General features: G+C 66.0%; 62 protein-coding genes, 2 tRNA genes and 2 pseudogenes (2 of these 66 cut by a window edge). 49 read left to right on the forward strand and 17 right to left on the reverse strand.

The annotated features are described in order from the left end of the window. Positions 1-79, forward strand: partial view of an EAL domain-containing protein gene (locus AC1DQK_RS07580; protein WP_477868989.1) — the end only. 2,576 nt of this gene lie to the left of the window's left edge; the window shows 79 of its 2,655 coding nt (coding positions 2,577-2,655); the start codon falls outside the window, past its left edge; it ends in the stop codon at positions 77-79. A gap of 22 nt (positions 80-101) precedes the next feature. Here AC1DQK_RS07580 and AC1DQK_RS07585 read toward each other — a convergent pair. After that, positions 102-341: pseudogene (locus AC1DQK_RS07585) on the reverse strand (hypothetical protein); the annotation flags it as partial. Positions 342-422: 81 nt separating this feature from the next. Here AC1DQK_RS07585 and AC1DQK_RS07590 point away from each other — a divergent pair. Next, a complete protein-coding gene (locus tag AC1DQK_RS07590) occupies positions 423-1,385 on the forward strand; it encodes a patatin-like phospholipase family protein (RefSeq protein WP_477868991.1) in 963 nt (320 codons plus the stop codon). Positions 1,386-1,405: 20 nt separating this feature from the next. Here AC1DQK_RS07590 and AC1DQK_RS07595 read toward each other — a convergent pair whose 3' ends face one another. Next, entirely contained in the window at positions 1,406-3,322 is a 1,917-nt protein-coding gene (locus tag AC1DQK_RS07595; protein WP_477868993.1) for a potassium transporter Kup, read from the reverse strand. Positions 3,323-3,435: 113 nt separating this feature from the next. Between AC1DQK_RS07595 and AC1DQK_RS07600 the strand changes: the two genes are divergently transcribed. Continuing rightward, on the forward strand, positions 3,436-4,788 hold the full coding sequence (locus AC1DQK_RS07600) for a DUF4118 domain-containing protein (protein WP_477868995.1): 1,353 nt from the start codon (positions 3,436-3,438) through the stop codon (positions 4,786-4,788). 162 nt (positions 4,789-4,950) lie between these two features. Further along, positions 4,951-7,107, forward strand: coding sequence for a transglycosylase domain-containing protein (locus AC1DQK_RS07605; RefSeq protein WP_477868997.1), 2,157 nt, complete (start codon positions 4,951-4,953; stop codon positions 7,105-7,107). A gap of 45 nt (positions 7,108-7,152) precedes the next feature. Here AC1DQK_RS07605 and purL read toward each other — a convergent pair whose 3' ends face one another. Continuing rightward, entirely contained in the window at positions 7,153-9,318 is a 2,166-nt protein-coding gene (purL, locus tag AC1DQK_RS07610; protein ID WP_477868999.1) for a phosphoribosylformylglycinamidine synthase subunit PurL, read from the reverse strand. A 182-nt stretch (positions 9,319-9,500) separates the two neighbouring features. Next, a complete protein-coding gene (locus AC1DQK_RS07615) occupies positions 9,501-10,013 on the reverse strand; it encodes a hemerythrin domain-containing protein (RefSeq protein WP_477869001.1) in 513 nt (170 codons plus the stop codon). Positions 10,014-10,138: 125 nt separating this feature from the next. Between AC1DQK_RS07615 and AC1DQK_RS07620 the strand changes: the two genes are divergently transcribed. From AC1DQK_RS07620 to AC1DQK_RS07650, 7 genes are all read left to right on the forward strand, one after another. Beyond that, positions 10,139-10,501 (forward strand): hypothetical protein, encoded by a 363-nt coding sequence (locus AC1DQK_RS07620; protein ID WP_477869003.1) that lies wholly within the window; start codon positions 10,139-10,141, stop codon positions 10,499-10,501. A 9-nt stretch (positions 10,502-10,510) separates the two neighbouring features. After that, a complete protein-coding gene (locus tag AC1DQK_RS07625) occupies positions 10,511-11,503 on the forward strand; it encodes a ligase-associated DNA damage response exonuclease (protein WP_477869005.1) in 993 nt (330 codons plus the stop codon). A 107-nt stretch (positions 11,504-11,610) separates the two neighbouring features. Then, the gene (locus tag AC1DQK_RS07630; protein WP_477869007.1) at positions 11,611-13,209 is read left to right on the forward strand and encodes a cisplatin damage response ATP-dependent DNA ligase; all 1,599 of its coding nucleotides are present in this window, start codon (positions 11,611-11,613) and stop codon (positions 13,207-13,209) included. A 136-nt stretch (positions 13,210-13,345) separates the two neighbouring features. Beyond that, positions 13,346-14,227, forward strand: coding sequence for a non-homologous end joining protein Ku (ku, locus tag AC1DQK_RS07635; protein ID WP_477869009.1), 882 nt, complete (start codon positions 13,346-13,348; stop codon positions 14,225-14,227). Between the two features lie 3 nt (positions 14,228-14,230). Then, positions 14,231-16,750: a DNA ligase D gene (gene ligD, locus AC1DQK_RS07640; RefSeq protein WP_477869011.1), complete on the forward strand. Its 2,520-nt coding sequence runs from the start codon at positions 14,231-14,233 to the stop codon at positions 16,748-16,750. 104 nt (positions 16,751-16,854) lie between these two features. Beyond that, positions 16,855-17,196, forward strand: a complete 342-nt coding sequence (locus tag AC1DQK_RS07645; protein ID WP_477869013.1) for an antibiotic biosynthesis monooxygenase family protein — start codon at positions 16,855-16,857, stop codon at positions 17,194-17,196. A gap of 43 nt (positions 17,197-17,239) precedes the next feature. Next, complete coding sequence (locus AC1DQK_RS07650; protein WP_477869015.1) at positions 17,240-18,094, forward strand: SDR family oxidoreductase; 855 nt, start codon at positions 17,240-17,242, stop codon at positions 18,092-18,094. Between the two features lie 86 nt (positions 18,095-18,180). Here AC1DQK_RS07650 and AC1DQK_RS07655 read toward each other — a convergent pair whose 3' ends face one another. Both AC1DQK_RS07655 and AC1DQK_RS07660 read right to left on the reverse strand, forming a co-directional pair. Next, complete coding sequence (locus tag AC1DQK_RS07655; protein WP_477869017.1) at positions 18,181-18,414, reverse strand: hypothetical protein; 234 nt, start codon at positions 18,412-18,414, stop codon at positions 18,181-18,183. 218 nt (positions 18,415-18,632) lie between these two features. After that, positions 18,633-19,046: an RrF2 family transcriptional regulator gene (locus AC1DQK_RS07660; protein ID WP_477869019.1), complete on the reverse strand. Its 414-nt coding sequence runs from the start codon at positions 19,044-19,046 to the stop codon at positions 18,633-18,635. A gap of 148 nt (positions 19,047-19,194) precedes the next feature. Between AC1DQK_RS07660 and AC1DQK_RS07665 the strand changes: the two genes are divergently transcribed. The 13 genes from AC1DQK_RS07665 (at position 19,195) to AC1DQK_RS07725 (ending at position 28,722) form a co-directional block, all read left to right on the forward strand. Continuing rightward, positions 19,195-19,271: transfer RNA gene (locus AC1DQK_RS07665), tRNA-His, on the forward strand. Positions 19,272-19,359: 88 nt separating this feature from the next. After that, the gene (locus AC1DQK_RS07670) at positions 19,360-20,409 is read left to right on the forward strand and encodes a Glu/Leu/Phe/Val family dehydrogenase (RefSeq protein WP_477869021.1); all 1,050 of its coding nucleotides are present in this window, start codon (positions 19,360-19,362) and stop codon (positions 20,407-20,409) included. A gap of 49 nt (positions 20,410-20,458) precedes the next feature. Continuing rightward, positions 20,459-21,175 (forward strand): heme ABC transporter permease CcmC, encoded by a 717-nt coding sequence (gene ccmC, locus AC1DQK_RS07675; protein WP_477869023.1) that lies wholly within the window; start codon positions 20,459-20,461, stop codon positions 21,173-21,175. A gap of 13 nt (positions 21,176-21,188) precedes the next feature. Continuing rightward, positions 21,189-21,320, forward strand: coding sequence for a heme exporter protein CcmD (gene ccmD, locus AC1DQK_RS07680; RefSeq protein WP_477869025.1), 132 nt, complete (start codon positions 21,189-21,191; stop codon positions 21,318-21,320). Next, a complete protein-coding gene (gene ccmE / locus AC1DQK_RS07685; RefSeq protein WP_477869027.1) occupies positions 21,320-21,787 on the forward strand; it encodes a cytochrome c maturation protein CcmE in 468 nt (155 codons plus the stop codon). The genes ccmD and ccmE overlap by 1 nt, the downstream gene beginning before the upstream one ends. After that, positions 21,784-23,709: a heme lyase CcmF/NrfE family subunit gene (locus AC1DQK_RS07690; RefSeq protein WP_477869029.1), complete on the forward strand. Its 1,926-nt coding sequence runs from the start codon at positions 21,784-21,786 to the stop codon at positions 23,707-23,709. Before ccmE ends, AC1DQK_RS07690 begins: the two co-directional genes overlap by 4 nt. Then, on the forward strand, positions 23,706-24,233 hold the full coding sequence (locus tag AC1DQK_RS07695) for a DsbE family thiol:disulfide interchange protein (protein WP_477869031.1): 528 nt from the start codon (positions 23,706-23,708) through the stop codon (positions 24,231-24,233). The genes AC1DQK_RS07690 and AC1DQK_RS07695 overlap by 4 nt, the downstream gene beginning before the upstream one ends. A 191-nt stretch (positions 24,234-24,424) precedes the next feature. Beyond that, positions 24,425-24,772: a cytochrome c-type biogenesis protein gene (locus AC1DQK_RS07700; RefSeq protein WP_477869276.1), complete on the forward strand. Its 348-nt coding sequence runs from the start codon at positions 24,425-24,427 to the stop codon at positions 24,770-24,772. After that, entirely contained in the window at positions 24,772-25,398 is a 627-nt protein-coding gene (locus AC1DQK_RS07705) for a tetratricopeptide repeat protein (RefSeq protein ID WP_477869033.1), read from the forward strand. Before AC1DQK_RS07700 ends, AC1DQK_RS07705 begins: the two co-directional genes overlap by 1 nt. Before the next feature lie 53 nt (positions 25,399-25,451). Then, complete coding sequence (locus tag AC1DQK_RS07710) at positions 25,452-25,724, forward strand: hypothetical protein (RefSeq protein ID WP_477869035.1); 273 nt, start codon at positions 25,452-25,454, stop codon at positions 25,722-25,724. Between the two features lie 254 nt (positions 25,725-25,978). Continuing rightward, on the forward strand, positions 25,979-27,838 hold the full coding sequence (locus AC1DQK_RS07715; protein ID WP_477869278.1) for a potassium transporter Kup: 1,860 nt from the start codon (positions 25,979-25,981) through the stop codon (positions 27,836-27,838). 62 nt (positions 27,839-27,900) lie between these two features. Next, positions 27,901-28,137, forward strand: a complete 237-nt coding sequence (locus AC1DQK_RS07720; protein ID WP_477869037.1) for a hypothetical protein — start codon at positions 27,901-27,903, stop codon at positions 28,135-28,137. Between the two features lie 105 nt (positions 28,138-28,242). After that, complete coding sequence (locus AC1DQK_RS07725; protein ID WP_477869039.1) at positions 28,243-28,722, forward strand: 2'-5' RNA ligase family protein; 480 nt, start codon at positions 28,243-28,245, stop codon at positions 28,720-28,722. A 33-nt stretch (positions 28,723-28,755) separates the two neighbouring features. Here the strand turns inward: AC1DQK_RS07725 and AC1DQK_RS07730 are convergent, their stop codons facing one another. Both AC1DQK_RS07730 and AC1DQK_RS07735 read right to left on the reverse strand, forming a co-directional pair. After that, entirely contained in the window at positions 28,756-29,163 is a 408-nt protein-coding gene (locus tag AC1DQK_RS07730; RefSeq protein WP_477869041.1) for a DUF3775 domain-containing protein, read from the reverse strand. Positions 29,164-29,236: 73 nt separating this feature from the next. Then, on the reverse strand, positions 29,237-30,469 hold the full coding sequence (locus tag AC1DQK_RS07735; protein WP_477869043.1) for an NAD(P)/FAD-dependent oxidoreductase: 1,233 nt from the start codon (positions 30,467-30,469) through the stop codon (positions 29,237-29,239). A gap of 125 nt (positions 30,470-30,594) precedes the next feature. Between AC1DQK_RS07735 and AC1DQK_RS07740 the strand changes: the two genes are divergently transcribed. Continuing rightward, positions 30,595-30,671 (forward strand) — tRNA-Met (locus AC1DQK_RS07740). Here AC1DQK_RS07740 and AC1DQK_RS07745 read toward each other — a convergent pair. From AC1DQK_RS07745 to AC1DQK_RS07770, 6 genes are all read right to left on the reverse strand, one after another. Then, the gene (locus AC1DQK_RS07745; RefSeq protein ID WP_477869280.1) at positions 30,628-32,259 is read right to left on the reverse strand and encodes a recombinase family protein; all 1,632 of its coding nucleotides are present in this window, start codon (positions 32,257-32,259) and stop codon (positions 30,628-30,630) included. The genes AC1DQK_RS07740 and AC1DQK_RS07745 overlap by 44 nt on opposite strands. Before the next feature lie 117 nt (positions 32,260-32,376). Continuing rightward, entirely contained in the window at positions 32,377-32,715 is a 339-nt protein-coding gene (locus AC1DQK_RS07750) for a hypothetical protein (RefSeq protein WP_477869045.1), read from the reverse strand. Positions 32,716-32,720: 5 nt separating this feature from the next. Then, on the reverse strand, positions 32,721-33,032 hold the full coding sequence (locus tag AC1DQK_RS07755; protein WP_477869047.1) for a hypothetical protein: 312 nt from the start codon (positions 33,030-33,032) through the stop codon (positions 32,721-32,723). Then, entirely contained in the window at positions 33,029-33,271 is a 243-nt protein-coding gene (locus AC1DQK_RS07760; protein ID WP_477869049.1) for a hypothetical protein, read from the reverse strand. Before AC1DQK_RS07760 ends, AC1DQK_RS07755 begins: the two co-directional genes overlap by 4 nt. Then, positions 33,268-33,711, reverse strand: a complete 444-nt coding sequence (locus AC1DQK_RS07765; RefSeq protein WP_477869051.1) for a hypothetical protein — start codon at positions 33,709-33,711, stop codon at positions 33,268-33,270. Before AC1DQK_RS07765 ends, AC1DQK_RS07760 begins: the two co-directional genes overlap by 4 nt. Positions 33,712-33,874: 163 nt before the next feature. Continuing rightward, a complete protein-coding gene (locus AC1DQK_RS07770; RefSeq protein ID WP_477869053.1) occupies positions 33,875-34,261 on the reverse strand; it encodes a hypothetical protein in 387 nt (128 codons plus the stop codon). Positions 34,262-34,368: 107 nt separating this feature from the next. Here AC1DQK_RS07770 and AC1DQK_RS07775 point away from each other — a divergent pair, with 107 nt between their 5' ends. After that, positions 34,369-34,710 (forward strand): hypothetical protein, encoded by a 342-nt coding sequence (locus AC1DQK_RS07775; RefSeq protein ID WP_477869055.1) that lies wholly within the window; start codon positions 34,369-34,371, stop codon positions 34,708-34,710. Here the strand turns inward: AC1DQK_RS07775 and AC1DQK_RS07780 are convergent. Further along, positions 34,707-35,408, reverse strand: coding sequence for a LexA family transcriptional regulator (locus AC1DQK_RS07780; protein ID WP_477869057.1), 702 nt, complete (start codon positions 35,406-35,408; stop codon positions 34,707-34,709). The two genes, AC1DQK_RS07775 and AC1DQK_RS07780, sit on opposite strands and share 4 nt — an antisense overlap. Between AC1DQK_RS07780 and AC1DQK_RS07785 the strand changes: the two genes are divergently transcribed. After that, positions 35,398-35,886: a carph-isopro domain-containing protein gene (locus tag AC1DQK_RS07785; protein ID WP_477869059.1), complete on the forward strand. Its 489-nt coding sequence runs from the start codon at positions 35,398-35,400 to the stop codon at positions 35,884-35,886. The two genes, AC1DQK_RS07780 and AC1DQK_RS07785, sit on opposite strands and share 11 nt — an antisense overlap. 83 nt (positions 35,887-35,969) lie before the next feature. Here AC1DQK_RS07785 and AC1DQK_RS07790 read toward each other — a convergent pair whose 3' ends face one another. Then, the gene (locus AC1DQK_RS07790; RefSeq protein ID WP_477869061.1) at positions 35,970-36,422 is read right to left on the reverse strand and encodes a hypothetical protein; all 453 of its coding nucleotides are present in this window, start codon (positions 36,420-36,422) and stop codon (positions 35,970-35,972) included. Positions 36,423-36,511: 89 nt separating this feature from the next. On the opposite strand from AC1DQK_RS07790, the gene AC1DQK_RS07795 reads away from it, so the two are divergent. The 10 genes from AC1DQK_RS07795 to AC1DQK_RS07840 all read left to right on the forward strand — a co-directional run bounded on the left by AC1DQK_RS07795 (position 36,512) and on the right by AC1DQK_RS07840 (position 43,139). After that, positions 36,512-36,784: a hypothetical protein gene (locus AC1DQK_RS07795; protein ID WP_477869063.1), complete on the forward strand. Its 273-nt coding sequence runs from the start codon at positions 36,512-36,514 to the stop codon at positions 36,782-36,784. Then, positions 36,777-37,277, forward strand: coding sequence for a hypothetical protein (locus AC1DQK_RS07800; protein WP_477869065.1), 501 nt, complete (start codon positions 36,777-36,779; stop codon positions 37,275-37,277). The genes AC1DQK_RS07795 and AC1DQK_RS07800 overlap by 8 nt, the downstream gene beginning before the upstream one ends. A gap of 367 nt (positions 37,278-37,644) precedes the next feature. Next, on the forward strand, positions 37,645-38,256 hold the full coding sequence (locus AC1DQK_RS07805) for a hypothetical protein (protein ID WP_477869067.1): 612 nt from the start codon (positions 37,645-37,647) through the stop codon (positions 38,254-38,256). Next, positions 38,253-38,819, forward strand: coding sequence for a hypothetical protein (locus AC1DQK_RS07810; protein WP_477869069.1), 567 nt, complete (start codon positions 38,253-38,255; stop codon positions 38,817-38,819). Before AC1DQK_RS07805 ends, AC1DQK_RS07810 begins: the two co-directional genes overlap by 4 nt. Continuing rightward, complete coding sequence (locus AC1DQK_RS07815; protein WP_477869071.1) at positions 38,816-38,983, forward strand: hypothetical protein; 168 nt, start codon at positions 38,816-38,818, stop codon at positions 38,981-38,983. The genes AC1DQK_RS07810 and AC1DQK_RS07815 overlap by 4 nt, the downstream gene beginning before the upstream one ends. Next, positions 38,983-39,867: a phage Gp37/Gp68 family protein gene (locus AC1DQK_RS07820; protein ID WP_477869073.1), complete on the forward strand. Its 885-nt coding sequence runs from the start codon at positions 38,983-38,985 to the stop codon at positions 39,865-39,867. The genes AC1DQK_RS07815 and AC1DQK_RS07820 overlap by 1 nt, the downstream gene beginning before the upstream one ends. Continuing rightward, positions 39,864-40,196 (forward strand): hypothetical protein, encoded by a 333-nt coding sequence (locus AC1DQK_RS07825; protein WP_477869075.1) that lies wholly within the window; start codon positions 39,864-39,866, stop codon positions 40,194-40,196. The genes AC1DQK_RS07820 and AC1DQK_RS07825 overlap by 4 nt, the downstream gene beginning before the upstream one ends. Then, a complete protein-coding gene (locus AC1DQK_RS07830; RefSeq protein WP_477869077.1) occupies positions 40,193-41,473 on the forward strand; it encodes a DNA methyltransferase in 1,281 nt (426 codons plus the stop codon). The genes AC1DQK_RS07825 and AC1DQK_RS07830 overlap by 4 nt, the downstream gene beginning before the upstream one ends. Beyond that, on the forward strand, positions 41,470-41,916 hold the full coding sequence (locus AC1DQK_RS07835) for a hypothetical protein (RefSeq protein WP_477869079.1): 447 nt from the start codon (positions 41,470-41,472) through the stop codon (positions 41,914-41,916). Before AC1DQK_RS07830 ends, AC1DQK_RS07835 begins: the two co-directional genes overlap by 4 nt. Then, positions 41,913-43,139, forward strand: coding sequence for a CHC2 zinc finger domain-containing protein (locus tag AC1DQK_RS07840; protein WP_477869081.1), 1,227 nt, complete (start codon positions 41,913-41,915; stop codon positions 43,137-43,139). The genes AC1DQK_RS07835 and AC1DQK_RS07840 overlap by 4 nt, the downstream gene beginning before the upstream one ends. 17 nt (positions 43,140-43,156) lie before the next feature. Here AC1DQK_RS07840 and AC1DQK_RS07845 read toward each other — a convergent pair whose 3' ends face one another. Then, positions 43,157-43,810, reverse strand: coding sequence for a hypothetical protein (locus AC1DQK_RS07845; RefSeq protein ID WP_477869083.1), 654 nt, complete (start codon positions 43,808-43,810; stop codon positions 43,157-43,159). 64 nt (positions 43,811-43,874) lie between these two features. Here AC1DQK_RS07845 and AC1DQK_RS07850 point away from each other — a divergent pair. The 12 genes and pseudogenes from AC1DQK_RS07850 to AC1DQK_RS07905 form a co-directional block, all read left to right on the forward strand. After that, positions 43,875-44,051: pseudogene (locus AC1DQK_RS07850) on the forward strand (DNA translocase FtsK); the annotation flags it as partial. A gap of 141 nt (positions 44,052-44,192) precedes the next feature. Next, complete coding sequence (locus tag AC1DQK_RS07855; protein WP_477869282.1) at positions 44,193-44,966, forward strand: DNA translocase FtsK; 774 nt, start codon at positions 44,193-44,195, stop codon at positions 44,964-44,966. 10 nt (positions 44,967-44,976) lie between these two features. After that, a complete protein-coding gene (locus AC1DQK_RS07860) occupies positions 44,977-46,581 on the forward strand; it encodes a DNA primase family protein (protein ID WP_477869085.1) in 1,605 nt (534 codons plus the stop codon). Positions 46,582-46,870: 289 nt separating this feature from the next. After that, positions 46,871-47,308, forward strand: a complete 438-nt coding sequence (locus AC1DQK_RS07865) for a hypothetical protein (protein ID WP_477869087.1) — start codon at positions 46,871-46,873, stop codon at positions 47,306-47,308. Between the two features lie 193 nt (positions 47,309-47,501). Further along, positions 47,502-47,867, forward strand: coding sequence for an HNH endonuclease (locus tag AC1DQK_RS07870; protein WP_477869089.1), 366 nt, complete (start codon positions 47,502-47,504; stop codon positions 47,865-47,867). Positions 47,868-48,046: 179 nt separating this feature from the next. Next, positions 48,047-48,412, forward strand: a complete 366-nt coding sequence (locus tag AC1DQK_RS07875) for a hypothetical protein (protein ID WP_477869091.1) — start codon at positions 48,047-48,049, stop codon at positions 48,410-48,412. A gap of 1 nt (position 48,413) precedes the next feature. Further along, on the forward strand, positions 48,414-50,120 hold the full coding sequence (locus tag AC1DQK_RS07880) for a terminase large subunit (protein WP_477869093.1): 1,707 nt from the start codon (positions 48,414-48,416) through the stop codon (positions 50,118-50,120). A 22-nt stretch (positions 50,121-50,142) separates the two neighbouring features. Beyond that, positions 50,143-51,405 carry a phage portal protein gene (locus tag AC1DQK_RS07885; RefSeq protein ID WP_477869095.1) on the forward strand — a complete coding sequence of 421 codons (1,263 nt, stop codon included), beginning with the start codon at positions 50,143-50,145 and terminating at the stop codon, positions 51,403-51,405. Further along, complete coding sequence (locus AC1DQK_RS07890) at positions 51,386-52,270, forward strand: head maturation protease, ClpP-related (RefSeq protein WP_477869097.1); 885 nt, start codon at positions 51,386-51,388, stop codon at positions 52,268-52,270. Before AC1DQK_RS07885 ends, AC1DQK_RS07890 begins: the two co-directional genes overlap by 20 nt. Before the next feature lie 12 nt (positions 52,271-52,282). After that, positions 52,283-53,557, forward strand: a complete 1,275-nt coding sequence (locus AC1DQK_RS07895; RefSeq protein ID WP_477869099.1) for a phage major capsid protein — start codon at positions 52,283-52,285, stop codon at positions 53,555-53,557. A gap of 99 nt (positions 53,558-53,656) precedes the next feature. Continuing rightward, on the forward strand, positions 53,657-54,067 hold the full coding sequence (locus AC1DQK_RS07900) for a hypothetical protein (RefSeq protein WP_477869101.1): 411 nt from the start codon (positions 53,657-53,659) through the stop codon (positions 54,065-54,067). 23 nt (positions 54,068-54,090) lie between these two features. Beyond that, positions 54,091-54,096, forward strand: partial view of a head-tail connector protein gene (locus AC1DQK_RS07905; protein WP_477869103.1) — the 5' end (the start) only. 510 nt of this gene lie beyond the right edge of the window; 6 of the gene's 516 nt are visible here — the first part of the coding sequence; it begins with the start codon at positions 54,091-54,093; its stop codon lies off the right edge, out of view.

A 54,096-nucleotide genomic window follows, 5' to 3' on the forward strand; every position in this document is an offset into this window, starting at 1 on the left:
GTTCGGGGTGGCTTTCGACCAGCCGATCGAAGCCGAGCAGATGAGCCCGCAGCGCATGATGCGAAGCGCAGCGGGATAGAGGGATTTCGAGGCAGATGGAATCATCTGCCGGCTCGGAAAATCCCGGAAAACGGACAAAACCTGGGATCGATCCGGTTCAATCCGAACGGGATCGAGTCCAGCAGCGCCCGGCAGTCGGGCAGATAGCGGGCGATCGCCCTGATCCGGCCGGAGCGCACGCCATGCTTCCAGGCGTGGCGATTGCCGCGCGGCGCGCCGCTGCCCTTGCCGCCATGCATCCGGCAGCGCGCGCGGCCCCCGACGGCCGGCGACCGGCAGGGCGATCCAGCGCCTTGCGGCTATGAGCAGCAGACTCACTGCCTGAATTCCTGTAATCTCGTCCGTTGTTAAGGAGAGCCGATATGGCAGGCGGTCTAGCCATTGTGCTGAGCGGCGGCGGCGCCAAGGGCGCCTTTCAGGTCGGTGTCATCCATGAGCTCGTCGTCAATCGCGGCGTTCGGGTCGATATCGCCGCCGGGGTCTCGACCGGCGCCATCCAAGCGCTGGGGATCGCGCAGGACGATGTGCCCGGCTTGCTGGACGCCTGGCTCGGCATCAAGGGCAATGGCTCGATCTACAAGGAACGTCCGCTCGGTGTCGTCGGCGGGATTCTCGGCGAGGATGCGATCTACGACGCTGCGCCGCTGAAGCGTCTCATCAAGGGCTTCGCCGACGAGGAGAAGCTGGCAGCGAGCGGGCGCAAGTTGCGGCTCGGCGTCGTCAACCTCGGCGCCGGCACCTATCGCAGCATCGACGAAAGCGTGCCTGGCATCCACAATTGGGTCTATGCGAGCTGCGCGATGCCGCTTTTCTTCGATCCGTTGAAGACGCGCGCCCGTGACGGAACCGAGGAACAATGGGTCGACGGCGGAGTGCGCGACGTGACGCCGCTCAGCACTGCGCTGGAGCTGAACCCGCGCGGCGTGATTGCGGTGCGCGCGTCACCCGCACCGCAACCGGGGCGGGTCCGCACCTACGGCAATTTGATCAAGATCGGGTTGCGGGCGGTGGATATCCTGCAGTCGGAGGTATCGGCCAACGATTTGGCCGGCGCCGCGCTGATCAACGATCTGATCGCGGCGCGCGAAGCGCAGCTTCGTGCGCTGCAAGCCGAAGGCATCGGAGGCGCGCAGGCAGCGCGCATCCTTCGGCCGCTCGACGTTCAGATCGCGCGCTATCGCTTCGCGCCGATCCGGATCATCGAGCCCGACGAGGAATATTCCGAGACGCTCGAATTCGACCCAGCGAAGATCCGTGCCGCGATCGACGCCGGCCGCCGCGCGGTCGAGCGTGAGTGGGAAGCACTCGAACCGCTGTTAAGTTGAGATGATCCTCATTCGCTGACCTAAATCTTGAGCTGGCTGCCCAGCTCCACCACCCGGTTGGTCGGCAGCTTGAAATATTCCATCGCGCTTTCCGAACTCCTGGTCATTCCGGCAAACAGTCGTTCGCGCCACAGCGCCATGCCCGGCTGATCCTTCGAGGCTATCAGCTTCTGTCGACTGAGGAAGAAGCTGGTGCTCATCATCGCGAACGGCTCACCGATCGTTTTCAGGTCGGCAAGCTCGCGCGGGATATCGACCTCCTCCATGAAGCCGTAATGCAGTATCACGCGGTAGAACCCGTCCCCGACGGAGGAGGTCTCGAACCGCCGACCGGTCTCCACATAAGGTGTTTCGTCGACCTGCACGGTCAGAATCAGCACGCGCTCGTGCAACACCTGGTTGTGCTTCAGATTGTGCAGCAGCGCGGCAGGGATGGCTTCGGCCGACGCCGACAGGAACACCGCCGTTCCGCGGACGCGGTGGGCCGAGCTGGCCGCCGACCTGACGAATACGGGCAGCGGCAGCGCGTCTTCCGCCAGCCTTTCGCGCATCAGCCGGCGTCCCGAGGCCCAGGTGCTGAGCAGAATGAATATCAGCGAGCCGACCAGGATCGGGAACCACGCGCCTTCGAACAGCTTGGCCACTCCCGATGCGAGGAAGATCACGTCGATGGTGATGAAGGTGGCGAAGCCGATCGCGCCGCGCCAGAGCGGCGCCTTCCATATGCGGAACACGACGACATATTGCATCAGGGTGGTGATCAGCATCGTGCCGACGACCGCGAGCCCATAGGCCGGCAGCATGGCGGCCGAATGGCGGAACGTGACGACCAGTAGCGCGACCATCGCCGCGAGCGCCCAGTTGACCGCCGGCACATAGATTTGCCCTTTCGCCCGCGAGGAGGTGTGCGCGATCCGCATCCTGGGCAGGAAACCGAGCTGGATCGCCTGCTGGGTCACCGAGAAAGCACCGGAGATGACGGCTTGGCTGGCGATGATGGTCGCGAGCGTCGCGATCACCAGCAGGGGGATCGTCAGCGAGGCCGGGACCATATGGAAGAACGGATTGTCGGCAAATTCCGGATGCTGAAGGAGCATCGCTGCCTGGCCCATATAATTCAGCATCAGTGCGGGAATGACGATAAAGAGCCAGGCGGCGGTGATCGGCCTGCGTCCGAAATGACCCATGTCCGCATAAAGCGCTTCCGCGCCCGTGACGGCGTAGATGACCGCGCCCAGCGACAGGAACGCGTAGAACGGGTGAGCCGCGAAGAACCCCCAGATGTACACGGGGCTGAGCGCCCGGAGCACCTGCGGGTAGGCACTGATGTGCACCGCGCCCATCGCGGCGATCACAATGAAATACAGCAGCATGATCGGGCCGAACAGCTTGCCCACGCGCTCGGTGCCATGCCGCTGGATCGCGAACAGGCCAATCAGGATCGCCAGCCCGATCCACACGATATGGGGCTCGAAACTGTTGCTGACGATGCCGAGCCCCTCGACTGCCGAGATGACCGAGATCGCCGGCGTCAGCATGGCGTCGGCATAGAACAGCGCCGTCGCGAACAGCGCACCGATCAGGAGCCAGCGGCGCGGCGCGGCCGCCCCCAATTGCCGGTTGATCAGGGCGAAGAGCGCAAGGCTCCCGCCCTCTCCGCGATTGTCGCAGCGCATGACGATGAAGACATATTTGATCGTGACGACAAGGATGAAAGACCAGAAGATCAGGCTGATGATCCCATAGAGATCGGTCACGTTCACGCCGAGATGGTAACGCGGATCGAGCGTTGCCTGAAGCGCGTAAAGCGGGCTGGTGCCGATGTCGCCGAATACGACTCCGAGGGCACTGAGGGTCAGTGCGGCCTTGGGGCCGGCGGCGTGGGCCGCGATTTCGCCATCCAGGGCGGAATTGCGAGTTTGTGCGATCGTGGACATGCCCATGATCTGCGCTGTGACCGCATAAAGATTCCATGTGGATTGCGTTGGTGAAGCCACGGAAACGTCGATTCCCTCTCGACGGCGGGGAGCATGGCAACGATCTTCAGTCCATGAGCACGAACCTTGTTTCCAGCGACGGACCGCGCGGTTTGACGTCAGGCGTGCTGGCCTATGCAGGCGCGCTGCTGCTCGTCGCGGGCGCGACAGGACTTGGCCTCGTCATAGCGCCGCGCTGGGGCAACGCCCCGGTCGTGTTGCTCTATCTCCCCGCCGTACTCGCCGCGGCGATCTATTGCGGCCTGTGGCCCGCGCTGGCCGCGGCCGCCGCTTCGACGCTGACCTTCAATTATTTTTTCACGGCGCCTTATCGAACGCTGTTCATCCACAGTCCTGCGGACGTGGTGACCGTGGTGATGCTGTTCCTCATTGCCGTCGTGACCAGCCACCTGGCCAGTTCGCTGCGGGTCCAGGCACAGCTCGCGGCGAGCCATGCCGCGCGTAACGCCACCATCGCCGGTTTCGCGCGGCAGCTGCTGTCCTGCGCCGACCAGGAGGATATCGCCAGGGTGACGGTGCGCGAATTGTCGACGCTGTTCGATTGCAACGCGGCGCTGCTGACGGGCGCCGATGCACCAAAGATCATCGCCGCCATGCCGGCCACGCCGATATTCGCGCCCAGTGATTTCGCCGCTGCGGCCTTGACGCTCACGACCGGCGAGGCGGCCGGGCGCGGCGTGCGCCGCATGGATCTGGCGGACTGGCACTTCCGGGCCGTCATGGCGCCGGATGCCGTCATCGCTGCGGTCGGCCTGGCCAGGAACGACGGCGTCGCTCCGATCGCGAAGGATCGGCTGCCGCTGCTCGAGAATCTGGTCGACCAGATCGCCCTCGCGCTGGAGCGGGCGCGGCTCGAACAGGAGATGCGCGTGCTGGGCGCGGTGCGCGAACAGGATCGCTTGCGGTCCGCTCTGCTCGCGTCGATCGGGGATAAGGTCAAGCCGGGGCTAACGGCGATTTCGGCCGCGGCAAAGGCGCTCAAGCGCGAGGGCACCGGTGACAAGGCACTCATATCGAGCGTCGCGGCGGAGACCGTGAAGCTCGAACGCTATATCGACAATCTAGTCGAGCTGAGCCCTGGATCGGACCGCAAACCGATCGAGGTCGGCCCTGTGAGCATCGATCTCTTTCATCGCTCGGTCGTTCGCGATGGCGTTGAAGTGCATCTTACGCCGAAGGAATATGCGGTGCTGGCCGAGCTGGCCCGGCATCCTGGACGTGTGCTCACGCATGGACATCTGTTGCGCACGGTTTGGGGGCCGGCGCAGGAAAAGCAGATCGACTATCTGCGGGTAGCGGTCCGCTCATTGCGCCAGAAGCTGGAACATGATCCGGCCGAGCCCGAGCTCATACTGAACGAGCCCGCCGTCGGTTACCGGCTCCTTGTCGGGAAAAAGGATTCCTAGCCTGCTCTCAAAAAGAGCCGAAAGGAAGCAGGGCCGCGACAGCTTCCCGCGCGGCAGGCTTTGCCCCTTCCACCCGATCCACCTATGAGCGCTGGTTCAACGTGCGGAAAGCTCTCCGTCGCTATGGGTTCGGCATAATCGATGGGTGGCTTGCGGATCAGATTGAAGCGGCTTCTGGCGGCCTGGCGCTTGCCGGTGGCGGCTGCCGTGGAAACCGCTCCCGATAGTGAGGCGGCGGCGGGCGTGGCGCGGCCGGGCTGGTGGCGTCGTCGGCCGTCGTGGCGGCGGATCGCCGCATGGGCCGGCCTTGCCGTGCTCGGGCTTGTCGCGGTCGCGATGCTGTGGGCGACCTGGGTCGCTCCGCCCTGGGGGGCGATGCAGCCGCCGCAGAAGCCGAGCTTCGTCTATCTCGCTGCCGACGGCACGCCGATCGCGCGGCGCGGCGCGGGGGAGGCGCCGGTCGATGCCGCGACCCTGCCGCTGCCGGTGCGCGGGGCGTTCATCGCGATCGAGGATCGGCGGTTCGCCGAGCATATCGGCATCGATCCGCGCGGGCTGACGCGGGCCTTCTGGCATAATTTCCGGGCCGGCGAGACGGTCGAGGGCGGCTCGACGATCACGCAGCAGCTCGCCAAGACCGCCTTCCTCTCGTCCGACCGGAAGATCGCGCGCAAGGTGCAGGAGGCGGTGCTGGCGCTGTGGCTCGATGCCTGGCTGAGCAAGGACGAGATCCTGTCGCGCTACCTGTCGACGATCTATTTCGGGGACGGCGTCTATGGTCTGCGCGCCGCCGCGCGGCATTATTTCCAGAAGAGGCCGGAGACGCTGAGCGTCGGCGAGGCGGCGATGCTGGCGGGGATGGTGAAGGCGCCGAGCCGGCTCAACCCGACGGTGAACCTGAAGGCAGCGCAGGCGCGATCGCGGCTGGTGATCGCGGCGATGGCGCAGGAGAAGATGATCCCCGCGAGCGAGGCGGCGGGCGTGCGGCTCGCGGTGCCGCGGATCGCGCCCGACGAACTGCCGGGCGGCACCTATTTCGTCGACTGGGTCGCGCCGCAGGTCGAGGCGGCGGCAGAGGAGGGCGGCGCCGGCGGGCAGGGCGGTCAGCTGACCGTCCGCACCACGCTCGACCGCGAGCTGCAGCAGGCGGCGATCAAGGCGGTGACATCGGTGCTGACCGGCTATGGCGACGGCGTACAGGCGAGCCAGGCGGCGCTGGTGGCGATGCGGCCCGATGGCCGGGTGGTCGCGATGATCGGCGGGCGCAGCTACAAGTCGAGCCCCTATAACCGCGCGACGCAGGCGCAGCGCCAGCCGGGATCGGCGTTCAAGCTGGCGGTCTACCTGACCGCGCTCGAGAATGGCGAGACGCCCGACACGCTGGTCGAGAATTCGCCGCTGACGATCGATGGCTGGAGCCCGCGCAACTATGGCGGGCGCTATGGCGGGCCGACCACGCTGCGCAGCGCCTTCGCGCAATCGAGCAATGTCGCCGCGGTGCGGGTCGCCGAGAGGGTGGGGCTGAGCAATGTTGCCAACACCGCGAAGCGGCTCGGCATCACCGCGCCGATCACGCCGGGGCCGTCGATGGCGCTGGGCACCTCGGGCATGACCCTGATCGAGCTGACATCGGCCTATGCCGCGGTGGCCAGCGGGCGGTATCCAGTGAAGGCCAGCGGGCTGGCGCAGGCATCCGCCGCGGGCGGGCAGGCGATCGATCCGCGCGTGCGCGAGGCGATGCTCGACCTGCTGTGGACCGCGACCAACCAGGGCACCGGGCGCGGCGCGGCGCTGGGCATCCCGACCTTCGGCAAGACCGGGACGACGCAGAACCATCGCGATGCGCTGTTCGTCGGTTTCGCGGGCGGGCTGATCACCGGGGTGTGGGTCGGCAATGACGACGACACGCCGATGCGCGGGGTGACGGGCGGGAGCCTGCCCGCGGCGATCTGGGCGCGGTTCATGGGCGCGGCCAGGCTGCGCGCGAGCGACCTGGACCTGCCGCCGATGCTAATGGCGGCGATCGAGCAGCGGCAGGCGGCGATGCGCGTGGCGGCGGAGGAGCGCGAGCTGGCCGAGCTGGAGGCGGCCGAGGCGGAGGACGAGCTGCGCGACGGTTCGCCGATCGGGCGCTTCATCGAGGGGATATTGCCCGACTTCCTGCGCGGCGACCATGACGCCCGGCCCGACGGGGCGGATTCCGATGCCGACACCGCTGCCCAGGAGGCGGCGCGCGAGCAGCGCCGCGCGCGGCTGGAGGAGTTGCGGCGGCGCAAGGCGGAGCGCGAGGGCGTGTTCCTCGAGGAGGACGAGGAGTAGGCTGGGCGACCGGCATCGCGGTTCGCGGCCGCTCGCCCCAGCCGCTTACTGCGTCATCAGTTCCGGGAAGAAGGCCTCGTGGGTGGTGCGCAGCGCGCCGAGGGCGACGCCGGCCAGCCTGTCGCCACCGGTGGTGCCGAGGCGGCGCGCGGTGACGCCCGCAGTGAGCGCGGCGGCGAGGACGGCGTCCGAGTTGCGGGTGGTGACCACGTAGCGGGCCTGGTCTTCGCCGAAGGCGGCGGCGTGGCCGAGCGGCTCGATCTCGGCGCCGATGCCACCGGCCAGCGCCATCTCCGCGATGGCGACGAGCAGGCCGCCATCGGCGATGTCGTGGACCGCGCTGACACGGTCGTCGAGGATCAGCTCGCGCACGAAATCGCCGTTGCGCTTTTCCAGCTGGAGGTCGACCGGCGGCGGCGGCCCTTCCTCGCGGCCGGCGATATAGCGCAGCCACAGCGACTGGCCGAGATGGTCGCCGGTCTCGCCGATCAGGACGATATGCTCGCCGGCGGCCTTGAACGCGATCGTCGCCATCCGGTCGACATCGGCGAGCAGGCCGATGCCGCCGATCGCGGGGGTGGGCAGGATCGCGCTGCCGGTGCCGTCGTCGTTCTTGGTCTCGTTGTAGAGGCTGACATTGCCCGACACGATCGGGAAGTCGAGCGCCTGGCAGGCCTTGGCCATGCCCTCGATCGCGCCGACGAACTGACCCATGATCTCGGGGCGCTGCGGGTTGCCGAAGTTCATGCAGTCGGTGGTCGCGAGCGGCTTGGCGCCGACCGCGGTGATGTTGCGCCAGCATTCGGCGATCGCCTGTGCGCCGCCCATCACCGGATCGGCGAAGACATAGCGCGGGGTGCAATCGGTGCTGATCGCGATGCCCTTGTTCGTGCCGTGGACGCGGACCACCGCGGCGTCGCCGCCCGGGCGCTGGATGGTGTCGGCGCCGACCATGTGGTCATATTGCTCCCAGATCCAGCGACGGCTGGCGAGATCGGGCGAACCCATCAGCGCGATCAGGTTCTCGCCGATGGTCCCCTTGGGCGCGACGGTGCCGAGCGGCTTGGGGGCGCGGGTCGGGACCCAGGGGCGATCGTAGAGCGGCGCTTCGTCGGCCAGCGGGCCGAGCGGGATGTCGCAGACGACATCGCCGTCGAAGCGCAGCACCATGCGGCCGGTATCGGTGACGCGGCCGATCACCGCGAAATCGAGCTCCCATTTGTGGAAGATCGCCTCGGCCTCGGCCTCGCGGCCGGGCTTGAGCACCATCAGCATGCGTTCCTGCGATTCGGACAGCATCATCTCATAGGGCGTCATGCCGGTTTCGCGGCAGGGGACGGCGTTCATGTCGAGCTCGATGCCGACCCCGCCCTTCGAGGCCATCTCGACAGAGGAGGAGGTGAGGCCGGCGGCGCCCATGTCCTGGATCGCGACGATCACATCGGTCGCCATCAGCTCGAGGCAGGCCTCGATCAGCAGCTTTTCGGTGAAGGGATCGCCGACCTGGACGGTGGGGCGCTTCTCCTCCGAATCCTCGGAGAAGTCGGCCGAGGCCATGGTCGCGCCGTGGATGCCGTCGCGGCCGGTCTTCGAGCCGACATAGACGATCGGGTTGCCGATGCCCGAAGCGGCCGAATAGAAGATCTTGTCGGTCTCGGCGACGCCAACCGTCATGGCGTTGACGAGGATGTTGCCGTCATAGGCCCGGTGGAAATTGACCTCGCCGCCGACGGTGGGCACGCCGACGCAATTGCCATAGCCGCCGATACCGTGGACGACGCCCGCGATCAGGTGGCGCATCTTGGGATGATCGGGCCGGCCGAAGCGCAGCGCATTGAGATTGGCGATCGGCCGCGCGCCCATGGTGAACACGTCGCGCAATATGCCGCCGACGCCGGTCGCGGCCCCCTGATAGGGCTCGATATAGGAGGGGTGGTTGTGGCTCTCCATCTTGAAGATGGCGGCCTGGCCGTCGCCGATATCGACCACGCCGGCATTCTCGCCGGGGCCGCAGATCACCTGCGGGCCGGTGGTCGGAAGCTTCTTGAGGTGGATCCGACTCGACTTGTAGCTGCAATGCTCGGACCACATCACCGAGAAGATGCCCAGTTCGGTGAGGTTCGGCGCCCGCCCCAGCGCGCGCAGGATGCGCTCATATTCCTCGATGGACAGGCCGTGCTCGGCGACGATTGCTGGCGTGATCTCGGTCATGCGCGAGCCGATAGCGACTTGGAGCGGCCGCGCCTATCCCCCATTTCCCTCTCCCGTGCGGGGAGAGGGCGAGCGAGGCACGCTGGACAGCTTGTCGACGGACCGATCTGCCACCTCGTGCCCTCACCCTCCCACTACCTTCGGCAGCGGGCCCCTCCCTCTCCCCAGGTGGGAGAGGGTCTTCAAGCGGTGACGAGATTCACCGCGCTTGGAACCGCGAGCGGGAGGCCGCCGGTCTTTTCCTGCGCCATCAGCTCCTTCTTGCGGGCGAGCAGCTGGTCGCGGAGCGCGACGAGGTCGACGTCGGCCTGGCGTGCCTGGACGAACATGCCCTCCTTGGCGGCTTCCTCTTCCTTGACGTGGTGCTTGATCTCCTCGGACAGCACCGTGACCTTGGCGTCGTAGAACTCGGCGTCCGGGCCCGCGCTCTCCAGGTCGTTGATCAGGATCTTCGCGCCGTCATGCTCGACATAGGCCTCGTCCAGCGTGTCATCCTCGATCTTGCCGCGCAGCGCCGGATAGAAGATCTCCTCCTCAATCATGGCGTGAATCTTCAGCTCGACGCAGATCTGGTGGCAGAGCTTCTGCTTGGACGAGGAACTGCTGGCTTTCTCGAACTTTTCGAACAGCTCCTCGACGGTGCGGTGATCGGCTTTGAGCAGTGCGATGGCATCGGTGAACTCGGGTTGCGCCATGGTGATGAACTCCTGTTGCGTGACCGTGGCTTAACGCACGGTATTGGCGAGAAGTGCCACGGCGGAGCCGGATTGCCTCCGCTGCGTTGAGCAGGAAGAGAGATGCGGCGAGCGGAGAGGACGGGATGAACAGGGAGACTATCGGCCGGGCGATCGGGGCAGCCAGCCTGGCCTTCGGCATCGCCGACATGCTTCTCGGCAAGCGGCTGGGGCGGGGGATCGGCGCCGGCGAGGAGATGGGCGGCCGGCTGTTCCAGGTGGTGGGCGTGCGCGAAGTGGCGACCGGCGTAGCGGGGCTGATCGCACCCGGCAGCGCATCGCCCGTGCAATGGCGGCTGGCGGGCGACATCTTCGACCTCGCCGCGCTCGGCTATATCGCGGCGCCGGCCAATCCGAAGCGCAAGATGGCGTTCCTGGCGCTCGGCATCGTCGCCGGCGTCGCGGCGATGGACTATCTCGGCGCGCACGCGCTCAAGCGGAACGGCTGAGCGCCGGCTTTGGCCCATTGGATCGAAGCTTCCGCGCAGGGGATTTATGTGCGGCCGGCCGACGCCTGGATCGACCCCACCGTGCCGGTCGACCGCGCGCTGATCACCCATGGCCATGCCGATCATGCCCGCGGCGGACATGCGATGAGCTGGGCGACGCCCGAGACGCTGGCGATCATGGCGTTGCGCTACGGCACCAGTGCGGGAACGCCGGTGGCGCTGGGCGAGAGCGTCCGGCTCGGCGGCGTCGACATTGCCTATGTGCCTGCGGGCCATGTGCTCGGCTCGGCGCAGATCATGCTCGAACATGCCGGCGAGCGGGTGGTCGTCACCGGCGACTACAAGCGCCGCGCCGATCCGACCTGCGTCCCGTTCGAACCGGTGCCCTGCGACATCTTCATCACCGAGGCGACTTTCGGCCTGCCGGTGTTCCGCCATCCCGCGATCGGGCAGGAGATCGACCGGCTGCTCGGCGCTCTCCATGCCACGCCGGATCGCTGCGTGCTGGTCGGTGCCTATGCCCTGGGCAAGGCGCAACGGGTGATCGCCGAACTGCGCGCGCATGGCCATGGCGATCCGATCTACATCCATGGCGCGCTGGAACGGATGTGCGATCTGTACCGTGACTTCGGCGTCGAGCTGGGGGAGCTCTATCCGGCAACGTCCGCGTCGATCGACCAGCTGCGCGGCAAGATCGTGGTCTGTCCGCCTTCGGCATTGAACGATCGCTGGTCGCGGCGGCTGCCTGATCCGATCGCGGCGATGGCGTCGGGCTGGATGCGGGTGCGGCAGCGGGCGCGGCAGAAGAATGTCGAGCTGCCGCTGGTGATCTCCGACCATGCCGACTGGGACGAGCTGACCGCGACCATCCTGGAAGTCGCGCCGTCGGAGATCTGGGTGACGCACGGGCGGGAGGAGGCGCTGGTCCACTGGTGCGGCCTGCATCAGATGCGGGCGCGCGCGCTGGCAGTGGTCGGCTATGAGGATGAGGACGAGGGGTGATTCCGGTGGGTCAAAGTCGAGAAACTGCGTCAGGAGTAGCGAGAAGCCCTCGGCTTCGCTCGGGCGGCTCCCTCGACTTCGCTCGGGACGAACGGCGCCACCTGTAAATGCGCGCCTTCTCGCAACTCCTCGACGGGCTCGTCTTCACCCGCTCGCGCAACGCCAAGCTGGCGCTGATCGCCGACTATATGCGGGAGGCGCCCGATCCCGATCGCGGCTGGGCGCTCGCGGCGCTGACCGGCGACCTCAGCCTGCCCGCGGTCAAGAGCGCCGCGATCCATGCGATCGTCGGCGAGCGGGTCGATCCAGTGCTGTTCGCGATGAGCCGCGACTATGTCGGCGACCTTGCCGAAACGGTTGCGCTGATCTGGCCGAAGCGGATCGACCAGCCCGCCGAGATCGACGACGGCTCGCTGACGCTGGCGGCGATCGTCGACCGACTGGCACGACTGGGGCGCGCCGAGGCGCCGGGCGCGCTCGGCGAGATGCTCGACCATCTCGATGCCAGCGGGCGTTTCGCCCTGCTCAAGCTGGCGACCGGGGGGCTGCGCGTCGGTATTTCGGCGCGGCTGGCGAAGACGGGCTTCGCGCAGGCGTTCGGCCTCGATGTCGATGCCGTCGAGGAGGTGTGGCACGCGCTGCGTCCGCCCTATGCCGAGCTGTTCGCCTGGGGGCAGGGCGGCGAGCGGCCCGATCCGCGCGGCACGCCCTTCTTCCGCCCGTTCATGCTCGCCCATCCGCTCGAGGAAGGGACGGTCGATCTCGTCGACTATGCCGCCGAATGGAAATGGGACGGCATCCGCGTGCAGATCGTCGGTACCGGCAGCGCGCTGCGCCTCTACAGCCGTGCCGGCGACGACATCACCGCGACCTTTCCCGATATCGTCCGCGCCGCCGAAGGGCTCGACGCGGTGCTCGACGGCGAGATGCTGGTGCAGGGCGAGGCGCAGGGCGCGGCCGAGCATGGTGGATCGGCGGCGTCGTTCAACGCGCTGCAGCAGCGGCTGGGGCGCAAGACCGTGTCCGCGAAGATGCTGTCCGACTATCCGGCCTTCGTGCGGCTGTACGACCTGCTGATCGTGGGTGGCGAGGATCTGCGCGAATTGCCCTGGACCGCGCGGCGTGCCCGGCTCGAAGCCTTCGCCGCGCGGCTCGATCCGGCGCGGTTCGATGTCTCGGCGGTGATCGACGCCCAGGATTTCGACGCACTGGCCGAGACGCGCGCCGGCGCGCGCGATGCCGCGATCGAGGGGGTGATGCTCAAGCGACGCGACAGCCCCTATGTCGCGGGGCGGCGAACCGGGCTCTGGTACAAATGGAAGCGTGATCCACTGACCGTCGACTGCGTGATGATGTATGCGCAGCGCGGGCATGGGAAGCGGTCGAGCTTCTATTCGGACTACACCTTCGGCTGCTGGTCCGAAGAAGGCGAGCTGCTGCCGGTCGCCAAGGCTTATTCGGGCTTTACCGACGAGGAGCTGAAATGGCTCGACAGCTTCGTGCGCAACAACACCGTCAATCGCTTCGGCCCGGTTCGCGAGGTGGAGAAGACATTGGTGATCGAGCTGGCGTTCGACAGCATCCATGAGAGCCGGCGCCACAAGTCGGGCGTGGCGATGCGTTTCCCGAGGATCGCGCGGATCAGGAAGGACAAGCCGCCCGAGGAGGCAGACACCATCGCGGCGCTGCGTAAGATGATCGTGTAGCTTGTGTCCGGGGATCCCGCTGCCCTGCATCGAATGGGCATGGATCGGCCGGCCAGCCATGGCCGCGCCAACGTCGTCGGGAACGATCCGCGGGCTGATGGTTTGAATCCATCAGTCGTTCCGCAGGAGAATCATCATGGCCGCGCGTGCCTATTGGCAGGGGCAGATTCGCCTCGCGCTCGTTTCGATACCGGTCGAGATCTACAATGCGACCAGCAGCAGCGCGCAGATCGCTTTCCACCAGATCCATGAACCTTCGGGCAAGCGGATCAAATATGAGAAGGTGGTGCCGGGGCTCGGACCAGTCGACACCGACGAGATCGTCAAGGGCTTTGAGGTGTCGAAGGGAAATTACGTCCTGCTCGAGCAGGACGAGATCGATGCCGTTAAGCTCGAGAGCAAGCGCACGCTCGACCTGATCCAGTTCGTCGATGCCAATGAGATCGACGTGCTCTATTTCGAGAAGCCCTATTATGTGGTGCCGGCCGACGAGCTCGCCGAAGAGGCGTTCATCGTCCTGCGCGAGGCGCTGCGGCGCACGCGCAAGGTCGGCCTTGGCCAGCTGGCGATGCGGGGGCGCGAATATGTGGTGAGCCTGAAGCCGTGCGGGCGCGGGCTGGTGATGGAGACGCTGCGCTATGCCGACGAGGTGCGCAAGGCGCAGGGCTATTTCCGCGACATTCCCGATACCACGCCGGACGAGGACCTGCTGGAGCTGGCCGAGACGCTGATCGAGAAGAAGACCGCCAAGTTCGATGCGAGCGAGTTCCACGACCGTTATGTCGATGCGCTCAAGGCGCTGATCGAGAAGAAGCGCAAGGCGAAGGGCCAGAAGATCCTCGAGGACGTCGAGGGCGACACGCCGGTCCGCAAGGGCAATGTCATCGACCTGATGGCCGCGCTCAAGAAGTCGGTGGGCGGCGCTGCGGCGGAAGCCAAGCCGCCCGCAGGGAAGGTGCCGCCGAAAAAGACGCCGGCAAAGCCCGCCGCGAAGGCCCCGGCGCGCAAGCGGGCTTGATCGATGGCGCGCCCCAGCCTCTCCGATTATAACCGGAAGCGCGACTTCAAGCGCACCGCCGAGCCGGCGGGCAAGGTCGGCAGCGGCAATCAGCATCGCTTCATCGTCCAGAAACATGACGCGACCCGGCTTCATTATGACTTCCGGCTGGAGATGGACGGCGTGCTGAAGAGCTGGGCGGTGACGCGCGGCCCCAGCCTCAACCCGGAGGATCGCCGGCTGGCGGTCCGCACCGAAGATCATCCGATCTCCTATGCCGAATTCGAGGGAATCATCCCCGAAGGCGAATATGGCGGCGGCACCGTCATGCTGTGGGACAAGGGCCATTGGGCGCCGATCGAAGGCAAGAGCGAGCGCGACCTCGACGAAGGCCATCTCCACTTCATGCTCGAAGGCGAACGGATGAGGGGCGAGTGGCTGCTGGTGCGGATGAAGGGCAAGCCCGGCGAGCGCAACGAGAACTGGCTGCTGCGCAAGATCGACGATGCCGAGGCGGGCGGCAGCGACGACCTGGTCGCGCGCGCGCTGACCAGCGTCAAGACCGGCCGGACGATGGCAGAGATCGCCGCCGACAAGAAGGGCAGCACCAGCCTGAAAGGCAAGCGCGGCAAGGCGTTCGATGCGATCATGGCCGAAGCGGACAAGCACAGCGAGGAGGTGAGCCGGCGCTCGAGCGACAGGGGAAGCCGCCAAAAACGCAGCGGGGGCACATTGCCCGGCTTTCGGAAGCCCCAGCTCGCGACGCTCGTCGACCATGTTCCGGCCGGCAGCCAGTGGCTCCACGAGATCAAGTTCGACGGTTATCGCGCGCTGGTTGCGGCGGCGGGCGACCAGGTGAAGATCTACACGCGCTCGGGTCTCGACTGGACCGACAAATTCGCACCGGTGGCCGAGGCCGTAGCGAAGCTGAACCTGCCGCCGGCGCTGATCGATGGCGAGATCGTCAGTCCGGACGAGAAGGGCAATCCAAGCTTCTCTGCCCTGCAGAAGGCGATCAAGGGCGAGGGCGGCGGCTTCGAGCTGTTTGCCTTCGACCTGCTGTCGTTCGATGGAGAGGACCTCACCGGACTGAGCACTGTCGAGCGCAAGGCGCGGCTGGCGGGGCTGCTGTCGGACGGCAGCGCGACGATCCACTATGCCGATCATGTCGTCGGTTCCGGCGAGAAGCTGTTCGAAGCGATGTGCACGGCGGGCCAGGAAGGCATCATCTCGAAGCGGGCTGATGCGGCCTATCGCGGCGCACGGACGAACAACTGGCTCAAGGTCAAATGCACGCGGCGGCAGGAGTTCGTCATCATCGGCTGGTCGAGCAGCAGCGCCAGCAGCCGCCGTTTTCGCGCGCTGCTGCTGGCTCAGCATAAGGATGGCAAGCTCGTCTATGCCGGCAAGGTCGGCACCGGCTTCAACCAGGACAGCATGGATATGCTCGCGGAGAAGCTCGCGGAGCGCGAGGCGACGTCACCCGCCGCGCCGGTACCGCGTGCCGAGGCGCGCGGGGCGCACTGGATCATGCCCGATCTGGTCGCCGAGATAGCCTTTGCGGAGTTCACCCATGACGATGTGCTGCGCCATGCGAGCTTCATCGGCCTGCGATCGGACAAGAAGGCCGAGGAGGTGACGCGCGAGGAGCCGGTGCCGGTCGAGGAAGCCGTCGCCGAGGCGCCGCTGATCCGGATCACCAATCCGGACCGGGTGATCTTTCCCGAGGCGAAGGCGACGAAAGGCGATCTTGCCGCTTATTATCAGGCGATCGGGCCGCTGATCCTGCCATGGGCGGCGCGCCGGCCGATCAGCCTGGTCCGCTGCCCGCAGGGGCGGGGCAAGCAATGTTTCTTCCAGAAGCATGATTCCGGCAGTTTCGGCGACCATGTCCACCATATCCCGGTGCGCGAGAAGGACGGCAGCACCGAGGATTATCTCTATGTCGAGGATGTCGCGGGGCTGCTCGCCTGCGTGCAGATGGGTACGATCGAGTTTCATGGCTGGGGATCGCGGATCGAGGATATCGAGAAGCCCGACCGGATGATCTTCGACCTCGATCCCGATGTCGGCCTCGACTTCGCCGATGTGAAGAAGGCGGCGCAGGATATCCGATCGATGTTGGCCGATATCGGGCTGGCCAGCTTCGCGATGCTGTCGGGCGGCAAGGGCGTGCACGTGGTCGTTCCGCTGACGCCGGCGGCGGAGTGGCCGAAGGTGAAGGACTTTTCCCACCGCTTCGCCGAGGCGCTGGCGCAGTCTGAGCCCGAGCGGTTCGTCGCCAACATGGCCAAGGCGAAGCGGGTCGGCCGCATCTTCATCGATTACCTGCGCAACCAGCGCGGCGCGACCGCGGTCGTCGCCTATGGCGCGCGGGCACGGGAGAACGCGCCGGTGGCGGTGCCGATCAGCTGGGATGAACTCGACGGCTTCGACAAGGCGAGCGCCTTCACGATCCTCGACGCCGGAAAGCTGCTGGCGCGCGCATCGTCGAAGGCGTTGAAGGGATGGGGCATGGCGGAGCAGCTGCTGCCCGACGTGTAATTGCTAACCGTCATCCCAGCGTAAGCTGGGATCCATGTCTCTCTTCACCGACAGACATGGACCCCAGCCTAAGCTGGGGTGACGATCTCGGAAGGGGATCGATCATGTTCGTGGCAGTCTATTGGTGGCGGGTCCATCCGGGGAAGGAGGAGCAGTTCGTCCGCGCCTGGTCGCGCGGCACCGACCTGATCCGCGAGATCTACGGCAGCTATGGCTCGCGCCTGCATCGCGACGGCGACGGGCGGTTCGTCGGCTATGCCGAGTGGCCCGACGAGGCGACCTGGCGCAGGGCGTTCGACCTCAAGATGGTCTATGACGAGCCGGAGACGCGCGCCGCGTTCGTCGATGCGGTCGCCGAGGTGCCGCCGGATGCCGATCCGATCTTCCGGATGGAGGTCGTGAGCGATCGCCTCACCACCCGCCGCGCTGCGCCCGCAACGGACTGAACCGGCAGCTCTCCCTTTCGTTTGAGCGCGAAAGGAGAGAGTCATGACCGACCAGCAGCAGCCGATGGTCCATGAGGACCAGCTTCCCGGGCGCGAGAGCGACCTGGAGCCCAAGCCCGACTGGGCACCGCGCTACCGGGGCTCCGGCCGGCTCGATGGCAAGGTGGCGCTGATCACCGGCGCGGACAGCGGTATCGGCCGCGCGGTGGCTGCGCTCTATGCACGCGAGGGGGCTGACATCGCGATCCTGTATCTCTGCGAGCATGAGGATGCCCGCAAGACCGAGGAGATCGTCCATGGCGAAGGACGCCGGGCGATGCGGATCGCCGGCGATATCGGCGACAAGGATTTCTGCGACCGCGCCGTCGCCGAGGTGATCGACAGCTGGGGCCGGCTCGACATATTGGTGAACAATGCCGGCGAGCAGCATCCCGACAAGGACATCACGGGAATCACCGAAGCGCAGCTTCGCCGCACCTTCCAGACGAATGTCTTCGGGATGTTCTTCCTCACCCAGGCAGCGCGCCCGTACCTCAAAAAGGGGGCGACGATCGTCAATTGCACGTCGGTGACGATGTATCAGGGCAGCGGCGAACTGCTCGACTATTCGAGCACCAAGGGGGCCATCACCGCCTTCACGCGCTCGCTGTCTGAAAATCTGGTCGGCGAAGGCATCCGCGTCAATGCGGTGGCGCCCGGCCCGATCTGGACGCCGCTCAACCCGTTCGGCGGGGCAAGCCCGGAAAAGCTCGAGCATTTCGGCGAGAGCACGCCGATGGGTCGTCCTGGGCAACCCAATGAGGTGGCGCCGGCCTTCCTGTTCCTGGCCTGCGAGGATTCAAGCTATATGTCGGGGCAGGTTCTGCATCCGAATGGCGGCACGATCGTCAACGGATAGCGGGCCGCTCCGTGATCGAAACAAAATGGGCGCCCCCGAAGGGACGCCCATCCTGTTCGTAAAAGCGGCTCCGAGGAGCCGGCCGATTACTTCTTGTCTTCGGCTGCGTCGGCAGCGTTCTCGGCTGCGTCGGCAGCGTTCTCGAGGTTCGCGGCAGCCGCATCGTTCGAGGTTGCATCCGCGGCGGCGTCGAGCGCATCGGCCTGGTTCTCAAGTGCAGCTGCCGTGTTGTCGACGGCATTTTCGGCCGGAGTTTGCTTGCTGCACGCTGCAACCGACATCAGGCCAGCGGCAACCAAAACGAGGGTCAACTTGTTCATTCGAGCAGCTCCCATAGCATCTATATCGGCCCGGCTCGAATGCCGTTCCTGCCGCTGACATAACGCTGAAGAAGAGGCCGTCAACGGAAAATCGACATGAATCGAAGGGTTAAGCGGTGAAACGCGGGCGCTCGCGCGGGGCGTCCAGCGCCGGTTCGGCGGGCGGAGCGCCGCAGAAATCCGGGATCGTTGCGCTGTCGTCCGACAGCGCCCGCCGCTCAAATCGCAACGGTTTCCGCGAGCGACAGCCGGTCGAGAATATTGGCGGTCTCGTCGCGCACCGACAGCATCACGCGGCGCAAGCGGCACTCCGCTTCCTCGACGCAATGATCGCAGGGCTCATAAGCGAGACGCGCGGCACAGGGCACCAGCGCCAGCGATCCGCGGGTCGCGCGGACGATGTCGCCATAGGTGATTTCGCTCGGCGGGCGCGATAGCCAATAGCCGCCTTCCTTGCCACGCATGGTCTCGACGAAGCCGGCCCGCTTCATTTCCGACAGGATCACGGTCAGGAACTTGCCCGGGATATTCTGCCGGTCGGCGATCTCCGCCAGCTGGATCGGGCCCTGGCCATAATGATCCCCGAGGTGGAGCAGGGCGCGAATAGCATAGCGGGTTCGTTGGGACAGCACGGTGATGCCTATGTGGAACCTGCGGGCGGGCGAGGCAACCCCATCTATAATGCTTTGGTAGAGTTAACGAGCGCGCGTATCCCGCTTGCGTCCCCGGGGGGCTTTGCCTATGGAGCGCCGGATCGGCGATGCCTGCGGGCGTCCTGTGGCGATCGTAGCTCAATTGGTTAGAGCGCCGGTTTGTGGTACCGGAGGTTGCGGGTTCAATCCCCGTCGATCGCCCCATTTTTTTCTCGCTGCGCCGTTCAGTGCTGGCCATCAACTGCGAATAATATTATTGCGCTCGCCTATAATCTAATTTCGCGAGAATGGCATGACGGCTCCCTGGACCTACCCCGATTTCGACGACCACGAAGGCCTGCATCTGTTTCGCGATGCGGCTTCCGGCCTGACGGCGGTGATCGCGCTCCATTCGACCCATCTCGGCCCAGGCGCGGGCGGGACACGGTTCTGGCATTATGCCGATCCTGCCGACGCGATCACCGATGCGCTGCGCCTGTCGCGAGGCATGAGCTTCAAGAACGCGATGGCGGGCCTGCCGATGGGCGGCGGCAAGGGTGTGATCCTCGCCGATGCCCTGCGCACCAAGACGCCGGAGATGCTGGCAGCCTTCGGCCGCGCGATCGATTCGCTGGGCGGCCGATATGTCACCGCCGAGGATGTCGGAATGAGCGACGCCGACATGGTCGCGATCTCGCAGACGACCAAGCATGTCTCGGGCCTGCCCGTCGCGGCGGGCAGTGCCGGCGGCGACCCTGGGCCAACCACCGCACAGGGCGTGTATCTCGGCGTCCGCGCCGCGATCGCGCGCGCGCTGGGCAAGAATAGCGCGGCCGGCGTGCATGTCGCGATCCAGGGCGTCGGCAGCGTCGGCGGCGGGCTGGCCAGGCTGCTGGCGAAGGATGGCGCGCGGCTCACCCTCGCCGATGCCGACGTCAAGCGCGCCAAGGCGCTGGCGGCCGAACTCGGCGCAACCGCGATCGGCGCCGGCGAGATCCTGACGGTCGAGGCGGACGTGCTCAGCCCGTGCGCGCTGGGCGCGATTCTCGATGAACGCTCAATCGCCGCCCTGCAGGTGCCGGTGGTGGCGGGTGGCGCGAACAACCAGCTCGCCACGCCGGCCGATGCCGACCGCATCCATGCCCGCGGCATCCTCTATGCGCCCGACTATGTGATCAACGCCGGCGGCATCATCAATGTCGCGCTCGAATATCTGGGGCAGGGCGACCGCGCCGAGGTGAACGCGCGCGTCGCAAAGATCCCGGAACGGCTTGACCAGATCTGGGCCGAGAGCGCGGCGGCGGACCTGCCGGCGGCGGTCGTGGCCGACCGGATGGCGATGAAGCTGATCGGACGGGGCTGATCCAGGGGCCATTGCGGTCTACGCGATTGGTCCTTATTCCCCACCCTCCGTGCATATCTTCGCCAACCCCGCCCGTTTCCTGTCGATCGCGCGCCCGCTGACGCCCTGGCTCGGCTGGGTCGGCGCGGTGCTGATCGTCGCAGCGCTTTTTGCAGGCCTGTTCGTCACACCGCGCGACTATCTGCAGGGCGAGAGCGTGCGGATCATGTACGTCCATGTCCCGGCCGCCTGGCTGGGGATGGCGGGATGGTCGGGCATCGCGACGGCGAGCCTGATGCAGTTGATCTGGCGCCATCCGCTGGCCGCCGTCGCGGCGCGGGCGATCGCCGTGCCGGGCGCGCTGTTCGCCGCGATCTGCCTGGTGACCGGCTCGATCTGGGGACGGCCGACCTGGGGCGCCTGGTGGGAATGGGACGGCCGGCTGACCTCGATGCTGGTGCTGTTCTTCCTCTATCTCGCCTATATCGCGCTGGCTTCGGCCGGCGCGGAGCGCGGCAGCAACGATCGCATCTCGGCGATCTTCGGGGTGGTCGGCGCCGCCAACATTCCGGTAATCCATTATTCGGTCGAATGGTGGCGCACGCTGCACCAGGGGCAGAGCATCGGCCTGAGCGGATCGACCATCGACGGTTCGATCCTGTGGCCGCTGCCGATCGCCACGCTCGGCTTCAGCCTGTTGTTCGGGGCGATCGTGCTGATGCGGATGCGCGCCCTGCTGGCGCAGGCCAAGGTGGTGGCGCGGCTCAAGCGGATGACCGCAGAATGATCCAGAGATCCTGATGAACCACTGGCCCTTCATTATCGCGGCCTATGCGATCACCATCATCGGCACGCTCGCCATCGCCGTGGCGAGCTATGCCGGCATGCGCCGCGCCGAGCGGCAGGCCGACGCGCTGACCCGGCGCGACTGATGGCGGTCAAGGCCAAGAACCAGCGGCTGATCCTGGCCCTGCTCGCGATCGTCGCGATCGTCGGTGCGGCGCTGCTCGCCATGTCGGCGCTCAAGGACCAGGCCGCCTATTTCTATACGCCGTCCGACGCGAAGCGCGACCATGTCGAGCCCGGCCGCGCGGTTCGGCTGGGCGGGATGGTGCAGAAGGGATCGATCAAGCGACAGCCCGATGGCGTCACCATCGATTTCATCGTCACCGACAATGCCGAAACCGTGCCCGTCCGTTTCACCGGGATCGTGCCCGACCTGTTCAAGGAGGATTCGGGCGTGGTGGCGGAGGGCAGCTTCCAGGCCGACGGCGGCTTCGTCGCGACCAATATCCTCGCCAAGCATGACGAGCGCTACATGCCGCCGCAGGTGGCCGGCGAGATGCACAAGACCGAGAGCCTGGAACCGCAGAGCGACCAGCAGAAGGGGCAGAAGTGATCGCCGAAGCGGGATTGGCCGCCTTGTGGCTGGCCGCGGCGCTGGCCGCGCTGCAACTCGTGCTCGGCGCGATGGGGGTGGCGAGCGGACGCAGCGACCTGCTCGGCGCGGTGCGGCCGATCGCGCTGGTGCAGGCGGGGCTGGCCGCCGTCGCCTTCCTGACGCTGATCTGGCTGTTCGTGGCGGTCGACCTGTCGGTGGCGCTGGTCGCGGCCAATGACGCCTCGACCAAGCCGCTGCTGTATAAATTCGCCGGCACCTGGGGAAACCACGAAGGCTCGATGCTGATGTGGGTGACGATCCTCGCCGTGGCGGGCGGCGCGGTCGCGCTGTTCGAGCGGCGGCTCAACGAGCGGACGCTGATCGCCACGCTGGCGGCGCAGGCGGCGATCGGCCTCGGCTTCTACGCCTTCCTGCTGTTCGCCTCGAACCCGTTCGCGCGGTTGAACCCGGCGCCGATCGAAGGGCAGGGGCTCAATCCGCTGCTCCAGGACCCTGGCCTCGCCTTCCATCCGCCGACACTCTACCTCGGCTATGTCGGCCTGTCGGTGGCCTTCTCCTTCGCGGTCGGCGCATTGGTGACGCGCGATGTCGGCGCGGCGTTCGCGCGGGCAATGCGGCCCTGGGTGCTCGGCGCCTGGATATTGCTGACCCTCGGCATCACCGCCGGCAGCTATTGGGCCTATTATGAGCTGGGCTGGGGCGGCTGGTGGTTCTGGGACCCGGTCGAGAACGCCTCGCTGATGCCATGGCTCGCCGCCACCGCCCTGCTCCATTCGGTGACGGTGCTCGCCACCCGCGAAGGCCTGCGCGCCTGGACGGTGATGCTGGCGGTGGTCGCCTTCTCGATGTCGATGGTCGGCACCTTCCTTGTCCGCTCGGGCATCCTCACCAGCGTCCACGCCTTCGCGGTGGACCCGCGGCGCGGCTCGTTCATCCTCGCGCTGCTCGCCATCTATATCGGCGGGGCGCTGGCGCTGTTCGCGCTGCGCGTCGGCACGGTGCGCGAGGGATCGCGCTTCGATGCGGTCAGCCGGGAAGGATCGCTGGTCATCAACAACCTGCTGCTCTCGGCCATTTTGGGCATCGTCCTCGTCGGCACGCTCTATCCGCTGGTTGCCGAGGCCGTGACCGGCGAGAAGCTGTCGGTGGGGCCGCCTTATTTCAACAGCGCCGCCGGGCCGCTCGCGCTGATCCTGGTGCTGGTGATGTCGGCCGGGCCGATCATGAAGTGGCGGCGCGACGACCTGAAGCTCACCCTGATGCGGCTGGCGCCCGCCCTGTTGCTGTCCGCGCTGGCGCTGTTTGGGCTGGTGCTGCTGTCGCCCGGCATCCGCATCCTGCCGCTGCTCGGGCTGGTGGCCGCCGCGGGCGTGGCGCTCGCCAGCCTCGCGCCGCTGTGGAAGCGCAACCTGCGCCGGACGCCGCTCTATATATATGGCATGGTGGTCGCGCATCTCGGCATCGCCGTCGCGCTGGCCGGGATGGCCTCCGAAAGCGCGTTCAACCAGGAGACGCTGGTCGCCGCCCGCGTCGGCGAGGTCCACGGCGTCGGGCCCTATACGATCCGGCTCGACGGCGTCGAACCCGTCGCCGGCCCGAACTATACCGCGATCGCGGCGACCGTGACCGCGCAGCGCGGCGACAACAGGCCGTTCACGCTGCATCCCGAGACCCGCAACTTCCCCTCGCCGCAAACCGAGACCAATGAGGCGGCGATCACCACCGTGCTCGATGGACAGCTATATGTCGTCGTCGGGAAGTCCGACGATGATGGCCGCTGGCAGCTGCGGCTGTGGTGGAAGCCGTTCGTCACCCTGATCTGGCTGGGCGGCGCGCTGGTCGGATTCGGCGGCTTCCTGTCGCTGATCGGCCGGGTTCGCCGCGAGATACGGCACGCGCCGCCGCGGGCCTATATATGAGGAAGCTGCTCATCTGGCTGCCGCTGGGGCTGTTCCTCGTCTTCCTCGGCGTGTTCGCGGGCGGCCTGATCAGCCCGGAGAGCAAGACGATCCCCTCCAAGCTTGTCGGCAAGCCGATGCCGGGCTTCACGCTGCCCGCCGCATTGCCGGGCAAGCCGGGGCTGAGCAGCGCTGAACTCGCCACCGGCGAGCCCCATCTCGTCAATGTCTTCGCCAGCTGGTGCGTGCCGTGCATCGCCGAGGCGCCGCAGCTCAAACAGCTCGCCGACGCGGGCGCGCCGATCTACGGCATCGCCATCCGCGACCGCGCCGAGGACCTGTCGCGCTTCCTGCAGCGCAACGGCGATCCTTATCGGGCGATCGGCGGCGACGCCAACAGCAGCGTGCAGATCGCGCTTGGCTCGTCGGGCGTGCCGGAAACCTTCCTGGTCGACGGCAGGGGGATCATCCGGATGCAGCATATCGGCGACATCAAACCCGAGGACGTGCCCGGCATGATGTCGGCGCTGGCGGCCGCCCGATGAGCAAAAAAGGCCTCCGTTCGTCCCGATCCCTTCGGTTGCCTGCAAGGCAGGCGCTCAGGACAGGCTTTGGCCTTCGGCCGAAATCGAGGGACGTCGCGTCGCGATACGTGTCTCGACTTCGCTCGACACGAACGGCGTTGGCATTGGGAATCGGGCTCATCCTCGCCTCTCCACTCTTCGCCGACTCGCTGATGCCGGCCGCCAAATATGCGAACGAGCAGCTTCCGGATCGGGCGCAGGAGGCCAAGGCCAAGGCGCTGATGGAGACGATCCGCTGCCTCGTCTGCCAGGGCCAGTCGATTGCCGATTCGGAGGCCGAGATGGCGGGCGACATGCGCGCGCTGATCCGCACCCGCATCGAAGCGGGCGAGAAGCCCGAGGCGATCCGCGCATGGCTGATCGAGCGCTATGGCGACTGGGTCAGCTACACGCCGCCGCTCGATTCGCTGACCTGGCCGCTCTATGCGCTGCCGGTCATATTTCTTGCCCTCGGCCTGTGGATCGTGAGCGGGCGGCTGAAGCGCCGGAGGAAAAGCTGATGGGCTGGCTGATTTTCCTGTTCATGGCGCTGGTCGTCGCGGGGCTGCTGTGGCGCTTCGGCCGGCTTCCCAAGGGCGGCATCGAGCTGGTGGCGGCCGCGCTGTTCCTCGCCGTCGCAGGCTATGCATGGCAGGGCAGTCCTGGCCTCTCTGGCAAGCCGACACCCGCGCCCGCCGAGGTGAGGACGCCCGACAACGAGGCCGCCGTTGAACGCCAGAAGATGTTCAGCAAGATCGGCAGCGACGCGGACGTGCTGCGCAGCGCCGATGGCCTGCAGAGCCAGGGCCTTACCCTCTATGCCATCGCCATCATCAAGAACGGCCTCGAGAAGCGGCCCCAGAGCGCGGACCTCTGGGTCGGGCTGGGCAACGAGCTGGTGATCCACAGCGGCGGAATGATGTCTCCGGCTGCCCAGCTCGCCTTCCAGCGCGCCGAGGCGATCGCGCCGGATCATCCGGGGCCGCCTTTCTTCATGGGCCTGGCCTATGCCCAGGCCGGCCAGCTCGACAGGGCCGAGACGGTCTGGCGCGGATTGCTCGACCGCAGCCCCGCCAACGCTTCGTGGCGGCCCGAACTCGAACAGCGGCTGCTCGAGATCGAGCGCATGAAGCAGATGGGGCAGTAGGCGTAAGCCGCGACGCCGGGGGCGGAGAAGCAGGGCGGGAGCCGGATGCCGCTATGGCCAGGAAGAAGATATATCTGACGGCGAGGCTGCCGGACGGCACCGTCAAGACGATCGGGCCCACGGCGATCGAATTCACCCATTATTGGCGGATCGTCGCGACGCTGGGCAATGGGAAGACCGAAGTCTTCTGGGGGCACAGCAAGTCGCTCGCCGAGGCGAAGAAGAAGCGGAGCGCTACGGCCGATGCCGCCGTGAATCGCGGCTGGACCGGCTATGATGTCGACATCGTCGAGCTGGAGAGCAGTTCCGCGCCGCCGGCGAACTGAGGGGCTGGTCGGCGGGGCGAACGTCGCAGAGCGAGCCGCCTGCGCCCCGAGAAACAGCGTCTCTTCCGGCCTGTGTTGCGGCCCCGGGGAACAAATGCTAGTTGCCCGCCGCTATGCGCCGATGGGGGGAACCAGGGCGCTCCACATGGGCATTGTTCACACATGAAGTCCACTCTCGCATGACCAGCGGCACGCCAGCCGACGCAGAGGGGACGCCTGTCTCTCCGGTGCCGGCCGTCCCTGGCCATGGCAGCATGGGGGCCATGGTGGTGGGCGCCATCGGCGTGGTGTTCGGCGATATCGGCACCAGCCCGCTCTATGCGTTTCGCGAGACGTTCGCGGGCCATCACCCGCTGCCGCCCGACCAGCTTCACATCCTCGGCGTGCTCAGCCTGATCTTCTGGTCGATGATGCTGGTGGTGACGTTCAAATATGTCGCGATCATCATGCGCGCCGACAACAAGGGCGAGGGCGGCAGCCTGGCGCTGCTCGCGCTGATCAACCGCAAGTCCGAAGGCCGGCGATGGAGCAAGGGCATCGTCCTGCTCGGCGTGTTCGCCACCGCGCTGTTCTACGGCGACAGCATGATAACCCCGGCGATCTCGGTGTTGTCGGCGGTCGAGGGCCTCACCACGGTCGAGGCTGCATTTGCGCCGATGGTGGCGCCGCTCGCTGTTGGGATCCTGATCTGCCTGTTCATGATCCAGGCGCGGGGCACCGCCAAGGTGGGCTTGCTGTTCGGCCCGATCATGCTGGTATATTTCACCGTGCTGGGCGTGCTCGGCGTGTGGCATATCCTGGGCAATCCGCATGTCCTGATCGCGCTGAACCCCTGGTACGCCGTCCAGTTCTTCCTCCAGGAAGGTCGTATGGCGTTCCTGGCGATGGGCTCGGTGGTGCTGGCGGTCACCGGCGCCGAGGCGCTCTATGCCGATATGGGGCATTTCGGGCGCAAGCCGATCGGACTGTCCTGGCTGGTGTTCGTGCTGCCGGCGCTGATGCTCAACTATCTCGGCCAGGGCGCGATGATCCTGTCGCAGGACATGGCGACGGCGCTGCACACCATCCACAATCCCTTCTTCCTGCTCGCCCCCGAGATGTTCCGGCTGCCGCTGGTGATCCTGGCGACGATGGCCACGGTGATCGCCAGCCAGGCGGTGATCTCGGGCGCCTTCTCGGTCACCCAGCAGGCGATCCAGCTCGGCTTCATCCCGCGCCTGCGAATCACCCACACCAGCGCCGGCTCGATCGGCCAGATCTATATCCCGGCGATCAACTGGGGCCTGATGGTGATGGTGATCCTGCTGGTCATCTCCTTCCGCACCTCGTCGAACCTCGCCGCGGCCTATGGAATCGCGGTGACCGGCGCGATGGCGATCGATACGTGCCTTATCGCCGTGGTGCTGATCCACCTGTGGGGATGGAACAAGTGGCTCGCGGCGCCGCTGATCGCGATATTCGGATTGGTCGATCTCGCTTATTTCGGCGCCAACCTGACCAAGGTGCCCGACGGCGGCTGGTTCCCGCTGCTGATCGGCTTCATCGCCTTCACCATGTTGACGACCTGGGCGCGTGGCCGGGCGCTGATGATCGATCGGCTGCGCGAGGCGGCGATGCCGGTCAAGGTGTTCGTGCAGTCGGCGGTGAACTCGGCGGTGCGGGTGCCGGGCACGGCGGTGTTCATGACCTCGCAGGCCCAGGGCGTGCCGCACGCGCTGCTCCACAATCTCAAGCACAACAAGGTGCTGCACGAGCGGGTCATCCTGCTCACCGTCAGGATCGCAGACGTCCCCTATGTCGTCTCCACCCAGCGGATGGAGTTCGCCGATCTCGGCCAGGGCTTCTACCGGATGGTGATCAACTACGGCTTCATGGAGGACCCCGATGTGCCGGCGGTGCTCGCCCGCACCAAGAGCTGCGGTGCCGACTTCAAGATGATGGATACGAGCTTCTTCCTGGCGCGGCAGACGTTGCTGGCGTCGGCGCGGCCCGGCATGGCGATCTGGCGCGAGAAGCTGTTCGCCTGGATGCTGCGCAACGCGGAGAGCGCGATGGAGTTCTTCAAGCTGCCCACCAACCGCGTGGTCGAGCTGGGCAGCCAGGTGGAAATCTAGGAATTTTACAATCTGTGATCTTTGCAACAGCGGCCTGCCCGCCACGTTGCTAGGCGCGGATCATGAGCAAGAAGATCGACACCATCCCCCTCGACGACATCGCAGTGCGGCTCGCGGCTGGCGCCGGCCAGGCGTGGAGCGCCATGAGCGAGTTCCCCGGCTATGCCCGCACGATATGGCGTGATGAAGCGCGCCTCCAGGTGCTCGCGCAGAAACCCGATTCGGTCATCGAATGCCTGCCGGCGAGCTGGGACGGCCGCGAGGGCATGTGCTTCGTCAAGATGGCCAGCGCCGCCTGAGCTGGGCCCGAGCGCCAGACATCCGCATTTCCAGGCGCCCTTCGAAGAGGCGTGATACATAGCCGCATGCCTGGTTCTGCCAACGCCCCCATCATTGTCACCGCCGTGATCGGTCCCGAGTATTTCGCCTGGGCCGACGGGCTGCGCCGGGCGCATTTTCCCGCCGAGCGCAACCAGGTGCCGGCGCACCTGATCCTGTTCCACCACCTGCCGCCGTCTTCGCTCGACTCGCTGAAGCACGTCGTCGCTTCGGAGCTTCGCGCGGCGAGGCCGCCCGCGGCGCGGGTCACGCGGCTGCTGTCGCTCGGGCGGGGCGTGGCGCTGGGCATCGACAGTCCCGGCCTGGCGGCGATCCGCGCGCGTATCGCCGAGGCTATGCATGGCCAGCTGACCCCGCAGGACCAGGCCGCCTGGCGGCCGCATATCACCGTCCAGAACAAGGTGGCGCCCAGCGAGGCGCGTGCACTGCTCCAGGCGCTGCGTGCGGAGTTCGAGCCGCGCCCGATCAAGCTGACCGGGCTGGCCGCCTGTTGGTATCGCGGCGGCCCCTGGGAGCCGATCGCCGAGTGGCGATTTCGCGGCTGATCGAGCTTTGCGCCGGGACTGTCCGGGTGCAGCTCAGTCGATCTGCCCGAGCCCGTCGCAGCTCAGGTCGAACGCGGCCAGCCCGGCATCGAGATAACCGGCGAGCATCGGCATATCGAGCAGCTGATCGATGATCGAATCGGCATCTTCTTCGCTGGCGGCTTCGATCGCTTCGTCCCATTCGCTCGCGTCGAACGTGCCGCGCCCGACCATGGCGAGCGCCAGCACCTCCGCCCCCTCGTCGTCGGAAAGATCCTCGAGCAGGGTGCGGACCTCGTCCTCGGCGGCCTCATTGGAGTCGTCATCGAGCGCGGCGAGGGGGTCGTCGGTATCGGCTGGCTCGTCCTCATCGTCATTCTCGGTCGCGGGCACCTGCGTTTCCAGCTCGCGGGCGCGCGCGATCAAGCGGCAGATCGTCTCCAGTGAAACCGTCAATTCCATGGCATCATCCTCGCCCCAACAGCCGGGGTTCCGGACCCAAACGTGGACGCGGTGCTGCGGTTCCGCGTCGCTTTCAGGCGGCCAGCAGGCCTTTGAGCGGGACCTCGGGGTTGGCGAGGCTGGCCTTGTCCGGCGAAAGTCCACCAACCACCAGCGCCTTGCCCTGGACATAGTCCTTGACGGCGTTGACGCAGTCGAGCGCCAGCACCCGGCCGTCCTTGAGATAGACCACCGAGAAGCTGCGCGTGCCAGGATCGCCGCGCACGATCGCTTCGTCGAAGCCGACCGAAAGGCCCACCGTCTGCAGGCGCAGGTCATATTGGTTGGACCAGAACCATGGCACCGCATGATAGGGTTCGGCCATGCCCAGGATGTCCTTGGCTGCGGTGGTCGCCTGGTCATTGGCGTTCTGCACCGATTCGAGGCGGAGGCGGGCGCCGCCGGCAAAGTCGTTGGCGTGCATGGCGCAATCGCCGATCGCGTAGATATCGGGCAGGCTGGTGCGGCAATAGCTGTCGACATCGACGCCATTGCCGCCGGCCGCGCCCGCCGCGATCAGCGGTTCGACCGCCGGGACGATGCCGATGCCGACGATCACCATGTCGGCGGGCAGAACCGAGCCGTCATGCATCCGGACGCCGGTGACGCGATTCCCGGCACCGCCGAGGATGCAGTCCACCTTCGCATCGAGCTGGACGTCGACGCCATGGGCGCGATGCTCCGCCTCGTAGAAGCGCGACAGGGGCTCGCCGGCGACGCGGGCGAGGACGCGGTCGAGCGCCTCCAGTACGACGACCTTCTTGCCGAACTTCGAGAGCACCGCGGCCGCCTCCAGTCCGATATAGCCGCCGCCGATGACGACGACATTGGTGGTGCCCTCCATCTCGCCGAGCATGCGATCGACATCCTCGCGCGTGCGCACGCCGTGGACGCCCGCCAGGTCATGGCCCGAGCAGACGAGCCTGCGCGGCGCTCCGCCGGTCGCCCAGATCATCTTGCCATAGCCGATCGTCGAGCCGTCGGTCAGAGTTGCCAGATGCGCGGCGGGATCGACCGACGCGACGCGGCGGCTGAGCAACATATCGATGTGGCGATCGGCCCAAAAGGCGGCGGGACGGATCAGGATGCGATCGAACGTCTTCTCGCCGGAGAAATATTCCTTCGACAGCGGGGGGCGCTCATAGGGGAGTTCGGGTTCGTCGCCAACCACGGCAATCGTGCCTTCGAACTTGTTCTGCCGGAGCGCGACCGCTGCCTGCGCGCCGCCATGGCCAGCCCCTACGATAAGCACGTCATAATGAGCCAACTGCGAATCTCCCCTGGTCAGTCGTTCGATCCGCCGCTGTCTATCCGGTGGAGCGCCAATGTCCAGTTGACCGCGACAAACGCCCCGCCTATAGGCCCGCTCCACCGCATCGGCGGTCGCCTTGGGGCGGAGTAGCTCAGCTGGTTAGAGCAGCGGAATCATAATCCGCGTGTCGGGGGTTCAAGTCCCTCCTCCGCTACCACCGGAAACATACAATCGACAGATTGCACCGGTTTTCCGCTCGCGAGCGCGATGATCGAAGCGAGGCGGCCGGTTAGTTCGATGTCGAGGCCGCGCGCGTCCTCGCGTGGAATGAGGGTCACGCTTTCGATCAGGCCGCGAATGGCTGGCACCGCTTCCAGGCGGGCGGCGTCGCCGCCGGTCAAGGCCTCGTCCAGCTTCTCGATGCGGGCGCGATAGTCGTCGGCGATGTTCGGATGCAGCGCGATCACCGGCAGGCTGTCGATTTCGGCGAGCATCGCTTCGTGGCGCTGGCGGTCGGCCTTGGCAGCTTGCAGCGCGACGACGACTTCCTCGACATCCGCGCCGCGGCTGATCGCGTCGACCAGGCGCTCGATCTTGCCCTGGGCGTCACGGAGTTTGCGGCGGGTGCGATCGGCTTCGTTCGCGGCCTGGGCGCGCTGCCGCGCGTGCTGCTCGTGATATTCCTTCACGTAGATCCGGACCAGTTCGGGATCGAGCAGGCGAGATTTGAGACCTTCCAGCACGCGGCGCTCCAGCTGCACCGTCGTGATCGACCGCCCCATCGAGCAGCGACCACTCGACCGCTGCTCGCCACAGCCCCAGCGATCGTCGCCGATGACGATGAAACTGCCGCCGCACTCGCCGCAGCGGCATAGACCGGAGAGCATCCGAGCCGGCCGGCGCTTCTTCGTATAGCTCCAGCCCTCGGTTGCAGCGCGCTGTGCGTGGGCGCTGTCCCATTGCGCCTGATCGACGATGCGCAGCTCGGGAACGGATTGCCGCTGCCACCGATCGCGCGGCTGGACCTTGGGGACGCGCTTACGGGTGACCGGATCGCGCACCATCTGCGTGCGGCCGTAGACGAGCTGGCCGATATAGATCTCGTTGTGGAGGATGCCGTTGCCGCGCACTTTGTCGCCGTTGATCATCGAGACGCGCCAAGCGCGATCGGTAGGCGACGGGATGCCTTCGTCATTTAGACGGCGGGCTATGGCGACAGCCGACAGGCCAGCGTTGAACTCGCGGAAGATGCGGCGGACGATCTCGGCCTGTTCGGGATCGACTTCTCGCAAGCCCAGCTCCGGATTGCCCTTCGCGTCCAGGCGGATCACCTTGCGGTAGCCGTAGCAGAGGCCACCGGGGATGCGGCCGGCAGCAACCCGGCCGGACTGGCCGCGCCGGATCTTGGCGGCGAGATCCTTTCGGAAGAGGGCGTCCATCGTGCCCTTCATGCCGATATGCAGCTCACTCACCTCGCCATCGGCGAGCGTGAAGATCCGCGCCCCATTGAACTTGAGCGTCTCGAAGATAGTCGCGCTGTCGGCCTGATGGCGGGCGATGCGGTCGAGCGCCTCGGACAGGACCTGATCAACGCCGCCGGCAGCGACGCGCGCAAGCAGGGCGTTCAACCCAGGCCGTTGCGCCTCGCCAAAGCCGGCTGCGCCGCTGATCGCGTAGTCCATAAACACGTCAACGACAGGCCAGCCCTCGCGCTGTGCGCGCTCACGGCACAGGCGGACCTGATCATCGATCGAGCGAGCATCCTGAAGATTACTGCTGTATCTGGCGTAGATGACGGTTTGCATCGGGCCTTTCCTGAGCCGGGCAGCGCGAGTCTGCTCGGGCGGCGGCAATGTCCCGCGCGACGGCGTCACGCGCAAGGGCCTTCACGATCACCAGCAATGCGGGATCGAGCGGAGCGTTCATATGGCGAGGTCGTAATGCTTGGCCATGCGGCCGGCGGCGCTGTCCTCGCGGGTCCAGCGGTCTTTCAGGCGCTGTGCAGCGCGGCGGGCGGCGATGCCGGTCTTCTTGTCGCCGCGCGATCCACCGCGGGTGGCGCGGTCGGCCATTTCGAGAGGAGTGAGCTGCCGGCCACGGATGCGCAGGCGGTCCTGAAAGGTGGTGCGGTGCTCCGGGCAGCAGAAAAGCTGGCCCGGCTGGATGCTATCAAAGGGCGCGAGGCATTCCGCGCATGCCCGTCCGTTGCCGGGCCGGGGGCTGTTTTGCGCAGCCGGCGTTTTGGCGGGGGCGTGGTCCATGGCCTTCAGGCCTTCGCCCCAAGTTCGGCGTCTACCCACATGGCGTCGCGACGTTTGCCGGTGTAGCCGCACTCCCTGCAGCCGGCGCCGATCAGGCACCCATGGTTGAGGTCGTTTTCGTAATGCTCCGAACCGCTGCCATATTCGCCCAGCTCACAGCAGCCTGTGCAATGACTGGTCCATGAGATCGCTTCGAGCAGCACGTCGACTTCGTCCTCTCGACGCGCGCTAGGGCCGATGGCGTAGGCGCGGCGTCGATCGAGGCGCTGCGCGGAGAAGGCTTCGGCCTCACGCCAGTGGACGGGACGGATGGTCATGCCTCGATCCAGTGGATCAGGGCGGCGAGCAGCTGGCCATCGTCACTGTCGAGTTCGCCGCGTGCTTCGCGGAAGGCCTCCAAAGCCAGGCGGCTGGCGTCGACCAACGGATAGAGCATGTCGTGGTGGTGGGGGGAGTCGATCGCTCCGCCCTCGCGACCGTAGGTGATCAGCGCACCGGCGGCTTCGGTCGCGGCGCTGGCGGCCGCGAGGGCTGCGGACTGGGCTTGCTCACTCATGCGGCTTGCCTTTGATCGGGCGCCAAGCCGCCGGCGCGTAGGTGAAGGGTGATGCGGACGCAGAAGTGCGGGCCGTCGATGAAGCGGGTGTGCCAGGCGATCATCTCGTCGAGGCAGCGGATCTGCCATGCGGCGGCCTGGTTGGACGGATCGGTGGCGATGCGCGCGGCTGTGAGCTGGCGCGCGCGGGCGAGTTCCTCGATGATGTCGCAGCGATCATAGGAGCCGACGACCGCCGGATCGGGGAGGCGGCATTCCCAGGCCGATTGCCAGATCTCGACGGCGGCGCGCATCGTGGCGATGCGGCGGTCGGCCTCGGCCGGGGCCAGTTTGCCGGCCTCGACCATGCGCGGATAACCGTCTTCGCGGCCCTTGAGGATGGCGCGGGCCACGGCGGCGTAGCAATCCCACATGTGCTCTTGCGGCTTCGATGTCGTCATCGCTTATCTCCAGAAAGGAGCGATCAGCCAGTCGGGCGGCTGAGGCCGGTCGATCAGTTCCGGCCGAAGCAGAGGGCGATCGCGGCTGCGCCCGCCATCCACAGCAGGGTCGAGGCCGCGAAGGCGCAGCCTATCCGGCTGGCGGGCAGCGGCTGGCGCGTCGTCATCGCGGGGCACGGATCGCGGGGCGCAGGAAGCGCGGCCAGCAGAGTTTGTAGCTGATCTTCGCAATGGGGCTGTAGGGCGGGCGATCGTCGATCTTGCGCATTTCGGCGGTGCGCCCGCAGGCCTTGCGCATCCGCTCCGAAAATCCCGCGGCGTTCAGGTGGTAGGCGGGCGGAACCTCGGTCGCGGCGCAGAAGGCGAGATAGTCCTCATGCAGTCGAACGGCCGGGGTCCAGCCCGACGTCTGCCGCGGCAGTTCGGTGTTGGCCTTGAACCAGTCGTCGAAGCTGAAATTGAGGTGCGCGGCCGGCTCGGCCGGCATGGCAGCGGGCGCCTTGGCGCGGCGGCTGCGAGTGGTGGGTGTCGAGAGAGATGAGCTGAGCATCGGTGCCTCCGTCGTTGTGGACGGGGCAGCGTGTACGAATTAATCGTACAACATGTCAACGAGAATATCGTACTGAACCTGTGCGACCCATTCGTTACGGTGCAGCCATGACGAAGATGCCTATAGCAACGCTGTTATCGCTGGTCGTTATCGCTGCCTCGCTGCAGGCGGCCCCACCAAAAAAGAGCGCCTCGGCGAACGGCGCGCTCATCGCGCGAGCGAAGGCGGTTGTGGTGGAGAATATGAAAGACCCGGAGGCGACGCAGTTCAGGAACGTCCGCGTAGCAGTTGACACTCGCTCGCACCGTAAGGTGTGCGGCGAAGCTAACGGTAAGAATTCCTATGGAGCGTATGTCGGGTATGCCCGGTTCGCATTCGACGGCGATGCTGTTACCTGGGCGGACCGGGATGGGCAGGTTGCCTGGATGCTGGCAAGCGAGGGTTGCTAGATCCTGCGGCCAATCCAGATGACCCGGCCGACGACATACATTTCATCGTCGGCAGCGTTGATTGGTGGAACTGAAGCGTTGTCGGAAAGCAGCTGATATGTGCCGCCCGGGATTCGTCGAACGCGCTTGATCATCCCGAGTTCGCCGTAGCTGACGGCCCAGATGCGATCCTGTTGGCGAATTTCCTTTTGAGCCGTATCGATCAGTACGATATCGCCATCGAGCATGGTTGGCTGCATGCTGTCGCCGTCGCCCCGCGCAACAAAGAGATCTGCGACAGATCCGCGCATGATGCCACGCAACCACTCCCGTTGGAATGGCACCACGCCGGTTTGAGTGTAGTCGGCGAACACAGAGCCGCCGCCCATGGAATAGCCAAGTTCGAGCTGGGGCACGATGGTCAGGCCAAGCTCCTCCATCACCCGATCCGTCGCAGGAGGCATGAGAGAAACCGAGTTTGCCTCGTCTTCCCCTAATCCCGCCAAGCTCAAAATATCGGCCTTGTTTACGCCGCGTTCGGCAAAGACGGACGCAATCTTTCTTGCCAGATCAAGCGGCAGCACTGGCTTCTTGAACTTAGCCTTGTCCTCGTAAGCGGCATAGGTCGAGGTCGGCATGCCGAGGGCCTCGGCTGTGTCCCGGACGGTCAGGCCGGATTGATTGCGCAGGGACTTGAGACGCGCCGGGATGGTTTCCATCCACACAGCTTACGAAAATCTCGTAAAAGAGCAGTACGATTTATTCGTTGACATATTGTACGATCTTTTCGTACATCCGCCACCCATGAGCGAAAACCTTAACCTCTTCGACATGTTCGGCGGCATCAGCAAGATGGCGAGTGAGCTGAAGGAAGCCGTTTCGACGGTTAGCAGCTGGAAGATCGTAGGTCGTGTACCGGCGACGAAGCAGCCGGCTGTTCTCGATGCCGCAGAGCGGCTGGGGTTGCCGATCACGGCGGAGCATCTGGTATTCCCGATGGGTAGGCCTGCGCGCGAAGACGCTCCGCCCCCTTTCCAGAACATGCCCCCTCGCACCGACGGTCCGGCACCCGGGCCAGCGCCGACCCAGCTGGGCTCGAAAGTAGTAGCACCAAAGATCAGCTGCGGCGCGTCAGCAGACTGCTTCGGCGAGCGCAGCGAATCCTCGACGAGTTCGACCCGTGAGGAGGCGGCATGAACGCCATCCAGAAAGGAATTGCCCATGCCGTGGTCACTAGAGTGGTGGATCGTCATCATGGTGGCGAACATGCTCCTGCACACCTACTGGCTGTCGCGCGAGACCAGGCGCTTGCGGCGCAGCGTTTCGGCGCTGGAGGACATGGTGAGCCGGAGCCATCGGGGCGTGGACGGTCCCACAATGTAGATCGTTTCCTGATAGAGCTTCCCCGGTTGGATCAGCCATCGGACGGTGCGCGGCGAACTGACGACGGTAGCCGGTCCCGGCAAGACGTCGCCCGTCGCGGTATCATAGCTGGAAGTACGGATCTCCATTTTGGCCTTGGCGGCCACTTCGGTAACGACGAGATCCTCGTCGAGCCGGTTCACTATGGTTATCCTCGCGGCAACCCCGCCGTCTCCGCTTGTCCAGATGGTGCGGATTATAGGCAGCGCCTTGCGCGTCATTTCGCGGCGGCGTTCCATCCACGTACCGGCGGACACGCCGAGGCCCAGCGCAGCGATCACGGCTGCCGTCCATTGCGGCGATATTTCCACAGATTCCCCCTTCCTGCAGGTCTCGACAACCGCAGGGTGACCGATGGGGGCGCGGTGTCAAGCCGTGCCCCCGGAGGGTTTCCAACGCCATGAACTATGCGGGGGGCATTGCTTTCGCGGGGATCATCGGAGCACTGGGCTTCGGTGCGATCCTGTGGCTGTCCGCCTATGCGGAGCGAGAGCTGCGGATCTATTTCGGTATTGGCGGCCACTGGGCGCACGAAACCCGGCAGGCCGTGGCCGACTATGACGCTGCCGATGGTGATGATGCCGTTGTCCATGGCGTTGTGGATGGCGCCGAAACGACTGACCTGACCAGCGGCAAAGGCGGCGAAATTGCCGGAGCGGCGGCCAATGGCTGATCGTCGCGACGGGCTGCAGCCTGAGAAGCAGGGCGCGAAAGTTGCGAGCCGGGCGCTGGTGCGCGCCGTTGGGGGGCAGGAGGCTTGCCCGGCGTTCGCGCGCTACACGCGGCACCAGGCCTATTCCGAGTTCGCGTCGATCGAGCATGCCGACAAGTTCGTGCCGATCGATGTGGTGATCGACCTCGAAGCCGTGACGCATGGCATGCCGGGACATCCGCATGTGACGCGTTACCTGTGCGAGCGGGCGGGCGGGACGTTCGTCGCGCTGCCGACCGCCGAGCAGACGATCAAGGATTTCCATGCCGCCGTCGCCGCGCTGATCCGCGAAAGCCACGACGTGGCAACGCGGCTGATCGACGCGCTGGGCGACGGCCGCGTCACGCCCGAGGAAGTGCTCGCCGGCAAGATGATCGATGAAACCAATGCGCTGATTGGCGTGGGTGTGAATCTGCGCGCGATGCTTGAGCGTGTCGTGGCGGGCGGGGGCTGACGATGCTGGGGGGCAGTCTTCTCCAACGGATCGACCGGCTGTTCGCCGCGCGAATGGCTTTGAAGAAACAGTATCGCGCTGCCCCCGTGGCGCGACAGGGCGGCGGCGGGCGGGTTTGCCCCCCCTCCAGGCCTGCCGTCGCCCTGAATGACGGCGCGTTCCTCGACTGCGCTCGGGATGAACGGGAATCGGATTGTCATGGTGAACCGCTCGGTCGCGTTCCGGCGGGACCGCTTTGGTCTGCTGCTCGCGGCCCCGGCGACCTGACGCGCGTGATCGGGCCGGGCGTCACGCTGACGCTGTGCGCGGCTGGGCTGGATGGTCTGCATGCGGCGCTGGCCGGCGTGCGGAAAGCGGGAGGGCGGTGATGCAGGCGATGCAGCTGACGGGGGTGGGGATCATGGCAGCGAATGACGAGCCATGCGCGCGGGTTATCGGCCCGCTCGAAGGGCAGTCGCATCTCGGCGGCGACGGGATGGCGATGCTGGCCGATGCGGTGACCGCATGGGTGAAGGCGGCGGCGCCGGGGCAGCAGATCGTCTATGCGACCGGGCATCTTCCGGCCTGGTCGAAAGGGCCGGGGCGGATGCGCGACCTGGCCTGCGAGGGCTATGTCCATCTGGTCTGCGACCGGAAGCCCGACCCCAAGCAATATGTGGCGCAGCGGACGTCGATGGCGTGGCGCGAGGAGGCGGCGCCGCAGCGGCGGATCGCGCGGGCGGTCGCCAGCTACGAGGCCGAGGTCGCGCGGCTCTATGACGTGCTGCGCGAGCTTGCCGCCGAGGGTGCGCCGTGCCCGTCGAACGCGGAACTTGCGCGGGAGATCGGCCTCGAGACGGCGCAGCAGGGCGCCTATGCGCTGAGCTGCCTCGTCAAGGCCGACAAGGTCATCAACCGGCCCGTCGAGGGGCCGCCCTACCGGGTGATCACGATCGTCAGCGGCGGACGGCGTACCGGCCTGGTCGGGGGTGCGGCGTGATCCGCCTCGGCACGCCGACGATTGCCGAGTGCGACAGCTGTGGGGTTGAGGCCGAGGCGGTCGAGGCGCGCAATCCGCGCACCGACACGGTCAGCTGGGGCTTTCTGCCGGCCGGGTGGAAATTTGACCTGATCGACGGCGATCATGTCCATCGCTGTGGTGCCTGTTTCGCCGCGGCGGTTGCTCCGTTTGCGGATCGGAGGGCTGCGTTCGAGGCGCGGCTGGACCATCTCGGCCGGGGTCTGCTCGTCGACATCGCGCACAGCCTAGGCGTGCCGCTCGGTATTGCGCGGCGGTGGACCGCCGAATGGGTGGTGGCGCAGGATAATCCCGTGTCAGCGGCCCGCTTTCAGATCCTCGGCACCGATGGTCAGCTTACCACCTGCGGGTACGTCACCTCTGTGGAAACGGCGGCGGACGGCGTGCTCGATCACATAGAGCGGCGCGCGGCGCGCGTCGGCCGCGACGGAGACTTCGACATTGACGGTAACTTTGATGGATCGTTCGCCAGCCATGGCGACGGTCTGCGCCGGGCGGCGCGCCATCGCAAGGGGGCGATATGAGCGAACAGGATCTTCGGGAAACGGTGGAGCTGCTGAAGGAGGTGCTCGCCGGCAGCGACCAGATCGCCAGCGCGGCGCTCGGCCCGCGCTCCAACGAGGTGAGGTTCATCTATGCCGACGGGCGCTCGCGCGTCGTGGCTATCGCCGTGCGGGAGAATATTTGATGGGCGAATCCACGAAAATCGAGTGGGCGCATCACACGTTCAATCCGTGGATCGGCTGCACCAAGGTGGGGCCAGGCTGCGACCATTGCTATGCCGAGGCGCTGATGGACGTGCGCCGCGGCAAGGCGAAATGGGGCGCTGGTCAGCCGCGCGTGCGTACCGCCGCGAGCACCTGGGCGCAGCCGCTGAAGTGGGATCGCGCCTGCGCCAAGGCCGGCATCCGGCAGCGGGTGTTCTGCGCCAGCCTTGCCGACGTGTTCGACAATGAGGTTGTCCCGCAGTGGCGGGACGATCTGTGGCGGCTGATCCTCGACACGCCGAACCTCGACTGGCTGATCCTGACGAAGCGGATCGGCAATGTCGCCTGCCGTACGCCCATCATGGGCATGCCGGCGAACGTCTGGCTTGGCGCGACGATCGTCAACCAGGCTGAGGCCGATCGCGACATTCCGAAGCTGCTGGCCGTGCCAGCGGCGAAGCGGTTCCTGTCGATGGAGCCGCTGCTGGAGCCGGTCGAGTTGGACCGATGGTTCGCGATCCATAAGCATTGGATGACGGCAGACAGCCTTCCAGCAGCGCCATGGTGCCCACCATATCCTAAGCATTGGTGGAAACATCAGGCATTGGTGGGCGCCGGATATAAGCCGCCGCTCGACTGGATCATCGTCGGCGGCGAGAGCGGCCAAGGCGCGCGGCCGATGGACCCGGACTGGGCGCGGAGCCTGCGCGATCAGTGCGCGGCGGCCGGCGTGCCGTTCCTGTTCAAGCAATGGGGTTTGTTCGCGCCACTGAAGTCTGCCCCGCCCGGCACGATGTTTCGAGGGACGAAGGCGGTCACCGGTCGACTGCTCGACGGTGTGCAGCACGACGGGGTGCCGGCATGAGCGGTGATGAGGAGCACATCCTGCGGGAAATCCGGGGCGACGATCCCCGCCATGCTGCTCTGGCCGAGCGCACTCAGATCTTCGAAATGTTTGCCCTGCCGATGATCAAGAATGCGCCAGATCCGCTCGAAGAAATGTCGATGCTGATTACGGCGGCGATGGTGTTCGCGGGTATGACGTTCGGCAAGCTGATCGTCGCCGGTGCGGCGGCCGAAGGCGACAAGCGGCGCACGGTCGAGGCGGCGGCGAAGAACTTCCGGACTGGTATCGACATCGGCAAGCGGGCGGCGACGCGGGCTGGGGTCAGCGATTGCGAGGGCTCGGCATGACGATCGCGCCCTGCCAAATGCTCCAAGGGGACTGCACGCTATTGCTCAGGCAGCTGCTCGAGCAGGGCATGCGAGTCGACGCCGTCGTTACTGATCCTCCTTACCATCTCGCGTCGATCGTCAGCCGGCTTGGCGCTTCGGACGCCGCGCCCATCCAGTCTGGCAAAACGGGTGCCTATGCGCGAGCCAGCTCGGGCTTTATGGGACAGCAGTGGGACGGCGGCGACGTCGCGTTCCGGGCCGAGACCTGGCGCGCCGTGTACGCGGTGATGAAGCCCGGCGCCCACCTGATCGCGTTCTCCGCCACGCGCACCTATCACCGCATGGTCTGCGCGATCGAGGATGCCGGTTTCGAGATCCGCGACATGGTGCCGTGGCTGTACGGCACGGGCTTTCCGAAATCGCATAATCTCCACGGCGAATGGGAAGGCTGGGGCACCGCGCTAAAGCCCGCCATCGAGCCGGTGGTGCTGGCGCGCAAGCCGATCATCGGCAGTATTCCGGACAATATGCGGCTGTTCGGCACTGGGGCGCTCAATATTGATGCGTGCCGGGTGCCAACCGATGAGGCGATTACGGCCACGAGGAACGTTGCTTTGGGCTCCTCGGGTTCCGGCGTTTACGGCGGCGCGAATGTGCCTGGATCATACGAGCAACAGGCAGGCGGGCGCTGGCCCGCCAACATCTGCCACGATGGATCAGTCGAGGTTCTGGAAGCATTCGCAGCCTTCGGCGAGCGCGGCGCACTGGCGCCCGTTGTCAAACGCCGCTCCGATGTCGAATCGGGTCGCGTCGTTTATAACCGGGGCTTCGGCGGCACTATCGACCCCGACGCAAAAACCTTTCAGGGCGACAGCGGTACAGCAGCCCGCTTCTTCTATTCGTCCAAGGCCACCGAGGGCGAGCGCGTATTCGAATGCAGGATCTGCGGCATCCATACTCTCGGTAAAACCGGCTGCGACTGCAAAAACAAGGATGGAGAGCCGGACATCCGCAGCCATCCAACGGTGAAGCCGATCGAGCTCATGCGCTGGTATGTTCGCATGGTCTGCCCCCCGGGCGGATTGGTTCTCGATCCTTTCGCCGGCACGGGTACTACCGCCGCGGCAGCGCGCGCTGAAGGCATGCAATCGCTGATGATCGAACAGGAAGAGGCGCATTGCCGCGACATCGCGGTGCGTCTCGGCTCCGCCTTCGAGGAGCTCGTGGAGGCGCGCGTTGCGCCTCGGCCAATCGATAACTCCGATGCCGGCCCTTTGTTTGGAAGCGCGGCATGACGCCGGATTGCCGCCGCTGGACCGAGCAGATGGCTGAGCGCTGGGCGGCGCGCGCCGAGCTGCTGCAGGATGATCCCGGCGCATCGGCGAGCCAGCTGCTGCGGGCGGCGTGTCTCGAGGATATCGTGGCGGACCTGCGGCGGCGGCTTGCGGCTTCTCCGCCGCCTGCGGTGCTGTCCGCCGATGATGCGCGGATCGCGGGGCTGGAGGAGCGCCTGGCGCGGCTGCAGCCCTATATGCATCCGACCTACAGGATCATGTTCAACACCGGGCCGATCATGGCCGAGGTGCGGGCGGGAATCGAGGCGCAGCTCGGCCGGGCGCCCTCCGTCGAGGTATCGGTTGCGCCCGCGCGGCCGAAGTGGATCGATGCGCCGCTGACGCGGCCTGCCAATGATCCCGAGCCTTTCATGGCCGGGCCGCAGATGGACATGTTCGGATGAGCGGGCCGGCGCATGGCGGCGGTCGAATCGACCCGCGGCAGATCGAGGAAATCCGGCAGCGCGTGCCGCTGGAAGGCGTGGTCGGCCGGGTGGTGAAGCTGCGCAAGGCGGGGCGGCGGTTTTCGGGCCTATGTCCGTTCCATAGCGAGAAATCGCCGAGCTTCTCGGTCTCGCCCGAGCATGGCTTCTATCACTGCTTTGGCTGCGGCGCGCATGGCGGTGTGATCGACTTCGTGATGGCGACGCAGGGGTTGGGCTTCGTCGAGGCGGTGGAGCTGTTGGCGCGCGATGGTGGGGTGGATCTTGGGCCGGGTCCTTCGACGCCAGCTTCGACAGGCTCAGCCTCTGCTCAGGATGCTCGGAGGGGCGGGACGGATCGGGAGGTGGTCGACAGTGCCACGGCGGGGCGCTGGTTGTGGCGCAATTCGATTCCTGCGCGCGGGACGATCGCCGAGCATTGGCTGGAAGCGCGCGGGCTCGATCTCGGCGCGTTCGGCCGGGGCGACGGGGTCGATCGGCTGCGGTTCATGGCGTCGGCGCCGGCATCGGCCTGGGGCGTGGATGAAGATCCGCGGCTGTTCTGGCTGCGCGCCCCGGCGATGATCGCGCCGGTGAGTGATGGCGAGGGCCATGTGCGGGCGGTGCATGTCACCTATCTGTCCCGCGATGGGCGGCAGAAGGCCGATTTTCCGGCGATGCGCGACGGGCGCGAGCGCGGCACGCGCAAGATGTACGGGCCGGTCGCAGCGCGCGCGGTGTGGCTGTCGGGGTTGCCTTATGAGGGCGCGGGCCGTCCGCTCGTGGTGGGCGAGGGGATCGAGACCTGCTGGAGCTATGCGCAGGGCATGGAGCGATCGTGCCGGGTGGCGGCGGCACTGAGCCTGGAGAATTTGCAGGGCGGGATCAAACGCATGTCGTGCCGCGACGGATCGGCGTGGCGACTGTGGCGGATCGAGGCCGAGCTGGAGCGCGCGCCGTTCGTGATCGAGCGGGCGGGCGAGGTCATCCTGCTGGTCGATGCCGACATGAAGCCGCTGCGCAACCAGCTGGTGCAGCGCGGCCGGGGCGAGCGGGTGGCGCGGGCCGATATCAGCCAGGCGGAGCGGGCCGAGATCTGCGCGGCGGCGGCCGTGCAGCACTGGCGCGCGGCGGGGGCGATGCCGGTGACGGCGGTTCGCCCGCCGATGGGGATGGATTTCAATGATCTGGCGAGGGCGGTGTGATGGTGGGACGTAACTCTCTAAGGCCGTTTTTCGCCGAGACGCTGTGCCAGGGCTTCGAGCCGGGAAGCATAGATGCGGATGAACTGGCCGCCAGCCCACAAGATTTTCTCAGCGTAGCCGACGGAAGGGGTGCCGGCCGCCTGGATTTTCTTCTCAAGGTACGAGTTGAGGGCCTCTGTGAAGCGTTTTTCGTTCTCGATCGAGTCAGCGATGAGGCTCTCCATCAGGCCGCGTTCGGAATAGCTGAACTCGCCTGGCGATTGCGTGGCGGCCAGCGCTTGGAAGCGAAATATCCGGTAATGTACGTGAGCCTGCATAAGCGCAGCTTTGCGGCTGTCGAAATCCGTCCCCCGCTCGAAGGCCTCAGCTGCTTGGAGGAGCGACGCAGCTGCAACCTGGGAATTTCTAAGGACTTCCGAGCGATCACGCGCCGCCGCGCGTTCGACCTTGCGGCGCTCGACGTAAAGAGCGCTCCACACCGCACCCATGACGCCGAGACCGATGCCGGCCAACGAGCCGAGGGCGTTAACGATGTCATCGGCTGCCACCTCCAACTTTACCGCGGCGAATGCGCCCACCATGATGCACGATGCCGTCGCCGCTCCGACGCAGCCCTCGATCATAGAATCTTTGTCCATCACCGCGCCCCCGCTGCTGGTGGAGGCGTTCATGGGGGATAACCCGTGGGACAGCAAGGAAGGGCATTATGACCGCCCTTCATCGTCCGCGCCGGGGGAGCTGGCGCGCTATGGCGAGGCGGTGGATATCGTCATTGGCAGCGGCAAGGCGAGCACGTCCTACCTGCAGCGCCAGATGCGGATCGGCTATAACGAGGCGGCGCGACTGATCGAGCGGATGGAGGCCGAGGGCGTCCTTTCGGCGCCGGATCATCTCGGCCGGCGCGAGTTGCTCGGCACCGCCTTCTCCGCTCGGGTTCGACTGCTCGACGATCCCGAGGATGTCACCGACGATTCGATGGCCCAGCTCGTCGAGCTCGAGGCTCGGCTCGATAGTGCGATCGAGCGGGCCGACAGCGACGCGGCCGATGTTGTGATGAAGCAGGCTTCGGCCCGGGTGCCGAGCGGCAGCGGCCCCTCTTATCGGCGGGTGGTTGACGACGTGCTGGCGTCGGGCCGGGCTTCGGTCACGACGCTCCAGCGTCGCATGGGCCTTGGTCCTGATGTCGCGGCAGGGTTCATTGCGCAGATGGAGGCGGACGGGATCGTCTCGGCCCCTGATGCGGTCGGCCTTCGTGAGGTGCTGCCGGCGGCGGCGCTGCTGCGGGCGGCGCTGCCAGAGCGGCCCGCGATGGCGACTATCATGCTGGCAGACGATGCGGCGGCCGATCCGCTCGCCGGGATCATGCCCGAGGTGGCGGCGGCGAGTGCGCGCGAGCAGGCCATTGCGCGGTCCGTGGAGGGCATGCTGGCGCGGGTCGAGCGGCAGGCGGGCCGATTCGACGGCGAGGCGCAGTCGGCCATCCGCCAGATCACCGAGCGGGCGCTGATGCTTCTGGCGCGGCGCGACGCGATCAACGCCGACATCCGCGACCTGTTCAGTTTTGCCAAGGATATTGGCTTCAACGTGCGCGGGCTGCGCGGCGCGATCGGGGACCTGCGCGAGCCCGAGGACGAACGCAAGCAGCGCGAGGCGCAGCGGGAAGCCTATCGCGGCGCTCTCGGCATCGAGGGGCCGGAGAACGTGGTGGAGATCGTGAAGCCGGCCGCGGCGGTGCCGGCGGCGGCCAAGCGGATCACGGCCAAAGAGAAGAATTACCAATCGACCCGCGCGCTGATCGCCGCGGGCCGGATCGCAGACGCTGGGTAGGAGAGACAGGGTGACGGGGGCGATAGCAGAGGCTGCGGGCGCGGACAGCGTGAGCGGGCGGTCGGTCATGATGTCGACGGTCGATTTCGGGGCGATGGCCTGGAAGGAACTGAACGACATGGGCAATGCCGAGCGCTTCGTGGCGCATGCGGCGGGGCGGATCATCCATGTCCGCGAGTGGGGCTGGGTTGCCTATGACGGGCAACGCTGGTCGACCGAGGATGGCGAGCGGCTCGCGACTCTGGTGGCGCACAAGGTGGCGCGCGGCGTGCGCGACGAGATCGATGCGCTGGCAGACATGCCCGAGGATGTCGCGAAGCGTCGGTTCGGCGAGTGGTGCACCGAGGAAATGCGCAAGGAGCGGGTGCAGCAGCTCTACAAGCATGCCGTGCAATCGGGGAATGCCGGGCGCACCAAGGCTATGCTCGACCAGGCCGGGGCGCTCGACACGCTCAACCGGCCGATGGACGCGTTCGACGTCGATCCGCTGTGCATCAATGTCGGCAACAAGACGCTGCGCCTGGTGCGTCGCGGCGTTCCCGACGAGTGGGAGCGGTATTGGCAGGTCGAGGACCGATCGCATGACGAGGCCGACCTGCTGACGCGCGTGGCGACCTGCGACTATGATCCCGACGCGAAGTGCCCGGAATGGGAAAAGCACCTCGCCGAATGCTTGCCCGATGAGGCGGTGCGCAAATATTTCCAGGTGCTGATGGGCTATGCCATGACGGGGCGCACCGACGAGCAGATCTTCGTGATGCTGCAGGGGCGCGGCGGCGACGGCAAGTCGACCACGATGAACGTGATCCGGATGATCCTGGGCGGTTATGCGATCGCTGCGGCGGTCGAGAGCTTCCTCGACACCGGCATCCGATCCGGCGCGGACGCCAGCCCCGACCTGATGCGCTTCGCGGGCGATACGCGGCTGATCTGCGTTGGCGAGCCGAAGCGGGGCGCGCGCCTGGCCGAGGAGCGGGTGAAGCAGTTCACCGGCGACAGCCCGATCCAGGCGCGGCCGATGTATGGCGATCTGATCGAATATGAGCCGCGCGGGCTGGTGGTGCTCGAATGCAACGCCAAGCCGCGCATTGCCGGCGACGACGACGGGATCTGGCGGCGCATCGTCGTCGTGATGTTCCCGCGCCAGTTCAAGGGCGATGCCATCGAGAAGGGGCGGAAACGCCGCCTGCTGGCCGAGGGGCCGGGCATCCTCAACTGGCTGCTCGAAGGGGCGCGGCAGTGGCTGGAGCGCGGCCTGGAGCCGCCGCAGAGCATCGTCGATGCGGTCGAGGAGTATCGCCGTTCGGCAAACCCTTTCGGCGAATGGCTCGCCACGCGCGTCGACACCAGTGATCCGAACGCGCGATGCGGATCGAAGGCGCTGTACGACGATTACAAGGCGTTCTGCGAGGCCGATGGCATCGGCGATCGCGACATCATGAACAGCACCGCGTTCGGGCGCGCGCTTGGCGATCGGCAGATCAGCGTCGGCGGCAAGGATGGCAAGGGCGCCAAGTGGCGTCGCGGGGCCAAGCTGCGCGATGCGAGTGCGCTGCTCGACGGCGGCGCAGGCGGCATCGGCGTGGGCTTGGGCGACGACTTCGAACCGGCCTGACGGACAGTTAACGGACAGTTGAACCGGACTGTCCGTGGTTTCAGAAAGCGGCGCCGCAAAGGTGGAAAGTGGTGGAAAAGTCAATAGGGCAAATGGGGTGAAATGGCGGTGAGAACTGTCTGTCTGTCCGTAAACTGTCCGTCGCTGTAGGCCGCAGAATTCCGCCGATCACGGACAGTACGGATAGTACGGACGGTTTCACCAAGACTTCCCTATGCCGGTGCGAGCGCATGCGTGGCAATGGGATAACTGTCCGACTGTCCGTATTATAACTACAAGGATTTAGAGAATGGAATATTGGTGGACCTTTGAGGCTGTGCAGGAGCGTTTGATTGAGGCGATGGGCTTCCTCGATCGCGTGTCGGGCGGCGGGCGCAACCCCTATGCCAGCGACGGGCCGTGGAGCCAGATCGTGCGCGATCGGCTTGTCGACTATGTCGATGTCGATGCGCTGCGCGAGCAGGGCGCCCGGCCGCGCGGCGGGCTCAATGCGGGCGAGGTCGACCGGATGGAAGAGGCGCTCGACTGGATCAAGCATGTTCCGGTGCGGGGCGCGCATCGCAAGCTGGTGGGCGTGGTGGTGCAGCAGCTGCTGAACGGTGGAAGCCAGGTGCGGTGGGATGAGGTGAAGCTGCGCCTGCGCTCCAAGGACAGCCCGGAGGCGCTGCGCAAGGGCTATTCGCGGTCGATCACCCGGATCGCCGAGCGGCTGAATGGTGGCAAGTGATTGATATTCTAGCGTCAAACGGAAAATCGACAGCGGCGAAAATAATAGGTGTCCGCTTCGAGGGTCATTTGGGCTTATAGCTCGCTACGCTCGGGGCATCCGCATGCGGACACGTCGAGCATCCTCTCCTGAACCTTCACCGCGCCCGCATCGTCCCCATTCGATGCGGGCGCGGTGCGTTGTGGGCCATGTCATGGGCAAGCTTGCACGCCTGCCTTCGATGCTGGCCGCACTGCCGCCCAGGCTGGCGTCCGCGGCGGTCGATCGGAAGGATCGGGATCGCCAGCGTGACGATCAGGCATGGCGCAAGCGGTACAAGACGGCGCGGTGGCAGAAGCTTCGCTGGTCGGTGCTGGTGCGGGACCTGTTCACCTGCCGATGGCCGGGCTGCGGCAAGGTTGAGGCTGACACGTCGAAGCTCGTCGCGGATCACCGCAAGGCGCACCGCGGCGACGAGGCGCTGTTCTGGGATGACACGAACCTCTGGACCCTCTGCAAGACGTGCCACGACAGCCGGAAACAACGGCAGGAGCATGCGGAGCGAGCGCGCGGAGGCTGAGAGGGGGGGCGGGTCGAAAGTCTAGGACCCCCTCGGCCCCTAGACCGCATCCGATCCCATTTGGAGATTTTTTCTTGGACGATCGATATTTCGACCTGCTCGGGGATGAGGTCCCGCCGGAGCATACGGGTCGCGGTCGGCCCCCGCATGTCGTCACGCACGAAAAACGCTTGAAAGTCATGCTGTTGCTGGCACTCGAAAAAACCGAGGACGAAGTAGCGGCGGCGATCGGGATCTCGGGGCCGACATTGCGGAAGCATTATTTTCGTCAGCTGAAGGTTCGTGGTGACGCCCGACTGCGGCTCGATGGCGAGATCATGGCGGCGCTGGCGCGCGAAGCTGCCGGCGGAAACGTCGGTGCGCTCAAGGCGCTAACTGCCATGCTCGACAAGCACGATCAGGTGAAGCTGGCGAAGACGGTGAGCAATCGCCAGTCAGCGCAACCTGCCCCTCCACCGCTCGGCAAAAAGGAAAAGGCCAAGGCTGCCGCGGGACAGGTCGGGGGCAAATTTGCGCCGCCGCCGCAACCGCGACTGATGAACTGAGGTGGCGTATCAGCTGACCTGGTCGACAGCGTGTGTCGACTGGGAAGAACGAATCGTCGATCGGCGCTCGCTGATCCCGCTCGATCCCTTGTTTCCGCACGAAGCTGAGGCGGCACTTGCGGTCTTCAAGTCGCTCCGTATCGTGGACGTGCCCGGGCAGCCGACCCTCGGCGAAGCATGCGAACAGTTCGTGTTCGACTTCGTCGCCGCGATCTTCGGGGCCTATGACGCCGACAATGCTCGTCGGTTGATCACCGAGTTCTTCCTGCTGATCAGCAAGAAGAACGCGAAATCGACGATCGCCGCGGGGATCATGATCACCGCGCTGATCCGCAACTGGCGTCACTCGGCGGCGTTGCTAGTCTTGGCGCCGACCAAGGTGATCGCCGACAACGTCTTCGTTCCTGCGATGGGGATGGTGCGGCTCGATCCTGAGCTGAGCGAGCTGCTCAAGGTGGTCGAGCACCTGCGGACCATTCGACACCTTGTTACCCAGGCCGAATTGAAGGTGGTCGCGGCGGACACGGAAACGGTGGGCGGCCAAAAAGCAGCGTTCGTGCTGGTCGAGGAGCTTTGGCTGTTCGGCAAGCGGCACAACGCTGCAAGCATGTTGATGGAGGCGACGGGCGGGCAGGTGTCCCGTCCAGAGGGCTTCACCGTATATCTGAGCACTCACAGCGATGAAGCGCCTGCTGGCGTCTTCAAAGACAAACTCCAGGCCTTCCGGAATGTTCGCGATGGCGAGATCGTTGATCCTCGCAAGCTCGGCATGCTGTACGAATGGCCTGACGCGATGCTTGAGTCGGACGCCTATCTCGATCCGCGAAATTTCTATGTGACCAATCCGAACCTTGGTCGATCAGTGGACGAGCTGTGGTTAACTGAGAAGCTGGCGGAGGCACTACGCGGCGATGGCGAGGGCAAGCAGGTCTTCCTCGCCAAACACTTGAACGTCGAGATCGGGCTCCGGCTTGGCCGCGACCGCTGGCGCGGCGCGGATCATTGGGAGGCGGCCCATGCGCCCGAACTGGTCAGCCTCGACGAGCTGCTCGCGCGGGCCGAAGTGGCGACGGTGGGGATCGATGGCGGCGGGCTCGACGATCTGTTCGGGTTCTGCATCATCGGCCGCTGCAAGGTTACGAAGCGCTGGATGGTCTGGGTCAGGGCTTGGGCGCATCGGTCGGTGCTGGAACTACGCAAGGAAATCGCACCGCGGCTGCTCGATTTCGCCAAGGATGGCGATCTGGTGCTGATCGAGGAGCCTGATCAGGATCTCCGCGAGGTCGCGGACCTGATCGTCATGCTCCACGGTGCGGGGCTGCTGCCCGACGAATATGGAGTTGGAGTCGATCCTGCAGGGATCACGGCGCTGATCGACGAGGTGATGGGCCGGCCGGAACTGGCCGGGCTCGATAAGCTGATGGTGCCGGTGGCGCAGGGCTATCGGCTGTCGCCCAACATCTGGGGGGCGGAACGAAGGTTGAGTAGCGGGGCAATGGTCCATTGCGGTCAGCCGCTGCTGGCATGGTCCGTCGGCAACGCGAAAGCCGAGCAGCGCGGCAGCGCGGTAGTCATCGAGAAGGCAACAGCAGGCAAGGCGAAGATCGACCCGCTGATCGCGATGTTGAACGCCTTCCATCTGATGAGCAGGAATCCGGAAGCAGTCGGTCCCTCGGTCTACGGGGAACGCGGCTTGCTGATCATGTGAGGGCCGAATGAGGATCTGGAATATGTTCCGCGGCCGCCCCGACGCGGGGCCATCCGCGCCCGCCTGGCCGATGGCTGCGAACAGCATGTCGATCGCCAGTACGCCCGAGCAGATCGCGGAGTTTCTGCGCGATGGCGGCGGGGCCGAAACGAAGAGCGGAGAGTTCGTCACTCCACAATCGGCGATGGGGATCGCGGCCGTCTATCGGTGCGTAACGCTGATCAGCGGGGCGGTGGCGACGATGCCGCTTCACCTGAAACGCCGGATCGACGAGCGCACTCGGGAAGATGCTTCGGATCATCCGCTGTGGACGGTGCTGCGCCGACGGCCGAACCGCTGGCAGACGCCGTCGCAATTCAAGCGGCAACTGCAGTCGCAGGCGCTGCTGCGCGGCCGCGGTTATGCGATGAAGGTCCGGAGCGGGAACCGCATCATCGGCCTGATCCCGCTCCATCCTGACCGGGTGCGGACGGAGCAGATCGCCGACTATTCACTGGAGCATGTCTACACGAAGAGGGACGGCGGCCAGATCACAATCCCGCAGCGAGATATGTTCCACCTGGTGGGCATGTCGCTTGACGGTGTCGCGGGTCTTTCGGTGCTGGGCTGCGCCCGGGAGACGATCGGTTCGGCTATCGCGATGCGCACGCACGGCGCCGGACTGTTCAAGAACGGCACGAATTTAGGCGGGGTGCTTAGCCACCCCAGCAAGCTCGGCAAGGATGGGGTGGAGACGCTCCAGGCGAGCCTGGAGAATTACCGAGGCTCTGAGAACGCCGGCAAAAATCTGGTGCTCGAAGAAGGGATGACGTTCGAACGGCTTGGCATGACGAACGTGGACGCCGAGTTCGTGGCGTCCCGAGCGTTCGAGGACAAGCACATCTACATGTTCTTCGGGGTGCCGCCGCATATGGCCGGCGATACTACGGGTAGCACGAGCTGGGGCTCTGGTATCGAAATGCAGACCCTCGGCTTTCAGGCTTACACGCTCGAAGACTGGCTCACGACGTGGGAAGAAACGATCACGCGCGATTGCCTTGAGGATGATGATCCCAAGGTGTTTCCTTGGTTCAACCGGGCGGCCGCCGTGAAGAACGACATCAAGACCCGCACCGCGGCTTACAGCGCGGGTCGGGCCGGGGGTTGGCTGTCCAAGAACGACATCCGTGCTCTCGAAAACCTCAATCCGATCGAGGGTGGCGACGATTACAACGCGCCGCTCAATTCCAATGTCACGCCCAGCAGCTCCTCGGAGGAATCTCCCGATGATCAACGGAAGCAATAGGCGCGTCTTCGCGCGCGAGCGCCCCGGCGCCGTGCATGTGCCTGGCGATCGTAAGGTGTCGGCTTTCACGCCGGCCAGTGTGATTGACCGCTGGAATGCCGAAGCCGCCGGCGTGCGCGCGGTTGCCGGCGGTGACAATGTCATTACGATGTTCGACATCATCGGCGAGGATTGGTGGACCGGTGGCGGCGTCACGGCGAAGAAACTGACAGCCCAGCTCCGCGCGATCGGCGAGCGCCCAGTCGAGGTGCAGATCAATTCGCTCGGCGGGGACATGTTCGAAGGCCTGGCGTGTTACAACGTCCTGCGCGAGCACCCGCAGCCGATCACCGTCAAGATCATGGGCATGGCGGCATCGGCGGCCTCGATCATCGCTATGGCGGGCGATACCATCCAGATCGGCGCGGCGTCGTTCCTCATGATCCATAATTGCTGGGTTGTCGCGGCCGGCAATCGTCACGAGTTCCGCGAGGTCGCGGACTGGATGGAGCCGTTCGATCGTGCGATGTCCGATGTCTACGCCGCGCGAACCGGGCAAAAGCAGCCTGAGATCGCCGGGTGGATGGATGCCGAAACCTACATGTCGGGCAGCCTCGCTATCGAGCGCGGCTTCGCCGACGAGCTGCTTCCGGCCGATCAGATCTCCACCGACAATGATGCTAAGGCCAGCGATCGTCTGGTCAACGACCTGAGGGCGATGGAGCTGACGCTCGTCGCCAGCGGGATGACGCGCAGCGACGCGCGCGCTCGCATATCGAAGATCAAGGGCACGCCAGGCGCTGCCCCTGAACCCGCCACGCCCGGCGCTGGCGAACCCGAATGGCTTGGCGCTGCCGCCGAGCTTCTCAAGACCCTACGCTCCTAGAAAGGAAGCAACATGAAGACCGACTATATCCTCGGCCTCGCCGGGGCGACGGCGCTTGCCTCGGCTCCGCGCGCTGTGATGGCCCGCCCGCGTGCCGACGCCACCACTGATCCGAAGCTTCTCTTCGAGCAGCTCAATGCGGCCGTTACCGCAATGCGCGATAAGGTCGACGCCACTGGCAAGAAGGTCGATGGCCTCGATCTCGAAGAGATCAACAAGATCAACGCCACCGTCGGTGAGCTGCAGAAGTCGCTCGACACGGCCAACGAGCAGATCGCCGCGCTCAAGCTCGGCGGCCCTGGCGACAGCAAGATGTCAGCGAAGGACAAGGAACATGTCGCCGCGTTCAATGACTTCACCCGCGCGGGCAAGGTCGAGGCCCGTGGCGCCACCTTCTCCGATCCCGATGGGGGCTTTCTGACGCCGAAGCAGGTCGACACTTCAATCTCGCGGATACTCGGCAAGACGGTCGCGATGCGGCGCCTCGCCACGGTCATGTCGATCTCGGGCGACACCTATGTGAAGCACAAGGGCCTGGGCGGCGCTGCGTCGGGCTGGACCGGAGAAGGAGACTCGCGCAACGAGACCAACACGCCACAGCTGGCACGTCTGGAGTTCGAAACTGGCGAACTTTATGCTGAGCCGGCTGCTACGCAGAAGTTCCTCGACGATTCGGTCGCAGACGTCGAGAGCTGGTATGCCGAAGAGGTGGGCATCGAGTTCGCTGAGAAGGAAGGCGCTGCGTTCGTCAGCGGCGATGGTACCAAAAAGCCGCGCGGCTTCCTGTCCTACACACCGGTTGCCAATGCTTCCTATGCCTGGGGCAAGGTCGGCTACGTCAAGACCGGCGGCGCAACTGGCTTCCAAGTGGCGTCCAGTTCGGTGAACCCTGCTGATTGTCTGATCGACCTCGTCCACGGCCTAAAATCCGGCTACCGCCAAAGCGCGTCGTTCCTCATGAACGATCTCACGCTTGCGGAAGCTCGCAAGCTGAAGGACAGCGAGGGTCGCTGGATTTGGCAGCCGTCGCTGCAGGTGGACAAGCCCGAGCTGCTGCTCGGCAAGGGAGTCGACACCGACGACAACATGCCGGACATCGGCGCCGGCGCGTTCCCGATCGCCTTTGCCGATTTCGCTCGCGCATACCTGATCGTGGAGCGGCTCGGCCTGCGCGTACTGCGCAACCCCTACAAAACTAACGGCGTGGTGTTCTTCTACACCACGAAGCGGGTCGGCGGCGGTCTGCAGAACTTCGAGGCGATCAAGCTTCTTAAGGTCTCGGCCTAACCGCTCGGGGCGGGCCATCGGCTCGCCCCATTACGTTCGGCGATCCGTCCGAGCGCCCAGGGATCGGCCTAGGCCGCATCCGCAATTTACAGGTGATCCATGAAGGATATTTACAGCCGCGTCTCTGTGGCCCGCGCAATCGCGCCGGTCTCCGATGGCGACAATACCGCCCTCGTGTCGGCAATCATCGACATGCAGGGTTTTCACAGCCTCCTGTTCATCATCGCGGCCGGCTCGCTCGCCGATGTCGATGCAACCTTTACGGTGCTGGTGGAGGACGGCGATGTCGCCAACCTCTCGGACGCCGCAGCGGTTGCCGATGGCTTCCTGCGCGGCACCGAAGCGGATGCATCGTTCACGTTCGCCGACGACAATGTCGTCAAGAAGATCGGCTATGTCGGCAACAAGCGTTATGTCCGCCTGACCGTCACGCCTGCGAACAACGCCTCGGCGGCACTATTCAGCGCGATCGCTGTCCAGGGTGACGCCGAACTGCAGCCGGTCGCCTAAGCAACATTGAGGCGGAGGCAGTTATGGCT

The organism is Rhizorhabdus sp. P4_G5, from assembly GCF_056401065.1.

Bases quoted from the DNA above. Each gene is read 5' to 3' on its own strand.
- AC1DQK_RS07835 (WP_477869079.1), top strand. From the start codon at position 41,470: ATGACGCCGGATTGCCGCCGCTGGACCGAGCAGATGGCTGAGCGCTGG.
- AC1DQK_RS07710 (WP_477869035.1), top strand. From the start codon at position 25,452: ATGGCCAGGAAGAAGATATATCTGACGGCGAGGCTGCCGGACGGCACC.
- AC1DQK_RS07750 (WP_477869045.1), bottom strand. From the start codon at position 32,715: ATGGACCACGCCCCCGCCAAAACGCCGGCTGCGCAAAACAGCCCCCGG.
- AC1DQK_RS07715 (WP_477869278.1), top strand. From the start codon at position 25,979: ATGGGGGCCATGGTGGTGGGCGCCATCGGCGTGGTGTTCGGCGATATC.
- ligD (WP_477869011.1), top strand. From the start codon at position 14,231: ATGGCGCGCCCCAGCCTCTCCGATTATAACCGGAAGCGCGACTTCAAG.
- AC1DQK_RS07620 (WP_477869003.1), top strand. From the start codon at position 10,139: ATGAACAGGGAGACTATCGGCCGGGCGATCGGGGCAGCCAGCCTGGCC.
- AC1DQK_RS07820 (WP_477869073.1), top strand. From the start codon at position 38,983: ATGGGCGAATCCACGAAAATCGAGTGGGCGCATCACACGTTCAATCCG.
- AC1DQK_RS07650 (WP_477869015.1), top strand. From the start codon at position 17,240: ATGACCGACCAGCAGCAGCCGATGGTCCATGAGGACCAGCTTCCCGGG.
- AC1DQK_RS07885 (WP_477869095.1), top strand. From the start codon at position 50,143: ATGTTCCGCGGCCGCCCCGACGCGGGGCCATCCGCGCCCGCCTGGCCG.
- AC1DQK_RS07875 (WP_477869091.1), top strand. From the start codon at position 48,047: ATGCTGTTGCTGGCACTCGAAAAAACCGAGGACGAAGTAGCGGCGGCG.
- AC1DQK_RS07755 (WP_477869047.1), bottom strand. From the start codon at position 33,032: ATGACCATCCGTCCCGTCCACTGGCGTGAGGCCGAAGCCTTCTCCGCG.
- ccmD (WP_477869025.1), top strand. From the start codon at position 21,189: ATGAACCACTGGCCCTTCATTATCGCGGCCTATGCGATCACCATCATC.
- AC1DQK_RS07830 (WP_477869077.1), top strand. From the start codon at position 40,193: ATGACGATCGCGCCCTGCCAAATGCTCCAAGGGGACTGCACGCTATTG.
- AC1DQK_RS07785 (WP_477869059.1), top strand. From the start codon at position 35,398: ATGGTTTCCATCCACACAGCTTACGAAAATCTCGTAAAAGAGCAGTAC.
- AC1DQK_RS07730 (WP_477869041.1), bottom strand. From the start codon at position 29,163: ATGGAATTGACGGTTTCACTGGAGACGATCTGCCGCTTGATCGCGCGC.
- AC1DQK_RS07655 (WP_477869017.1), bottom strand. From the start codon at position 18,414: ATGAACAAGTTGACCCTCGTTTTGGTTGCCGCTGGCCTGATGTCGGTT.
- AC1DQK_RS07695 (WP_477869031.1), top strand. From the start codon at position 23,706: ATGAGGAAGCTGCTCATCTGGCTGCCGCTGGGGCTGTTCCTCGTCTTC.
- AC1DQK_RS07760 (WP_477869049.1), bottom strand. From the start codon at position 33,271: ATGAGTGAGCAAGCCCAGTCCGCAGCCCTCGCGGCCGCCAGCGCCGCG.
- AC1DQK_RS07895 (WP_477869099.1), top strand. From the start codon at position 52,283: ATGAAGACCGACTATATCCTCGGCCTCGCCGGGGCGACGGCGCTTGCC.
- AC1DQK_RS07615 (WP_477869001.1), bottom strand. From the start codon at position 10,013: ATGGCGCAACCCGAGTTCACCGATGCCATCGCACTGCTCAAAGCCGAT.
- AC1DQK_RS07700 (WP_477869276.1), top strand. From the start codon at position 24,425: ATGCCGGCCGCCAAATATGCGAACGAGCAGCTTCCGGATCGGGCGCAG.
- AC1DQK_RS07840 (WP_477869081.1), top strand. From the start codon at position 41,913: ATGAGCGGGCCGGCGCATGGCGGCGGTCGAATCGACCCGCGGCAGATC.
- AC1DQK_RS07630 (WP_477869007.1), top strand. From the start codon at position 11,611: ATGCGCGCCTTCTCGCAACTCCTCGACGGGCTCGTCTTCACCCGCTCG.
- AC1DQK_RS07670 (WP_477869021.1), top strand. From the start codon at position 19,360: ATGACGGCTCCCTGGACCTACCCCGATTTCGACGACCACGAAGGCCTG.
- AC1DQK_RS07845 (WP_477869083.1), bottom strand. From the start codon at position 43,810: ATGAACGCCTCCACCAGCAGCGGGGGCGCGGTGATGGACAAAGATTCT.
- purL (WP_477868999.1), bottom strand. From the start codon at position 9,318: ATGACCGAGATCACGCCAGCAATCGTCGCCGAGCACGGCCTGTCCATC.
- AC1DQK_RS07765 (WP_477869051.1), bottom strand. From the start codon at position 33,711: ATGACGACATCGAAGCCGCAAGAGCACATGTGGGATTGCTACGCCGCC.
- AC1DQK_RS07825 (WP_477869075.1), top strand. From the start codon at position 39,864: ATGAGCGGTGATGAGGAGCACATCCTGCGGGAAATCCGGGGCGACGAT.
- AC1DQK_RS07900 (WP_477869101.1), top strand. From the start codon at position 53,657: ATGAAGGATATTTACAGCCGCGTCTCTGTGGCCCGCGCAATCGCGCCG.
- ku (WP_477869009.1), top strand. From the start codon at position 13,346: ATGGCCGCGCGTGCCTATTGGCAGGGGCAGATTCGCCTCGCGCTCGTT.
- AC1DQK_RS07770 (WP_477869053.1), bottom strand. From the start codon at position 34,261: ATGCTCAGCTCATCTCTCTCGACACCCACCACTCGCAGCCGCCGCGCC.
- AC1DQK_RS07705 (WP_477869033.1), top strand. From the start codon at position 24,772: ATGGGCTGGCTGATTTTCCTGTTCATGGCGCTGGTCGTCGCGGGGCTG.
- AC1DQK_RS07745 (WP_477869280.1), bottom strand. From the start codon at position 32,259: ATGCAAACCGTCATCTACGCCAGATACAGCAGTAATCTTCAGGATGCT.
- AC1DQK_RS07775 (WP_477869055.1), top strand. From the start codon at position 34,369: ATGACGAAGATGCCTATAGCAACGCTGTTATCGCTGGTCGTTATCGCT.
- AC1DQK_RS07805 (WP_477869067.1), top strand. From the start codon at position 37,645: ATGCAGGCGATGCAGCTGACGGGGGTGGGGATCATGGCAGCGAATGAC.
- AC1DQK_RS07590 (WP_477868991.1), top strand. From the start codon at position 423: ATGGCAGGCGGTCTAGCCATTGTGCTGAGCGGCGGCGGCGCCAAGGGC.
- AC1DQK_RS07865 (WP_477869087.1), top strand. From the start codon at position 46,871: ATGGAATATTGGTGGACCTTTGAGGCTGTGCAGGAGCGTTTGATTGAG.
- AC1DQK_RS07600 (WP_477868995.1), top strand. From the start codon at position 3,436: ATGAGCACGAACCTTGTTTCCAGCGACGGACCGCGCGGTTTGACGTCA.
- AC1DQK_RS07780 (WP_477869057.1), bottom strand. From the start codon at position 35,408: ATGGAAACCATCCCGGCGCGTCTCAAGTCCCTGCGCAATCAATCCGGC.
- AC1DQK_RS07595 (WP_477868993.1), bottom strand. From the start codon at position 3,322: ATGTCCACGATCGCACAAACTCGCAATTCCGCCCTGGATGGCGAAATC.
- ccmE (WP_477869027.1), top strand. From the start codon at position 21,320: ATGGCGGTCAAGGCCAAGAACCAGCGGCTGATCCTGGCCCTGCTCGCG.
- AC1DQK_RS07645 (WP_477869013.1), top strand. From the start codon at position 16,855: ATGTTCGTGGCAGTCTATTGGTGGCGGGTCCATCCGGGGAAGGAGGAG.
- AC1DQK_RS07890 (WP_477869097.1), top strand. From the start codon at position 51,386: ATGATCAACGGAAGCAATAGGCGCGTCTTCGCGCGCGAGCGCCCCGGC.
- AC1DQK_RS07795 (WP_477869063.1), top strand. From the start codon at position 36,512: ATGAACTATGCGGGGGGCATTGCTTTCGCGGGGATCATCGGAGCACTG.
- AC1DQK_RS07815 (WP_477869071.1), top strand. From the start codon at position 38,816: ATGAGCGAACAGGATCTTCGGGAAACGGTGGAGCTGCTGAAGGAGGTG.
- AC1DQK_RS07855 (WP_477869282.1), top strand. From the start codon at position 44,193: ATGAAGCAGGCTTCGGCCCGGGTGCCGAGCGGCAGCGGCCCCTCTTAT.
- AC1DQK_RS07870 (WP_477869089.1), top strand. From the start codon at position 47,502: ATGGGCAAGCTTGCACGCCTGCCTTCGATGCTGGCCGCACTGCCGCCC.
- AC1DQK_RS07800 (WP_477869065.1), top strand. From the start codon at position 36,777: ATGGCTGATCGTCGCGACGGGCTGCAGCCTGAGAAGCAGGGCGCGAAA.
- AC1DQK_RS07720 (WP_477869037.1), top strand. From the start codon at position 27,901: ATGAGCAAGAAGATCGACACCATCCCCCTCGACGACATCGCAGTGCGG.